This is a genomic window from Deinococcus yavapaiensis KR-236, from assembly GCF_003217515.1.
In the GTDB taxonomy this organism is placed as follows: Bacteria; Deinococcota; Deinococci; order Deinococcales; family Deinococcaceae; genus Deinococcus_A; species Deinococcus_A yavapaiensis.
Genome location: NZ_QJSX01000009.1, coordinates 85,506 through 138,005, shown reverse-complemented (window position 1 = coordinate 138,005; position 52,500 = coordinate 85,506). Strand labels below are relative to the sequence as shown.

Sequence of the window (52,500 nt, the reverse complement as noted above, 5' to 3'; positions counted from 1 at the left end):
AAGTTGCGCCCCTGCTCGTAACGGCGCTCGTCGTGCCGAATGTCCTGCCCGCCGGTGGAGAGGTACGCCCACGCGAAGCGGCAAGCGTCCGTGCCGTACTTGTCGAGCAGCTCCAGCGGATCGATGCCGTTTCCCTTGGACTTGCTCATCTTCTGACCCTTCGCGTCGAGGTACAGCCCGTGCAGCATGACGGTGTGGAAGGGAGCTTGTCCCGTGAAGTGGTAGCCCGCCATCTGCATTCGCGCCACCCAGAAGAACAGGATGTCGTACCCGGTCACGAGGACGGACGTCGGGTAGAACTTCTGGAAGTCCTCGCTGTCGGTGTCGGGCCAGCCGAGGGTCGAGAACGGCCAGAGGTTCGACGAGAACCACGTGTCGAACACGTCCGGATCGCGCCGCAGGCGGATGTGCGCGTATCGCGGATCCTGATCGCAATCGAGGTCGGGATTTTCGGGATCGGGCACGTAGATGTTGCCCGCGTCGTCGTACCAAGCGGGAATCTGGTGACCCCACCACAGTTGACGAGACACGTTCCAATCGCGAATGTTCTCCAGCCAGTCGCGGTTCACCTTTTCGTACCTCGCGGGCACGAGCGTCATCTCGCCTTTGTCGAGTCCGTCGAGCACGGCGTTCGCCATGCTCTCCATGCGCACGAACCACTGCGTCGACACGATGGGCTCCACGGGCACCTTCGTGCGCTCCGACAAGCCGATGGCCGTCACGTGGTCCTTCTCGTCCACGAGGTCGCCCGATTCACGCAAAGCCTCCACGACCTTCTTGCGGGCGTCGAAGCGCTCGAGACCTTGAAATTGGCTCGGCACGAGGTCCGATGTCGCCAAGTTGCCGTGAAGATCGATGACGCTCGGACGCGCCAAGCCGTGACGCTCGCCGACCTCGAAGTCGGTCGGGTCGTGCGCGGGCGTGATCTTGAGGGCGCCCACGCCGAACTCGCGCTCTACCGCCTCGTCGGCGATGATCGGCACGAAGCGGTCCGTGAGAGGAATGCGCGCCCGACGACCGACGAGGTGCTTGAAGCGCTCGTCCTCGGGATGCACGGCGATCGCTTGATCCGCGAACATCGTCTCGGGCCGCACGGTGGCAATGCGAATTTCGCCGACTTCACCGTTGCTCGCCGCGAGCGAAGGGTCCTCCAGCTTGTACGCCAGCGTCCACATCTTGCCCTTGCGTTCCTCGCGGTCCACTTCGAGGTCGCTGAGCGTCGTCTGCGACACCGGATCCCAGTTCACGATGCGCTCGCCGCGGTACGCGAGGCCTTCGTGGTACAGCCGCACGAACTGATGCCGCACGGCCTTGCTGAGCCCTTCGTCCATCGTGAAGCGTTCGCGCGTCCAATCCGCCGAGATGCCCAAGCGCGTGAGCTGCTCTTTGATCTGACCGCCGTACTGCTCCTTCCACGCCCACACCCGTTTCAGGAACTCCTCGCGGCCCAGGTCGTGGCGCGAAGCGCCTTCCTTTGCCTTGAGGTCGCGCTCCACGAGGACTTGCGTCGAGATGCCCGCGTGGTCCGTGCCCGGCAGAAACAGGGCCTCGAAGCCCGCCATGCGTCGGTGACGAATCAGGATGTCGATGAGAGTATTGTCCAACGCGTGGCCGAGGTGCAGATTGCCCGTCACGTTGGGCGGCGGAATGACGATCGTGAAGGCGGGCTTGGCCGACGTGGCGTCCGCTCGAAAAGGCTCGGTGGCCCACGTCTTGACCCACTTCGGCTCGATCCCCGCCGGATCGAATGACTTCGGTAACTCGTTCAACGTCGACTCGTTCATGCTGCCTCCCAATATCCGAAAACGAAAAAGCGCGTCTCGTCCGCTTGTCTTCTGCGGACGAGACGCGCATCGTTTCGAAAACTTCGATGATCGTCCCGCGGTACCACCGCGCTTCCCTGCTTCGTCAGGGCCCTTCGTTGACGCTGTGACGGGCGCACCCGGCGGTTCTACTGAGCCGATGCGACAAGCTGTCCGGCCGTTCCTCCGCGCGCTCCCGGGCGACCTTCCCCGCTCGCCTTCCCAGCTCCTTCGCAGCTTCCGAAGCCTCTCTGAGGGCGCGCTCACGGGTACTCCTCCCGATCCTCGCGAGCTCACTATACCTCGCCTCGCCGCCTCACGCATCGTAGCGATGGCGCACCAACGCACGGATGTTCGCGCCGCCTTGCGCGAAGCTACAATGCCCTGCATGAGCATCCGGCCCGACTGGTGGATTCGCGAGCGCGCCCGCGAAGGCATGATCGAACCCTTCTCCGACCGCCTCGTCCGCACCGCCGAGAACGGCGGCGTCATTTCCTACGGCCTGTCCAGCTTCGGCTACGACTTGCGCGCCGCTCCCGAATGGCGCATCTTCGTCAACGCCTTCAACACCGTCGTCGATCCCAAGCACTTCGACGTCCGCTCTCTCGTTGAGTACGAAGGTGCCGAGTGCATCATTCCCCCGAACTCCTTCGTTCTCACGCGCAGCATCGAATATCTGCGAATTCCCGACACCGTCATGGTCGTGGCCTTGGGGAAGAGTTCGTACGCGCGTTGCGGCTTGGTCGCCAACGTCACGCCGTTGGAGCCCGGCTGGGAAGGGCACGTGACCTTGGAGATCAGCAACACGACGCCCTTGCCCGCCAAGGTCTACGCCAACGAAGGCATCGTCCAATTGTTGTTCTTCGAGGGAGAGCGCCCCGAGGTGACGTACCGCGACCGCTCCGGGAAGTACCAGGGGCAGACGGGCGTGACCTTGCCCAAGCTCTGACGCCTCGTTCATGTGCGCGCCGACGCGTTGAGGACCCCTTGACGCTCGTCACGGCGTGTTCGCCGTGGGTGTACAACGAGGCATGAGCCAGGAAAAGCAGCGCAATCCCCACCCGCATCGGGAGCCCGAAGATCACTTCGATCCGAGCAAGAAGGAAGCCGAGCGCGCGGACGTGCTGGAGCACGACGGAACGCCCAGCGCGGATTCGATTCGCAACGGCGAGGACGAGTCGGACACGCGCGCCGCGCAAAGTGTTCCGGCGACACGGCAAAAGCAGTAGAAGAGTAGCAAGCGAGAAGGGCAGCACGACGTGCTGCCCTTCTCGTCATAGGCCCCTCGCTTACGGCTGCTTCGTGCCGTCGTTGCTCGTGGTGCCCGTACCGCTGTTGGTGTTCGTATCGGACGAGCCGTTTTGCGGCGTCGCGTTCGTTTGCCCCGCGGGCGTCTTCGGAGCGTTGGCCGCGGCACGCTTGTCGAGATCCGCGACGACCTTTTGCAGGTTGTTCTGAACCTTGAAGCTCTTCAGCTGCGCCGTGACGAACGTTTGGCCCGTCGTTTGACGCTTTTGCTGCAGAAGCTGCGAGCGCAGTTCTTCTCGCACCTCGTCGAAGCTCTTGGTGCTCGCCTTCACGAGGTCCTTCACGAACCCGATGCTGTAGCGATTGCCCGTCTGCACGACGTCCGTGACGCTGCCTTCACCGACGCCCGCGAGCTTGGCCTTCGCGCCGAACACGGCCGCGTCGATCTCGGTTCCCAGCTTGCCGTCGCCTTGCGTGACCGCGCCCCGCTCGGCCACCGTGCCGCCCGCCTTGGAAGCGAGCGTCGTGAAGGTCGTGACGCTCTTGCCGATGAGGCTGTCGCGAAACGCCGTGGCCTTGGCGCGGTCGGCGAAGACGGCCTCGCTGACGTTCGCGCTGGCGGGCGTGGCGTAGTTCGCCTTCTGCTTCTCGTACTCCGCGCGAATCTCGGCGTCCGTGACCTTTACGTCGCGCGCTCCGTACGCCTGCAGCCCTTGCAGCAGTTCGCCGCGGCTTCCGGCGAGCGGAACCTTGAGGTTCTTGACGATGGTGGGCGCCGCGTACTGCTCGATAAGGCTCTGGACGACGCTGGGCTTGAAAAAGCCGTTGATGAACTGGGTGGCCTGCTCGCCCTGCGCGAGCACTTGGCTGATTTGCGGATTGGCGGCGATGGTGCCGACCACCGTCGCGTAGCGGATGTTTTGCCCGTTGACCGTGGCGACCGTGGGGTCGAAGTAGTCCCAGCTCTTGTCGAGCACTTCGACCTTGGCGTTCTTGACGACGCCGTCGAACCACGTCTCGAGCGCGGCGTTCTTCTTCTGGTCGGCGACGGCCTTCTCGGCGTCGGCGCGCGCTTCGCTGAACGAACGCGTGCCGGCGGGCAGGTACTGCTCGACTTTCACGATGTAGTAGCGATCGCCCGACTTCACGACGTCCGTGAGGCCGCCCTTGGTGAGGGCGAACGCGGCGGTCGCGACTTCCTGAGGCAACGCGACGGCGGCGACGGGACGCGGCTTGCCGTTTTCGACGTCACCAAGGGCGCCGCCCTTGTCCTTGCCTTCGAGGCTGTTCTCGGAGGCGAGCTTCGCGAAGTCCGCGCCGCCTTGCGCCTGCTTAAGGAGCGCTTGGGCTTTTTTCTGGTCGGACACGACGATCTGACGCCCCACGACCCGCGGCTCGGTCTTGAAGGCGTCGGGATTGAGGTCGTAGTAAAGCTGGACTTCCGCGTCGGTAGGCTTGGCGGCCGACGCACGAATCTGCTCGAGCTTCTTTTGGATGGCGAGTTGCGTGCGCGTCTCGTCACGGAAGGAGGCGTCGGTGTACCCGAAGCGCGAGAGCGCGTCCGTCCAGGCCTTGTTCTCGGTGAGGTTGTTCTGCTCGCGAATCTTGCGAACTTCTTCGTTGACGTCCGCTCGCTTGATGTCGATGTCCTTCGCTGCTTGCGCGAGCAGAACTTGCTGCACCTTCTGATCGACGACGACCGTCTTGAAGTCCTCGCCGAGCGCGCCTTCACGCACGGACGACAGCACTTGGTTGCCTTGGCGCACTCGGTCGAGCTCTTCGGCGGTGACGGTCTGACCGTTGACGCGCAAGGCGGGCGTCCCTTGGTTTCGGCTGAAGCTGAAGTTGCTGATCCCCGGGACCTGCACGGCGAGACCGGCGACGAGCAACAGGGCCAAAACCCCGAGTAGGACGCGTACGATAACTTTCTGGTTCACTTGACTTCCTCCTGGCACCGTGCTAGGCTTGCCGCGCTTTGCGCCCGTAGCTCAGCCGGATAGAGCGTTGGCCTCCGGAGCCAAAGGCCACAGGTTCGAATCCTGTCGGGCGCGCCACAAACACCACCGACAAGGTGGTGTTTTTTGTTGCCACAATCAGCACGCCGAGGATTCTAGCACGGTGATTCAAGGGCGGATGAAGCCCGCTTGAGCTGCCTGGAACCCCATCAACGGCTTCGAAACGAGCCGGAAAAAGGAGGATGTGATGACGAATCTGCAATCCGAACTTCGAAACCTGCCCGGCTCGGCCGAGGCGTATCCCGCGCAGGACGGCCCCTTCGGCGTGATCGGTCTGGGCGAGGGAGCGCTCGCGGCGGAACTGCTGCAGTCGCTCGTCGACCGCCGCCTCACACGCGAAGGCACGCAATTCGTCTTGACCTCCACGGAGTGGGAAGCGTCGGCCGAGGATTACATGCGCCTCGCCGAGGTGAGCGGCGCGAAAGCGCTTCGCTTCGGCGGCGGCGAGCTCGACAAACTAGCGGGCCTCGTGGAGCGAGGGGTGACCGCCACCTATCACTTCGCTCAGCGCGTGGCGTACGCCACCGGACACGCGGACGAGGCGCAAGAAGCGGAGCGCCTCTTGGCGGGCGTGCGCGACCGTTGCGTGCCCGAAGTGCAAGAGGGCAACCCCGCGCGCGACCTGGCCTGGTCGCTGTGGACTCGCACGCCTCTGCTGCTCGCGCCGGATCAGGACGCCTTCCTCGTGTGGGCGTGGCAACTCGCCCTCGCCCGCGTCGGCAAGAGCCTGTCGGTGCCCGTGGAGCGCGACGCTCTGTACATTCTGACCGGCGCGTTCGAAGCGCGTCACGAGTCGGGAGATAACCGCGTGGCGCTCATCCTCGGAGAGGAAGACGACGAGATGGCCATCGCGCGCGAAGTGCTGCAAACGCGCGTGGACGAGGTCATCTTCGTGCCGTACCCCGAGGGCGTCGGCGGGTACTCGGGCGGGTTGGCGACGTGGTACTTCGCCTTGTGGGTGGCGTTCTATCTCGCCGAGCGCTACGGCGTGTCGCCCGAGGACGCGTCGCCTCTGCGCGAGGTGATCGCCAGCTTGGAAAGCGCGAACGACAGCGGCGCCCGATTGAACTGACGTCCATGCTCGGCGAGTCACGGACTCGCCGGGGACGTGCTCGCGCTCAAGTCGGCGCCGAGCCCTCCAACACGGCGCGCAGCGACATGACGAGCGGCCGCAGCCTGTCGCGCTTGAGCTTCAGGGCCGTGCGGTTCACGACGAAGCGCGCGCTCGACGTGGCGAGCACCTCGACTTCCTCGAGGTCGTTGGCGCGCAGCGTCGACCCCGTCTGCACGATGTCGACGACGGCGTCCGCCAGGCCCGTGAGGCAGGCGAGTTCGATGTTGCCGCTGAGCTTCACGACTTCCGCCGCGAGGCCGCGCTCGTGCGCGAAGGCGGCGGCGAGCCTCGGGTACTTCGAGGCGATGCGCAGAATTTCGCTCGCCGCGCCGCGCTCGCGAATGAGCGACAAGCGGCACGCGCCGAAGCCGAGGTCGAGCGGTTCGTACACGTCGCGCCCCGCTTCCATCAACACGTCCTTGCCGACGACGCCCGCGTCCGCCACGCCGAGATCCACGTACGCGGGCACGTCGGAGTTGCGAAGTTCCAAGACCGTCAGGACGCTTCCATCGGGTTGCTCGAAGGCGTGCCGCAACGCCCGACCGCCGCGGGGCACGTCGATGGCGAGACCCGCGCGACGCAGCAACGTCGCGCTTTCCTCGAACATGCGGCCTTTCGGCAACGCCAAGGTGAGGCTTGTCACGAGAGCGCCTCCACGGGCTCGAACGCTTCGTCGCGCACGACGCGCGAAATGCCGCGCGCCCGCGCGTACGCCAGCAGTTCCGCCGCGTCCTCGGTCCAGGCGAGCTCGGCGTTCACGCCGCGCGCCCGCGCCCAAGCCGCCGACGCCTCGTCGAGCGCGAGAACACGCTCCGCTTCGGCGGGAGGCCCACCGAGGGCGAACGTGAGGCGCTCCAAGCCCAACGCGAAGCCCGCGCCGGGAATGCCCGCGTCGTAGCGCCCTCCGCTCACGATGGGCTCCTTGGCGCCCTCGGCATACGCGCGGAACGTGAAGCCGGTGTAGTACGTGTACCGTCGCGACATGCCGAGGTCGAACAGCAACGCTCGTCCGTAGCGCGCGGCGATCTCGTCGAGGCGGTCGAGGGCCGCGCTCGCGTTCGGGCCCAAAGGAAGCTTGCGCGCTTCTGTCAGCACGTCCGGCCCGCCGTACAATTCGGGCAGGGCCAGCACCGTCGACAGGGCGTCGCGGCTCAGCGTCCGCTCGCGCAACAGGGCCTGCACTTCGGGCATCGCCTTGCGGTCGATCGCTTCGTGCAAAGCTTCGCGCTCCTCGCCGCTCACGTCCGCGTCCTCTAAGACGGCGTCCACGAAGCCGGGAAAGCCGACTTCCAAGTGGGCCGTGAGCCCCACGCTGTCGAGCGCGGCGGTCGCGAGCGACAGCAACTCTGCGTCCGCGCGGGCGCTCGAGATGCCGACGAGTTCCACGCCGAGCTGCGTGAATTCGCGCAGGCGCAACATGTCGCTGTCTTGCGAGCGCAGCCACAGCTTGCCTTCGTACTGCAAGCGAAGCGGGTACGGCTCGCTCGGAAAACGCGTGCGCACGAGCCGTCCGATCGCGGTCGTGAACTCGCTGCGCAATGACAGCACGGCCCCGTCGCGGTCGATCAGCTTGAAGGCGCGGGCGTCTCGTGGATGGGCGGCGTTTTGAAGCTCCAAGGCGGGAACGCTCACGCCCTGGTAACCCCAGCGATCGAACGTGCTTTGCAACGTGTGCGTCAAGTGGGCGCGAAAGGACCACTCGCGTGGCAAAACGTCGCGCGTTCCCTCGGGCACGCGAATGAGGGTCGGAGGCGGAGCGGGAAGGATGGGGGATTTCGTCATAAGGGCTCGCAGGCGATCTCGTCGCGTGACGGCGACGTTGCACTATACTCCCGTCATGCCGCGCTTCCCGCAAGTCCGCATCGCCCGAGTGGCGGCGGCGTTGACCGTGAGCGCCCTGCTGGCGAGCTGCACCCGTGAAGCCGACACGTTCCGGCCCCGCATCGTCATCACCGAGCCCGAGGCGGGCTCGGTGTCGCGTCAAGCGTCGACGATCGTCAAGGGCTTCGCGATGGACGATCACGGCGTCGCGGAACTGCTCGTGAACGGGCGCCCCCTCCCGACGGCGGGGAGCTCGAAGATCGCCGCGTTCGAGTTCCGCACGGACATCGCGTCGAACCGCACGAACTACACCATCAAGGCGACGGACACGAGCGGAAAAAGCGTCACCGTGGACTTGCCGCTGCGCTTCGACCCGACTCCGCCGAAGTTGGAGATCACGAAATTCGAGAAGGAAGGAAAAACGCTGCGCGTGACGGGAACCGCCACCGACGACGTCAAGGTCGCCTCGATCACCATGGACGGAAGCCGCCTCACGATCAATCCCGGACGCCGCGTCCCCTTCTACGCCGAGGCGACCGGCATCTACGTCGATATCGTCGTGACGGACGCGGCGGGCAACAAACTCTCGCGCCGCGTGCAGTGACGGCCAAAAAAGCCTCGGCAAGACGAGAACCGCTCCTCGACGACCTCGTGGTGTCGCAGCGAGCGCTTCTGCCTGAAATTCACGCTCGCGTTCGAGCGCGTTACCTACCCACGTTGCCGACCCTGCGCCGCGATCCCGAGCCGCTCGACGGCCTCATCGAAACGATTCTGAGTCAGCAGAACACCGCGCCGATCACGCGCCGTCAATTCGCCGCCCTCAAGTCGGCCTTCGGATCGTGGGAGCAAGCCCTCGTAGCCGGGCCCGACGCGATCGAAGACGTCCTGAAGACGGCGGGCGGCGGCTTGTCGCGCGTGAAGGCCGATTACATCTGGAACGTCGTGCACACCTTGAGCGAGCGAGGCGACGTGACGCTGCGCGATTTGCACGCGTTGAGCGACGAGGAAGCGCGCGCCCGACTGGAGTCCTTGCCAGGGGTCGGGCCGAAAACGGCGAGCTGCGTCATGATCTTCGAGCTCGTTCGTCCTGCCATGCCCGTCGACACGCACCTGCACCGGATCTCGAAGCGGCTGATGCTCGTGCCCGCCACGTGGAGCGCGCCGAGGACCGAGGCATGGTACGCGTCGGCGCTCGCGAACACTTGGGCCGCCAAGTACGGCTACCACGTCTCGATGATTCGCCACGGGCGCGAAACGTGCACCGCTCAGCGTCCGAAGTGCGCGGCGTGCGTTTTGCGCGACCTGTGTCCGAGCGCCGAGTTATTCCTCTCGATCACTTGAATCCTCGGGCCCGTCTTCGTCCGTCTCGAAGATGTCGGCGAAGTTCGCGGAGGCGAGCAAGGCGTCGTCCACGAACGCCTCCAAGTGCAGCGACATCAACTTGAAGTGCGTCTGCTTGAGGCCCGCCAGGAAGAAGTTGGCTTCGACCGTGAGCTCGAACTCCAGCGGGGACGGCAAGGACCCCGGGTCGACCTCGTCGTCTTCGGGCAACGCTTGGTCGCCGTAGTCGGGCACCACGAAGCAGCGGGCAAGTTCCATTTCGCGGTTCGCGAGGTTCGCGTAGGTGAGCGCGTACACGTTGAGGTCGTCACGTCCGGGCGGGAGAGGCTGTGGAAACGTCACCTCGACGTGCAGGGCGAATTGATCGACGGCGACCTCATCGACTTCCAAGAAGAACGGCAACGTCTGGCCCGGATGCTCGAGCGGGTATTGCACCAGCAGAGCGTCGTTTTGATCTGTCAGGTCGGCGCGGCAGCCCAGAGTCGCAAGGAAGTCGGCAATTCTCGCCAAATGCTTGTTCATGCTTCGATCCTAAGGGAAGCGACGGCGTCGCCGTAGGCCGGGAACGTGGAGTATCGAATAAGAAATCGGAATATGTGAATGATGGGAAAGCCTGGATTTAGTGCGCTGGTTCTCTAATTAATCGGCTCATTAAGTGCATCTGTCCTACTGACAAGTTTTTTATGAACAAGTTGCTTATCTGTACAAGCACGAGGTCAATAGACTCGAAGAAGCGATGAAGCCCCAATAACAGAATCATTGCCGAGTACAGGACGTTCATTCGACCGTCCTCCATCGTTCATCTCGCGTCGTGCAACACCTTTTCAGGAGGACTTATGAAGAAACCCACGTTAATGCTCGTCGTGACCGGGATCTTGGCGCTCACCGCCTGCGGTCAAACCGGCACCAGTACCAACCCGCCGATCACCAACACGACGGGAACACTGACCCTCACCAATCCGAACGGCTATTCCTACGTCGTACGCAACGGCTCGGGTCAAGTGCAAAACGGAACGACCCTCACGCCAGGCTCGTACACCATCGAGTTTTCACGCGCGGGCTTCGTGACCCAGACGCTGCCCTTCACGATCACGGCAGGTCAAGCGACGAGCCTCAACGCGCCCACCTTGCAAGCCGTGACGACTTCGGGCGGCGCGTTCTACGTTCGCACCGTGAACGGCGCGCCGCAACTCACGGCGATTCCCGTGGGCACCAACGGCCAAGTCGATCAAAGCCGCTTCCGCTTCTTCGCGTGGCTGCAAGACGTTCCCAACACGGGCATCAACCTCGCTACGCCCGGCGCGGCCGCGCCCACGACGGCAGAGCAGACCGAGACGGCGCCGAGCCGGACGCAGAACCTCGCGGCGGGCATGGTCATGTTCTCGCCCGACGGTACGAACTACTTCCCGGTCGTGGGCGCCGACGTTCGCTGGAACATCGTGGACCGCACGGGCGGCACGATCTTCACGGCGGCGGATGACGGCAACAACGCGCCCGGCTACTCGGGCGGCGCGAACGGCGGAAACGTCGCCCTACCGCTCTCGATCGGCGCGGCGGGCTTGCAAGCCGACACCACCACGAACCGGGCGACGGGCACCAACGCGCGCTTCCCGGTCGCCAGCGGCGACTTCCCCTTGTTCAACCTCACCGGCGTCGGCTCGCCCGACACGGACGGCTTCTCGTGGGTGACGCTGTTCAGCCCCAACGCGAACGCGACCGCGCAAGTCGTCGCCGTCGCCAGCGTCGGCGGCACCGAGATCGGCAAGGCGGTGCTCAACAAGACCTTCGCGCCGAGCGCCAACCTCACCATCACGAAGACGTTCGACAACGGCTCGGCCGGACTCAACCAAACGCGCACGGCCACCATCACGATCACCAACACCGGCCAAGGTCCCGCCACGGGCGTCCAGCTGCAAGACCGCCTCGACGTCACGGGCACGAACGCCGCGAACTACAGCATCGGCACGTTGCCGACGGGCGCGACGGCCGCTCAGGACAACGACGGCTTCAACGCGACCTTCGACCTCGCGGCGGGCGCCAGCCGCACCTTCACGGTGCCCGTGTCGGCGACTTCGGTCGGCGTGTACTGCGACGTGGCCACCCTCGTCAGCTACACGAACGGCGCCTTCGGTACGGTCACGCCCGCCGCGAACAACACGTCGCGCGCCTGCCTGACCGTCACGGCGCCCAGCCTCACCATCACGAAGCAATTCCTCGACGCGAACGGCAACGTCCTGGGCAACTCCGCTACCGTCACGGCGAACGCCGCGCAGCGCGTGCGTCTCACCGTCACGAACAACGGGAACGCCCCGGCCACGAACGTCACCGTCGCCGAGAACCTCACGCGCGTCAACGGCACGACGAGCACGGGCAACAACACCGCGTACAGCGCCACCCTCCCGACGGGCGCGACGGCCAACGACAACGACGGCTTCACCGCCACCATCGCCAACCTCGCCGTGGGCGCCTCGCAGAACTTCGACTTCGCGGTGCAGGCCAACGCGGACGGCGTGTACTGCGACACGGGCTCGTTCAGCGGCGCCACTGGCACGACGAGCCAAGGCATCTCCCAAGAAATCTGCCTCACGGTCGTCACGCCGTCCCTCAGCGTCACGAAGGTCAACACGGCCGGTAACCAGACGACGGCGAACAACGGAACCGTCACCCTCAACCCCGGCGACACCTACACCTCCACGGTGACCGTGCGCAACACGGGCGGAGCCGCCGCGACGGGCGTGAACGTGCAAGACTTGCTCGCGCGCCTCGGCGCCAACGGCGCCTTCGTGAACTTCGGCAGCGGTTCGTACACCCTCACGGGAACGACCACCCCGGGTACCTCCACCTTCAACGGTGGCACCAATACCGCCAGCATCAACGGCCCCGTGACGATTCCGGCGGGCGGCACCTTGACCTTCACGCTGAACAGCACCATCCCGGCGGGCGCGGGAGCCGGTCAGTACTGCAACGTCGCGACCGTCACCTCCACGAACGTCGTGAACATCAACGGCAATCCCGTGACGACCTGCGTGAACGTCCGCGCGTTCTCGGCCGCCCAAACGACGCTCATCGACGCCAACGATCCGGTGCGCGCCGGTGGAAGCACCGTCTACACCGCGACGATCAGCAACGAACAGCTCTCGAACGAAAATCTGCGTCTCTCGCCGATTGTCTTCAACTTCGGCACGCCGCAAGCGGGCGGAGCGAACCTCTTCACCGTCGCGGCGGGCGCGACGCAAGTCTATCTCGACCCGAATCCCACGCGCGGCGCGAACGGCGCGATCACCAGCGCGCCCACGGCCGGTCAGCTTCTCACGGCGGGCACCGATTACACGGTGACGGCAGGCGTGGGCGGCAGCCAAACCGTGACGCTCGCCAACACGCGCACCCTCGCTCCCGGAGCGGCCTTGTTCATCGTGACGACCGTGAACGTGCCCAGCACCATCACCGCCACGACGTCGACGAACTCGACCTTCACCGGAACCGCGACGGGCGTCACCTCGAACCTCGTGATCACCACGAGCGCCTCCGAGCCCACGACCGTCACTCCGTAAGAACACCGCGAGCAAGGAACACCGGCGACCCTCGGGTCGCCGGTGTTCCTTGCTCGGGCGTCACACTTGGAAGACGCCGACCTTCAATTCCTCTTGCACCGGATTTTGCGCGCACGCTTCGAGCGCGCGGACGAGGCGCTCGCGCGTGTCGTTCGGCCGGATGATCTCGTCGACCCACAAGCGGGCGGCGGCGTAACGTGGATCGAGCTCGCGACCGTACTTCGCCTTGACTTCCTCGAAGAGCGCTTGAAGCTCCTCGTCGTTCGGCTCGTGTCCCGCGCGCTTGAGGGCGGCCAGTTGGATGTCGAGCAAAGTCTTGGCGGCGGCGTTGCCGCTCATGACGGCGTACTTGGCGCTCGGCCACGCGAACAGGAAGCGCGGCGCGTACGCCTTGCCGCTCATCGCGTAGTTCCCGGCGCCGAAGCTGCCCCCGGTGATGACCGTGATCTTCGGCACGACGCTGTTGCTCACGGCGTTCACCATCTTCGCGCCGCGCCGAATGATGCCTTCTTGCTCCGAATCTCGGCCCACCATGAAGCCCGTGACGTCCGACAAGAAGATCAGGGGTACGCCCGCCTGGTTCGCGTCGAGAATGAAGCGTGCCGCCTTGTCCGCCGCGTCCGCGTAGATGACGCCGCCGACTTCGATGCGGCTCGACAAGCCCGGCACGCCGCCCGACTTCAACTTCTTCTTGATCACGAGCCGCTGATTCGCCACGAACCCCACGGGGTACCCACCGAGCCGCGCGAAGCCGCACACGAGCGTCTGTCCCCAATCCGCTTTGAACTCGTGAAAGTCGCCGCCGTCCGCGAGCGCGCGAATGAGGTCGCGCACGTCGTACGGCTTGGCGCCGTCGAAGGAAACGAGGTCGGTGAGGTCTCGCGTCGTCGGCTCGGCCGCCTCTTTGCGGCGCCTCGCCCAGGGAGCGGGGTCACCTCGCGCGTACATCTCGGCGAGGTCGCGCACACGCCTTAAGGCCGCGTCGTCGTCGGGCTCCTTGTAGTCGACCGTTCCGGCGATCTCGGCGTGCATCGTGGCGCCGCCGAGATCTTCGGAGTCCACCACTTGGCCGATGGCGGCCTTCACGAGGGCAGGTCCCGCGAGGTACAGGCCCGAGCCCTCGGTCATGATCAAGGTGTCGCACATCACGGGAAGGTACGCTCCGCCCGCGACGCAGTTGCCCATGATCGCCGCGATTTGCGGCACGCCCAGCGCGGAGAGGCGGGCGTTGAGGTAGAACACGCGTCCGAAGTCGTCTTGGTCGGGGAAGATCTCGTCTTGCATTGGCAGATACACGCCCGCTGAGTCCACGAGGTACACGACCGGCAAGCGGTTTTCCAAGGCGATGGTTTGCGCGCGAATGACCTTCTTGGCCGTGATGGGAAAGAAGGCGCCCGCCTTCACGGTGGCGTCGTTCGCGACGATCATCCAGGGTCGCCCACCGATTTGCCCGATGCCGACCACGGTTCCACCCGACGGGCAACCGCCCGCCTCCTCGTACATGTCCCAACCGGCGAAGGTCATGAGCTCGTCGAAGGGCGTGCCGTCGTCGACGAGCCGCGCGATGCGTTCGCGCGCCGTGAGGCGTCCCTTGTCGTGCTGCCGAGCCGCCGCCTTTCGGCCGCCGCCTTGCCGAACCGTCTCCAAGTCCGCCGCGAGCCGTGAAAGCGCGTCTTGCCACGCGCCGTTGATCGAAGTCATGCGGGCAGTCTAACGCACGTTAGGCGGGGGCGGCACGCGGCGAAGCTGACGGCGAGGTCATGTACGTGCGAAAGCGCCCATGTAAGCTGATCGTACGGCTTTTCAGGAGGATTTCATGCAATCTCAGGTTCGCAAACCGCTCCTGCTCACCATTCTGCTCGCCGCCTCGCTCGCGCCCGCCCAGCAGGAAATCAACTTGTACGGCGGCGTGTTCCGCCCGTCCCAGGACGTTCGCGTCGGCGTGAACGCCCCCCCGAGAACCAACCTGCGCTTGGAACGCATCCTCAATCCGGATGTCGTCTTCCTGAACACGCCGAACCCCAGCCGCCCGACGTTGCCGGCGAACGCGCGCGTGCAACTCGTCCGCGAGGTACGCACGGGAAAGAACGCCTACGGCGAGGTCAACTTCGGACGCTTGCGGTCGGGACTGTACCGCGTTCGCGCCGGAAACGTCGGAACCCTGCTGCTCGTGACGGACCTCGGGCTCGTCGTGAAGCGCTCGTCGGCGGACGCCCTCACGTACACGGCGGACCGAGGAACGGGCGCGACGAGGGCGGCGACGATTTGGCAAGTCTCCGGTGGTCGCGCGACGAGCAAGGCGGCGAACGCGGACGGCGTGGCGCGCTTTTCGAGCGCGGCGAACGACGGCGAGTTCTTCCTCGCCCGCGCGCGCGACGAGTGGGCGGTGTCGAGCGCGTCGTGGAATCAGTGGGCCGCACCCAAGATTCGCGGTTACGTGTACACGGACCGCCCCGTGTACCGACCCGGACACAGCGTGGAGTTCAAGGGGGTGCTGCGCCGCTCGGGAAGCCTCGCTCCCCTCGCGAAGACCACCGTGCGCGTCTCGGTACGCGATCCGTTCGACGGCGAAGTGTATCGAGGCAGCCTCGCCACGAACGCTTACGGCTCGTTCTCGGCGAAGTTCGACCTTCCGGCGGGCGCGAAGCTCGGCGAGTACCGCTTCGACGTTCGCCCGAACGGCGAGGACTTGCCGTACGGCGCCGTCGAGGGCACCTTCGGCGTGGAGGCGTACCAAAAGCCCGAGTACGAAGTGACCGTCACCCCGACTGCCGTCACCGCCGTGCAAGGCGACAAGTTGAGCGTCAAGATCGCCGCGAAGTACCTGTTCGGCGGCGCCGTGTCGGGCGCGCACGTCACGTACAACGTCACGCGCTCGCCGTACTATCCGTACGGACTCGACGAGGACAGCCTTCCACCGTCCGACGACGGTTACGACTACGGCTCGGACCTCGTCGTCAACGAGGAGGCGCGCCTCGACGGCAACGGCGAGTTTAATCTCACGCTTCCTCTGGAGCGTGACGAAAACGGACGTCCCGTGACGTACCGCGTCGAAGCGGAAGTGGAAGACGAGTCGCGCAAGAGTGTCAGCGGCTTCGCGCGCGTCCTCGCGTTTCCGGCCGCCGTCAACGTCTACTCGCGCACGGACGGATACGTGTACGACGTGGGCGACCCCGTACGACTTTCGCTGAACACGCGAGACTTTCGTGATCGCCCGACGCGCTCGAACGTCACGGTGGAACTCGTCCGGCAAACGTACGAGAAGGTGGGAGGTCGCTGGACGCTGCGTGAAACGACCGAGGCGAAGACGACCACGACCACGGGCGCGAACGGCGACGGCGGCGTCACCGTTCGTCCGAAGCGCGGAGGTGGCTATCTCATGCGCGCCACCGTTCGTGACGACCGAGGGCGTACGTCCACTTCCGAGAGCTTCGCCTGGGTGCTGTCGCCCGGCGAAAATTGGGGCTGGAACTACCGCGACATGACCGTGCGTCTCGACAAGCGCTCGTACGCGCCCGGCGACACGGTCACCGCCCTCATCGGCAATCCGAATCCCGGCGCGCCCGTCCTCGTCACGATCGAGGGAGATCGCGTGCGCCGCGCCGTCGTGCTGCGCTCGTCGGGTTCGACGTTGACGTACCGCTTTGAAGTGACCAAGGACATGGCCCCGAACGTGTTCGTGTCCGTCACGGCGCTCGGAAGCGGCAACCTCTACACGAGCGAGGCCAAGGTGCGCGTCCCGGACGCGAGCGCCGCCCTCACCGTGAATGTCAAGGCGCGCAAAGACAAGTACCGTCCCGGCGACACGGGCACCCTCGACGTCACCGTGAAGAACGCCGCCGGACAGGGCGTGCCCGCCGAACTCGCCCTCGGCGTCGTCGACAAGGCGATCTACCTCGTGCGGCGCGACGCGTCCACGCCGATCCTGCAAGTCTTTCGCTCGGAGCGTGACAACACCGTCGGCACGAACTCCAGCCTCAGCTTCTACTTCGAGTCCGGCCGAGTGGCGAAGGCTCCTCGCGCGCCCATGAACGAGGCGGCCTTCGGCCAAGCGAAAGAAGACCGCACGCAGGAAGCCGCGCCCGAAGAGCCGCGCGAAGACTTCCGCGACACCATCTTGTGGGTGCCGAATCTCCTCACGGACGCCAACGGCAAGGCGAGCGTCAACGTGAAGTTCCCCGACAACCTCACGACGTGGGTGACGACGGCCCGCGCCCACACGATCGGTGCCCGCTTCGGTCAGACGACCGCCGACACCCTCGTCACGAAGGACATCGTCGCGCGCCTCTCCCTGCCGACCTTCCTCGTACGAGGCGACACGGCGACCTTGTCGGGGATCGTGCAAAGCACCGTGAGGCAGGCGGCGCAAGGTCGCGCGAACGTCGACCTCGCCAACCTCACCCTTCGCGAGGCGGGAAGCGTCGCTGGCACGATCGACGTGCCCGCCAACGGCCGCGCCCGCATCGATTTCGACGTGCAGGCGCAAAATCCAGGTACGGCCACCGTCACCTTCTCCGCGCGCACGAACCTCGCCTCGGACGCCCTCAAGCTTTCCTTGCCCGTCAAGGCGCGCGGATACGCCACGACGATCACGGCGACCGGAAGCGCCGCGCGGCCCGACGCGACTCTCACGGTGCCCGCCGACGCGAACCTCGCCACGGCCTCGTTGCGCGTCGATGTCTCGCCGTCGTTGCTGAGCGCCGTCACGCCCGCCTTGGAGTATCTCGTCGGTTACCCTTACGGCTGCACCGAGCAGACGATGAGCCGCTTCCTGCCTGCCCTGCTCGCGAAGGAGGCGCTCGGCGAGAACGCCTTGCCCGCCGACATTCGCAAGGCGTTGCCGGACATCGTGTCGCTCGGCGTGACGAGACTGCTGGACTTCCAACACGAAGACGGCGGCTGGGGCTTCTGGGAATTCGACGCGTCCACCTTGGAGATGAGCGCGTACGTCCTGCGCGGCCTCACGAAAGCCAAGGCGCTCGGCGTGAACGTCGACAACGCCGCCCTCGACCGCGCCGTGACGTACGTCGCCAAGGCCGTCAAGACGGACAAGGAACCGCTCGCCGTGCGCGCCGCCGCGTTGCGGGCCCTCGCCGAGACGGGCCGCGCCGACGTTCCCACGACCCTCGGTCTCGCGCGCCGCAAGGACCTCGATTCGTACGCGCTGGCGAACCTCGCGCTGGCCCTGAGCGCCGTCGGACGAACGTCGGCAGCGTCGGACGTTCTCGACCGACTCGTGAGCGCACGCAAATCGAGCGCCAAGGACGCTCTGGTCTTTTGGCAGACGCCGCGCGACCGCGACGACTGGCTGTGGTACTGGCACGACAACGACATCCAAGTCACGGCCGTCGCCCTGGAGGCCCTCGCCAAACTTCGCCCCGACAGCGCCTTGATCGCCTCGTCGAGCCGCTGGCTGCTGAACGCGCGACGCGGGCCGCGCTGGCTCAGCACCCAAGACACGACGTCCGTCGTGACCGCCGCCCTGGCCTTGCCACGGGCGAAGACCCCGAGCGGTGCGGCGAGCGTCATCCTCAACGGACGTGACCTCGGCCGCGTCGACTTCTCGCGAGGCGCTTTGGAACTGAACGCCGCCAAACTCGGAGGCGCGCTCAAGAAGGGCGCGAACGTCTTGCGTGTCACGGCGGCCAACACGCCGGGCCTCACCTTCTCCGGCAGCCTCGACGTCTCGCGCGAACCGGCCGAGCTTTCGGGCGACGCCACGCGGGGCCTGCGAATCGCGCGCACCTTCGAAAAGCTCGTCGCGACTTGGAACGCCAAGGAGAAGCGCATGAACTACGCGCGCACGCCCTTGCTGCGAGGCGGAAAGCTCGACTCGGTCGCCGTCGGCGACCTCGTCCTCGTGACCGTCAAGGTACGCCCGGACCGAGCGGCCCGCTACGTCCTCGTGTCCGATCCGCTTCCCGCCGGTCTGCGGCCCCTCGACGAACGCTCGCTCGTCATCCAGGGTCTTCAGAACTCCGACGACCTCGACGCTTGGAACTTCTGGTACGCGGGCCGCGACTTCCGAGACGACCGCGTCGACCTCTACGCGGATTACGTCGAGGGTTGGCAGACGATGCAGTACGTTCTGCGCGCCACGACGCCCGGCACGTTCACCGCCCTCCCGACGCACGCCGAACTCATGTACGACCCCGACGTGCGAGGCGACGGTCCCGCCGCCACCTTCACGGTGAAGGACCGAGGACGATGAATCGGAGGCCTTGAGTGAGAAGGCTGCTCGCCGTTCTCGTCCTGCTCGCGGCCCACGCCTTCTCGGCGCCCGCGGGCGGAGGGGAGACGCCGCGCGGCCTCACCGTGCGCTACTCGGACGTCGGCGACAAGGCGTACGTGCCCGCCGTCACGCGAGCTTGGCGCTCGGCGCGAAGCGACCTCGAAGCGCTTGGCCTGACGTTGCCGCCCGTCACGATTCGCGTCGCCAAAGACGCACGCGACTTCGCGCGCGCGACGGGCGAAGCGTGGTTCGTCGCGGCCGTCACGAGCGGCGCGACCATTCACACTCAGCGGCTGGGCGCCCTGCAAGTTCGAGGCTCGCTGCCCCTCACGATTCGCCACGAACTCTTCCACGTCGCCCAACCCAAGACGCTGCCGCGCTGGCTCGCCGAAGGGCTCGCTCGAATCTTCGCCGGGCAAGGCGCGGCCGCTACGAACGCGAAGACGGGTTTGGAGCACGCCTCGAACGCCGAACTCGATCGCTTGCTCGCCGACCGCGACGAGCGCACGCTGAACGCCGCCTACGCCGAGGCGACGCGCCGAGCGGCCCGACTCGTTCACGAACGCGGTTGGCGCGGCGCGCTTCGGTGGAATCGTTCCTGAACGTCGCGAGGAAGGTCGAAGGGGCGGGTCACAGACCCGCCCCTTCGACCTTCCTCGCCGCGCGTGGCGGCGAGAACCACCTTCACTCCGTCTGCTTTTCTTCCTTCACCTGCTCGGCGGACACTTCGCGCGGATTGACGCGCTCCAAGACGCGCTCGAACGCCGCGACGACCTTGTCGATGTCCTCGTACGAGATCGTGAGGGGCGGCAGGAAGCGCACGACGAGCGGCGTCGCCTGCAGGGTCAGCACGGCCTCGTCATGCTCCAGGGCCGTGATGTACGGGCCGCTCTTTTCCTTGAGCTCCACGCCGATCATGAGGCCGAGGCCGCGCACTTCGCGAATCTTCGAGCTCTTGATGGCGCGCAACTTCTCCATGAAGTAGTCGCCCTTCGCCGCCGCTTGCTCCCAAAGGCGCTCGCGGCGCATGAAGCGGATGGCGGCGACGCCCGCCGCCATCGCGAGGGGATTGCCGCCGAACGTCGTGCCGTGCCCGCCCTTCGGCATGCGGTCGGCGACTTCGGTCGTCATCACGAACGCTCCGATCGGAACGCCGCCCGCCATCGCCTTGGCGAGCGTCACGCCGTCGGGCACGACGCCGAAGTGCTCCATGGCGAAGAAATGACCTGTGCGGCAAAAGCCCGTCTGGATCTCGTCGAGGATCAGCAACGCACCCTTTTCACGCGTGAGCTCGCGCGCCGCTTGAATGAACGCCGCGTCTCCAGGGCGTACGCCGCCCTCACCTTGCACGGGCTCCAAGATGACGGCCGCGACGTCGTCCGTGAGGGCCGCGCGCAACTCTTCGACGTTGCCGTACGTCACGAAGGTCACGTGCGCGTCGTCCACGGCACTTCCGAAAGGCTCGCGGTACTTCGGTTCCCACGTCAGCGCGAGCGCGCCGAGCGTGCGTCCCGAGAAGCCGCGCTTCATCGACACGAACCGCGTGCGCCCGCCCGTCGCCGTGATCGCGAACTTCTTCGCCGCCTCCATCGCTTCCGTGCCCGAGTTGCACAAAAACACCCGCGAAAGCTCGCTCGGCAACACGTCCGTGAGCTCCTTGAGGAACTCGGCGCGCTTGTCGTTCGGCAGAGTCTGCGGCATGATCATGAGCTTCGCCGCTTGGTCCTGCACGGCCTTCACGACGTCCGCATTGCCGTGCCCGACGTTCGCGACGCCATAGCCGCCGACACAATCGATGTACTCGCGCCCGTTCTCGTCCCAGACGTGCGCGCCCTCGCCGCGCACCATGACGACGTGGTGCTTGTTGTAGATCCCGCTGTCGAGGCTGAGCTCCAAGTCCAACCAGTTGTTCTGCGCTACCGTCATGACGCCTCCAGTCAAGATCCCAGTGTAAGGGATGACCGCGTGAAGAAAAGAAAAAGAGAAACGTTACGAAGTGACGACCGCGTCCGCTTCGATCTCCACCAGCATCTCGGGCGTGATGAAGCGAGACACTTCCACCATCGTCGCGGCGGGCCGCACCGCGCCGAAGACGGCGCCGTGGGCGCGCGCGACCGCTTCCCAATCGTCGATGTTCTTCACGAACATCCGCGTCCGCACGACGTCCTCGATGCGCGCGCCCGCCGATGCCAACGCTCGCTGCAAGTTGTCCAGCGTGCGCGCCGTCTGCTCGTACGCGTCGCCGCTCACGTGCCCGCTCTCGTCGGCCGCCGTCGTTCCCGAAACGTACACGAACGGGCCGACGCGCACGACCCTGGAGTACCCCACGATGCCTTCCCACTTGCCGCCGCTGGCGTGATTGCTTCGCTGCACGATTCACCTCAACTGCCGAATCAGGGCCCGCATCGCCGTCAAGTCGACGCTGTCCCGCGTGATCTCCATGTACACCTGGTCGAAGCGCTGCCCGCCGAGGACGACCGCGCCCGTACGCCGCCCGATCTCGCGAAACCCGACTTTTCGGTACGCCGCCACGCCCCGCTCGTTGTACGCGAAGACTTGCAGCATGACGTTGTGCAGATCCAAGAAGAACATGCCGTACGCGACGGCGAGTCGCACGGCCTCACTGCCGAATCCGCGCCCCCAATCCTCGGGATCGTAGATCACGACGCCGAGGGTGGCCGTGCCGTGGCGGTGGTTGATGTCGAACAAGCTGACCGCTCCGATGAGACGCTCGAGCGCCTTTTCGAACACCGCGAAGGTCCTGCGCTCGGCCGTTTGCCTGCTCTCGGCGTCGTACCAGCCTTGCTCTTCCTCGACGGTGTACGTCGCGCCGATCGAACCCAGGTACGCGGTGAGCTCGAGGTTTTGGAAGTGACGCGCGATGTCGGGCACGTCCTCCTTGACAAAACGCCCGAGGAAGATCGCGTCGCCCTCGACGATACGAAGTCTTGCCATGCGCGTCAGCATACCCGACCGTGGCGGGCGCGTCTCAGTCGTTGTCGTACAGCGTTCGCTCGATGCCGTCCACGTCCAGCAACCTCAGCCCGCCGCCTTCCACTTTGACGAGTTTTCGCGAGGTGAATTTCTTCAGCGTGCGCGCCGTCGTCTCGCGCGAGGTGCCGAGGCAGGCCGTGAGATCGGGCGACGTGAGCGGCAAAAACGCCGCGTCGCCTTCGCCCGCCGCGCCGCGTTGGCGGTACACCTTCAGCAGAAGGTGGGCCATGCTCGCCTCCGAGTCCAGACTCATCGCGATGAGCTCCTCGTTCAACGCGTCCACGCGCCGCGCGAGAAGCCGCGCGAGATTCCACAGCATCTTCGGATGCCGTTCGAACAAGGTCGAGAGTTCGCTGCGGTACATCACGAGCGCGCGCACGGTCGTCTCGGCGACCACGGTCGCGCCTCGACCGGGACCGCCGAGCGCCGCCCCTTCGCCGAACACGTCGCCGGAGTACAAAAAGCCCACGATGCGCTCTCGGCCCGTCGCGCTCTCGCGAAGGACGCGCGCGCGTCCTTCTTGCAGGAAGTACAAAGCTTCACCCTGCGTGTCTTGGGTCACGATGGCTTCGTGCGCTTCATACGTTCTCTCCACGACCGCGCGAACGGCGAAGTCGAGAATGCGAGTCGGCGCGTCTTGAAAGAGGGGAGAGCGCAGCAAGGCGTCGCGAACGGCCATCGGTGCTTCTTATACCACAAGGCTGTCTCAGTGGCGTTACGAGAAGCGCCGCACGTCCGCGCGCGTGCGCTAGCATGCCGCTCGTGACCTTCGTCCTCGAAGCCCGCTCGCTTTCACACGCGTACGGACGTACCGCCGTTTTGCACGGCGTCAGCCTCGGCGTCGCGCCCGGCGAAGTCGTCGCCGTGGCCGGCCCGAGCGGAAGCGGCAAGAGTACGCTGCTGCACCTTCTGGGCGGGCTCGACACGCCCACGGGCGGCGAGATCTTGTGGGGCGCGTCTCGCGTCGACCGCCTCGACGTCGAAGCGCGAGCGGGCTTGCGCGCGTCTCGCGTCGGCCTCGTCTTTCAGCATCATTACCTGCTGCCTGACCTCAGCGTCCTCGACAACGTCGCCTTGCCCGCGCTCGTCCTCGGCCGCGACGCTCGCGAGCGGGCGACCGAATTGCTCGTTCGTGTCGGCCTCGCAGCGAAGGCCGACTTGCTGCCGAACGCACTGTCGGGCGGAGAGCGTCAGCGTGCCGCGCTCGCGCGCGCGATGCTCGCGCGACCCGCCGCGTTGCTCGCCGACGAGCCGACGGGCAGCTTGGACCGCGTGAACGCCGAGAACGTCGCCGACATGCTGCTCGACCTCGCGCGCACCGAGGGGGCGGCGGTCCTGCTCGTCACGCACGACGAACGCCTCGCCTCGAAGGCCGATCGAACGCTGCACCTTCTCGACGGGCGCCTCGTCACCTCCGGCATGTGACGCGCTCGGTCACCGCCACCAATGGTCGGACGGCGTGACCGGCAAGGCGCGTTTGTGCCGCGTCACCGTCCAGATGCGCTCGATGCGCTCGGCGACGTCGGACGGTACCTCGCGGCCCTCCAAGTAGTCGTCGAGTTGCTCGTACGTGAGCCCGAGGGCCACCTCGTCGGGCAAGCCCGGACGGTTGTCCTCCAAGTCCGCCGTCGGCACCTTCAGGTACAGCCGTTCGGGCGCTCCCAAGAACTGCATCAACTGCCGACCTTGACGTTTCGTGAGGCCCGCGATCGGATTGAGGTCCGTGCCTCCGTCTCCGTACTTCGTGAAAAAGCCCGTGACGGCTTCGGCCGCGTGGTCCGTCCCCACGACGAGCAGGTTCTCCTGGCCCGCGACCGCGTACTGCGCGACCATTCGCTCGCGAGCCTTGACGTTGCCCCGAACGAAGTCGCTCAGCGAGCTTCCGAGAGCCGCCGCGACGCTTTCCGCCAAACCGTCCGAAGCCGCCTTGACGTTCACCGTGACGGTTCGCGCGGGCCGAATGAAGGCCAAGGCGGCCTGCGCGTCGTCCTCGTCGGCTTGCACTCCGTACGGCAGACGCACGGCGACGAACGTGAAGTCCGAGCCGAGTTCCTCCACGGCAAGTTGGCACAAGCGGCCCGTGAGGCTGGAGTCCTGCCCGCCGCTGATGCCGAGCACGAAGCCGCGCGCGGGCGTCGAGCGCACGTAGTCCTTGAGAAACGTCACGCGGCGCCGCACCTCCGCTTCGGGGTCGACGGTCGGGCGCACACCGAGTTCGGAAAGGATGGTCCGGCGAAGGTCGCTCATCGAAGGCGTCACGGAATCGCTCGTCATAGCGTCACCTTGGCACACGTGCCCTTCGCGCTTTCAAGAGCAAGCTCAGCGCGAGTTCACCTTGCCGCCCGCACCTTGACGTTCGAGCAAGGCTTGCTCTTCACGCCGTCATGCTCCTCGAATCGCACAAATCTTCGCTTCTTTTACACTGCCGACTCGCATGACGACCCTGTCCGAGTCTTCCACCTCAGCGAGCGCCGTTACCGTCGACGACATCATCGACCGCGTCGGTGACGGCCGCTTTCAACGCAAGCTGCTGTTCGTCGCGGGCCTCACTTGGGCGGCCGACGCCCTCGAAGTATTGATCGCCAGCTTCGTGCTGCCCGGCCTCGTCGCGTCGTTCGGCTTGCAGAGGACCGGCACGCAGGCCACGCTGTTCTTGTCGGCGGCCTTCGTCGGCATGTTCGTCGGCGCGCTCTTCTGGGGGCCGCTCGCGGACCGCATCGGACGGCGCGGCGTGCTGCTCACGACGGTGTCGCTCGGCGTATTGTTCGGCGTCGGCGCGGCGCTGTCGCCGTCCTTCGAGATCGCTCTTCTCTTTCGGTTCCTGACGGGGTTCGCGATCGGCGGGACGCTGCCGGTAGATTACGCCTTGCTCGCCGAATTCGTGCCGACGAAGCTGCGCGGCCGTTACCTCGTGCTGCTCGAATCCTTCTGGGCGCTCGGCACGGTCGCGGCGGCGCTGCTGTCGTGGTGGCTGTTCACGACGCTGCCGCCCAGCGACGCGTGGCGTTGGCTGCTGGGCCTCGCCGCCCTGCCCGGGCTCGTGAGCTTGTGGATTCGCGTGAGCGTGCCCGAGTCGCCGCGCTTCTTGCTTCTCAAAGGCCGGGCAGAGGAGGCCCGCTCGATTCTCGGACGCATCGCGGTTCTCAACGGCCGCGCGCTGTCCGTGCCCGCACTCGCCCGACCTCCGAAAGTGCTGGGGGCGTCGATCGGAACCTTGTTCCGGCCCCCGCTCGCGAAGCGTACCGTTTTGCTGTCCGTGACGTGGTTTTGCCTCAGCCTCGGGTACTACGGCATCTTCTCGTGGCTGCCGACGTACTTCCGCTCGCAAGGACTCGACCTCGGCTTGGTGTACCGCAACACCTTGATTCTCGCGCTCGCGCAAATTCCCGGATACCTGCTCGCCGCCTTTCTCGTGGACCGCGTGGGGCGGCGCGCTACCCTCACGGCGTACCTGCTCGGCAGCGCCGTGTTCGCGTTCCTGTTCACGCTCGTCGTCAGCCCTGCGGGCTCGCTGCTTGCCAGCTCCTTGCTGTCGTTCTCGCTGCTCGGCGCGTGGGGCGCCTTGTACGCCTTCACGCCCGAGTTGTTCCCCACCTTCGCGCGTTCGACCGGCATGGGCTGGGCAAGCGGCATGGCGCGTCTCGCGTCCGTTCTCGCGCCGAGCGTCGGCGCGCTGTTGTTGTCGTCACGCTTGTCGCTCGCCCTCGGCTTGTTCGCCGCGCTGTTCGTCGTTGGAGCATTTGCCGCCCTTTTTATCGGCGAGGAGACCAAAGGGCAGCGTCTCGCCGACGCTTGAAGGGCCGGGTGTGGGCTCGAAGCTCAGCGTTTGGGAAAGGCGAGGTAGAAGGTCGCGCCGTCACCGGGGTGGCTGCGAGCCCACACCCGGCCTCCGTGTCGCTCGACGATGCGCTTCACGTTCGCGAGCCCCATGCCGATTCCCGAGAACTCCCGCTCGGTGTGCAAGCGTTGGAACGCGCCGAACAAGCGTCCGACGAATTTCATGTCGAAGCCCGCGCCGTCGTCTTGCACGAACACCACCCACTCGTCCTCGGCGTGCACCGCGCCCACCTCGATCTTCGCCCGGTCCCTCCCCGACGTGTACTTCACGGCGTTCGACAGCAGGTTCTCGAAGACGAGCCGCAAAAGTTCGGGATCGCCGCGCACGACGGGCAAGTCGCCCGCGATCCATTCGATCGCGCGACCTTCCGTCTCCGGCGCCATGTGCTGCCACGCGCGCAGCACGACTTGAGCGAGGTTCACTTCCTGAAAGTCCAGCGCCTTTTGCGAAACGCGCGCGAGCCCCAAGAGTTCGTCGATCATGGAGTTGAGCCGCATCGTCGCCGACTCGATGATGTCGAACAAGCGAGCCTCGTCCTCACTGAGGCGCGGCTCGACTTTCGACCGCAACTTCCCCACGAAGCTGCGAACGTGCCGCACGGGCGCGCGCATGTCGTGCGACACCGCGCCGATGAACGCGTCGAGCTCGCTGTTCTCGTCACGCAGCTTCTTCGTTCGCGTCTGGACGCGCTCGGCGATCTCGACGTCGAGATCGGCCTCGCGAATCTCGGCGAGCTTGCGAATCGTGACGTCCTCGTGCATCACGAGCGCGTAGCCGTCGCCTCCGTCCCGAAACGGCGTGACGTGCACGACGTACCAGCGTTGCCGCGTCGGACTGTGACAGGGATATTCCAAGTCGAAGCGTGCCAACGTGCCGTCGAGCACGCCTCGCAGCCCTGCCGCCACCCTCGTGCCGTCGTCGACGTTCGAGCCGCCCGCCCCGTCGCACACCCGCAGGTAGTTCGCGCCGACGCCGCACGTCGTCGAATTGCCGCCGTTTTCCAGCATGAACTGTATCCAAGCACGATTGACGGCGCGAATCCCGCCGCGCTCGTCCACGACGGCGACGTGGCCGGGCACCGCGTCGAGCATCGCCTGCACGGCCGACAAGGGCAGGTCGATGGAACGCGACGGGGAAAAGTCAAAGGAAGTCATGGTCTGAGGACAGCCTTGGCGCTGTAAGAAATGATGTATCACGCCTTCTGCTCAGAGGCGTGAACGAACTTTCAATACACCGTCATCCAGCGTGTGAAACCTTACGATCCTGAAGGTCGGCTCCGCCCGCATCGCACGGCTTGACTTTGCCCCAAGGGCAACGCGCACGATACCGCCATGAGTTCGCATCCGACCAAGGCCTTGCTGCCGATCGGTTCCTTCGCCCGCGAAGCTCGCCTTTCGCGAAAGGCGTTGCGGCTCTACGACGCGCTCGGATTGCTGACGCCCGCGTTCGTCGACGATCTGAGCGGCTACCGCTACTACGCCAGCGAACAAGTCGGTCGCGCCAAACTGATTGGCTTGTTGCGACAACTCGGCATGCCGTTGCCACGTATCGCCGACCTCCTCGACTTGACGAGCGAGCGTGCCGCGAAGGCCGTCGCCGCGTACTGGAGCGAAGTCGAGCAGGACCACACCGCGAAACGGCAACTCGCGTCGTATCTAGAGAACTTCTTGCAAGGAAAGGATGGCAATATGTTCGACATCAAGACGAGAAGCGTCGCACAGCGGCACGTCGTCACCTTGACGAAGGCGGTGTACGTCAAGGACCTCGGGGCGTTCATCGACTCCGCCCACCGCGACCTCTACAGCCTCGTCGCCCGCTGCGGCGCACGAGCGGGCGAGACGAGCTTCGTGATCTACCACGGCGGCGTCAACGACGACGGCGACGGACCGGTGGAAGTCTGCGTCCCCTTCGAAGGCGAAATCGACGCGAGGGGAGACGCTCGCACGCGGATCGAGCCTGCCCACACCGAGGTCTACACGACCCTCACGAAAGGCCGGACCGTCTTCCCGGGCATCCTCGAAGCGTACGACGCCGTTCACGCCTACACCGAACGTCACGGCTTGCGACGCCGCGCCGCGCCGCGCGAGGTTTACTTCGCCTCGGGAAGCGAAATCGGCGATGACGATCCCTTCTGCGACGTCGCCTGGCCGGTCGAGTGAGATGCGTTCCCCGGGTCGAGCGTCCGCATAAGGCCCTTCGAGCGCCCGACATCGTTTCGACGTGGACGAGGAGAACCGCGCGCAACGCGTAATCGGGACGTTCGCAATGGTCGCGCTTGAAGCCACGTGGGATGATGGCTCGTGACTTCCTCTCCTGACCTCGTCAAGCTCGGCGGCGTGCAATTGCGCGGCGTGCTCGGCGTGCTGTTCGTCCTGATCCTAGGCCCGATGATCGCGCGCTGGGTCGGCGGAGACTTTTCGCGTTTCGCAGGTGAACTCGTCACCTTGGGTCTCACGGCGGGCGTGTTCTTCAACTTCTTGCGTGGCGCTCGTTGGGCGCGCAACCTCACCGTGTGGCTCGCGATGCTCGGCGGGATGATCGCCGCGTTCCTCGGCATCCTCATCTCGGGTGGGTCCACGGTCGGCTTCTTCGTGTTCGGCGCGGGCCTCGCCTTCATCGCGTGCGGCTTCGCGATCATCGGCCTACCCGCCGTCGGGGCGTACTTCGAGCACGCTCATCGCGGCCAAGTTGGCGCGACCGGAGCGGGGCGGTGACGCGCCGCTTCGTCGCGCAAGGCACGAATCAAGGCTTCGAGTGCGCGCATTGCGGCGTGCTCGTCGCGCCGCTCAAGAACGGCTCGGTTCGCAATCACTGCCCCGCGTGCCTGCACAGCCTGCACGTCGACGTGAATCCGGGCGATCGCGCGAACGACTGCCGAGGCCTGCTCGTGCCCGTCGGCGTGGAGCACAACGCCAAGAAAGGCTGGGTACTCGTGCATCGTTGCGAGAAGTGCGGCTTCGTCGGGCGCAACAAGGCGGCGCTCGACGATCCCGAGCAACCCGACGACTTCGACCTTCTCGTTCGGCTCTCGACGAGGTCGAACGACGGGCCGTTGTTGCGCTGACGGTCGGCGTTCCGAAGCGCCGAGGTGAGGCGCGTTACGTTACACTGCCCGCATGTTCTTGTGGTTGTTCGTCGGGCTCGTCGTGTTGTCGGCGACGTACCTCGTCTTCCTCGCCGTGGGGCCGCTGCACAAGACGCCCCTCGTGCGCACGCTGTGGATCTTCGCGGGCGTGCAGTACCTCGCGGCGATCGTGGCGATCGCCGCCCGCCTGGCGGGTCGAGCATGATTCGCCCTGTCGACTTGCAGTTCCAAGGGCTCGCGGGCGTCATCTCGTCGTACGTGATCGAAAGCGAGGACGGCCCTATCGTCGTCGATCCGGGACCGTCGCGCACCCTTAACCGCCTGGAGGAAGCCCTCGGAGAGAGCGGAGCGCACTTGTCGGACGTGCGGCACGTCTTGCTGACGCACATCCACCTCGATCACGCGGGGGCCGCGGGCACGATCTCGGAGCGCTCGGGCGCCAGGGTGTACGTGCACGCGCGCGGAGCGGCCCACTTGTCTCGGCCCGACCGTCTGCTGGCGAGCGCGTCGCAGATCTACGGCGAGCACATGGACGCGCTGTGGGGTGAAATGCGCCCGATTCCGGGCGATCGCCTCGAAGTTCTGTCGGGCGGCGAGTCCCTCGACGTCGGCGGGCTGTCCTTCACCGCGCACGATTCGCCCGGGCACGCCGTGCATCACCTCGCGTGGCAACTCGGTGAAGATCTTTTTTGCGGAGACGTCGGCGGCATTCGTCTCACGAAGCCTATGACGCCTCGCGCGCCCACACCACCGCCCGACATCGATTTGGAAGCGTGGCGAGCGAGCGTGGCTCGTCTTCGCGCGCTCGACGTGTCGAAATTGCACCTCGCGCACTTCGGCTCGTACGGCGGCGCCCGCGCGGCGGTGCAGGAGCATTGGGACGGTCTTCTGAGGGCGATGAACGTCGACGCCGACCGAGTCCGTGAAGGCTTGGCGCGCGGTGACGACCTCTCGGTCGTCACCGACGACTTCACGGCGGCCCTCACGCGCGATCTCGACACCGAGCAGCCCGGTCTCGGCGGACGCATGCGCTTCGCGAGTCCCGCGTGGATGAGCGTGCAAGGTTTGGCGCGTTATTGGAGGAAGAAGGAGGTGCGCTCTTGAAGGTGCTTTTGTTGGGCGGCGGCGGTCGCGAGCACGCCTTGGCCGAAGCGATTCGTGCATCGCGTGGCGTGACGGAGGTGCTGTGCACGCCCGGCAACCCCGGAATCGCGTCGGTCGCGAGGGTCGTCGCGTGCGAGCAGACGGCGACGGCCCTCGCCGACCTCGCTCAGCGGGAAAGCGTGGACCTCACGATCGTCGGTCCGGAGGCACTGCTCGTGCAGGGAGTCGCCGACGAATTCGCTCGGCGCGGCCTGAAGTTGTTCGGTCCGAGCCGAGCGGCGGCGCGCATCGAGGGTGACAAGGCGTGGTCGAAGGCGTTCATGGTGCGTCACGGCATTCCGACGGCGTCACACGAGAGCTTCGACTCGCTTCGAGAGGCGCTCGCGTACGCGGCCTCGAGGCCCCTTCCGATCGTGGTGAAGGACGCGGGCCTGCGTGCCGGGAAGGGCGTGACGATTTGCACCGACCACGGCCAAGCGGAAGCCGCCTTGCGCGACATCTTCGCTCAGAAGGAAGCGCGGGCGGTCGTGGAAGAGTTCATGTCGGGTCAGGAAGTCACGATCCTCGCCTTTTCGGACGGAGAGCGATTCGTGACGATGCCGCCGTCACAAGACCACAAGACGATCTTCGAAGGAGACGTCGGCCCCATGACGGGCGGGATGGGCGTCATCTGCCCGTTCCCGATGTCACCGCGAGACATGGTCTTGGTGGAGCGCGACATCCTCGCGCCGACCTTGCGAGGCTTGCGCGAGGAGGGCTGCGCGTTCGTCGGCGTGCTCTACGCGGGTCTCATGCTGACGTCGAACGGTCCGAAGGTCGTGGAGTTCAATTGCCGCTTCGGCGACCCCGAGGCCGAGGCGGTCTTGCCGTTGCTCGAAAGCGACTTCGTCGAGATCGCCACCGCGTGCGTCGAAGGACGCCTCGACGCTTCGCTCGTGCGCTTTTCGGGGCGAGCGAGCGCCGTCGTCGTCATGGCCGCGCCCGGTTATCCCGGCGAGCCGCTCAAAGGCACCGAGTTGACGTTGCCGTCCTTGTCGCAGGACGAGCGGATCTATCACGCGGGCACCGCGCGACGAGACGGCCGCCTCGTCTCCTCGGGCGGACGGGTGCTCGCCGTGCAGGCTTGTGCGCCCGATCTTGCTCTGGCCTTGACGAAAGCGTACGACGTCGTGGCCCGCGTCGACTTCGAGCAAGCGCAAGTGCGGCGCGACATCGGCTTTCGTGTCGGCGCGGCTCCTGCGGCTCGCGCTTGACCGGTCGGCGCGCGTTTGACGTCGCGCGCGTCACCTGCTAGCATTGCGGCGTTCCCGTCTTTCTTGCGGGAAGCCGCGATGTCAAGCCGATGTGGCGGAATTGGTAGACGCACTCGACTCAAAATCGAGCGGGAAACCGTAAGGGTTCGAGTCCCTTCATCGGCACCAACGTTCGGCGGCAGGAATGCCGCCTTTTTCGTTTCACTCTGGAGTCTTCATGTCGATTCTGCTGGAAATCCTGCTGGCCCTCGTGTGCATCGTTCTCGTGTTCTTCGTACTGCTGCAAGTGCCGAAGCAGAGCGGCCTCTCGGCGGGCCTCGGCGGCGGCGGCAATCTCTTCGGCGGCCAAGGAGTCGAGGGCGGGCTCGTGCGCCTCACGAGCATCGCGGGCGCGGGATTCATGCTCGTGTGTTTGCTGCTCGCGATCATTCCGCGCGCCTGAGCCAACCTGGCACGTTGTCGAGCGCCCGTCCTGATTGAGGACGGGCGCTCGACAAAATATGCAGGTCGAGCGAGAACTTTATCGATCCTCGCGTTCAACGCTATGATTCATGACGCTCGGCGAGACAGGCTTTCTCGAGGCTCATTCTTCTTAACCCGCGCCCCTCTCACGGGCTAGAAGGAAAAGACCGAAGAGTCCCATCATATGCGCCTTTCTGCCTATTGACAGTTCTCATCGGGAAGAGTCTCACCCTCTTGACGCGGCTTTAGAAGACCCCTATATTGGCATCGCTGGAAATCTATACACCAACGAGCGTTCGGCGTGCTTTCAAAGGCACGTCGCGGTTCCATAGTAAGACCTGTCCAGCCCAGGAGGACGTATGAAGAAGTTTCTGTTCGTTGCTGCTGCGATGACGATGGCCACGGCCATGGCGGAAGTCACGCCCGGGCCGTTCGTGTATCCCGCCGCTTGGTCGGCTGACGCTCCCAAGGAAGCCAAGCGTGGCGGCGAGCTTCGCTTGTCGGCGTTTAGCGACTTCCGCACCTTCAATCCCTTCACCTCCTCGGAAGCCAACAGCATTCCGCAGCGAATGGGAACGGGCGCGTCCCTCTTCACGCAAGATCCGCGCACCGACGACTTCATCCCGTTGATGGCAGCCAGCGATCCGGTCGTCAGCAACAACGGCAAGCGCTTCGTCGTTACCCTGCGCCGCGGCATGCAGTTCAGCGACGGTCAGGAAATCACGGCCGACGACTTCGTCTCGACCATGAACATCCACAAGGATGAAAAAGTCGGCTCGAACTCGTACGCGACGTTCTTCCTTGCCAACAAGCCCATCACCATCAAGAAGCTCGGCACCTACCAGCTGCAATTCGACTTCCCCAGCGTGAGCTCCTCGGCGCTTTCGCGCATGAGCTTCACTCCTCAGCCCGACCACATCTTCGGCAAGGCGTACCGTGAAGGCGGAGCCGAAGCCATCAAGAAGCTGTGGACGCTCAACGAGCCGGCGCGCAACATCGTGAGCGCGGGTATGTGGGTTGTCGACTCCTACCGCGCTGGCGAACGTACGGTTTTCCGCAAGAACCCGAATTTCGGTGAGTGGAACAAGGACAGCGCGGGCAACGCCCTGCCGTACCTCGACCGTATGTCCGTCGCGATCGTGAAGGACTCGAACGCCGAAATCGCAGCGTTCGTCGCCGGCGATCTGGACATCGGCAACGCTGCGACCGCCGATCAGCTGTCCCAGATTCAGCGTGCGGTTCAAGGCGGCAACTTGAAGGCGACGATCATCGCGAACGTCAGCCCGAACGCGACGTCTTCTTGGATCACCTTCAACTGGAACCAAGCGGACAACCCTTTCAAGCAAAAGCTCTTCCGTGACGTGCGTTTCCGCCGTGCGATGAGCCACCTTGCCGACCGTGACGCGATGGTGCGTCTCGCCTTCGGGGGACTTGGCACGCCCGCGTACTTCAGCACGTACCCGATTTTCGCGCGTAACTGGGCGCCCGCTTCGGTTCCTCGCTACGAGTACAACATCGAAGAAGCGCAAAAGCTTCTCGCGCAAATCGGTTTCTCGAAAAAGGACTCCGAAGGCTACCTCGTCGACAAGAGCGGCCGACGCCTCGAGTTCAACCTCGTCACCAACGCCGGCAACAACCAGCGTGAGCAGCTCATGCGCATCTTCGCGGACACGGCGAAGCGCGCGGGCGTGAAGGTGAACGCCCAAGCCATCGACTTCAACGTGCTCGTGTCGCAACTCACCTCGACGGGCGCCAACCGTCCCTTCGACGCCATCCTCCTGGGCCTCTCGGGCGGAACGAACATCTACCCGGCCGGCGGCAGCAACGTGACGCCGTGCGACTCGAACCTCCACTCTTGGAACCGCGCGGGCAAGTGCCTCGTGTCGCAAGAGCAATTGATGGAGAAGCTGTACTTCCAAGGCGACGCGGAACTCAACTTGGCCAAGCGCAAGCAAATCGCCGCTCAACAACTCAAGGTGGAGTCGGAACTGCAACCCGTCATCTACCTCGCGGGCACGAACTTCCACGTCGTGTACAACACCCGCCTCGGCGGCGAAATGCCCCGCAACTTGATGGACGCCTACAACGGCTCGCGCTACCAAGCGCTGACGTACATCAAGTAAGCTTCGGTTTCCATCAATCCTTTGGGGTAGCCTCACATAAGTGGGCTACCCTAAATCTCTGGAGGTTCTGCTTTGCTGCCATTCATGCTTCGGCGGCTGGTCAACTCGATTCCGGTGCTCATTGGCGCCTCGCTGTTGATCTTCTTCATCATTCAACTCGCTCCTGGCGACTTTCTCACGTCGCAATTGCTCGACCCGAACGTGAGTCCGCAGCAAATCGACAACTTGCGCAAACAGTTCGGGCTCGACCAGCCTGTGATCGTTCAGTACTTCTACTGGATCCGCGAATTGTTGCAGGGCAACTTGGGATTGAGCTTCGCCTACAAGCAGCCGGTGGCCGACGTGATCGCGCCGCGCATCCTCAACTCGCTGTGGTTGGTGCTGCTCAACCTCGTGTTGTTCTACATCATCGCGATTCCGCTTGGAGTTTACGGTGCTGTACGGCAGTACAGCTTGGGCGACAAGATCACGAGCACGATCATGTACTTCTTCCTGGGGTTCCCCAGCTTCTTCTTCGCCTTGATCGTGATTTACTTCATTTTGCAAGTTCGTTTCGCGACGGGATGGCAAATTCCGGTCGGTGGCATGACGTCGTCGAACTACAACGAGCTCAGTACCGTCAGCAAGGTGTTCGACGTCCTCGCGCACATCGCTATCCCTGCGCTCACCCTCGCGATCATCAGCGTCGCCGCTTTTTCGCGGATCATGCGCGCTCAGATGCTCGAGTACCTCAACGCCGACTTCATCCGCACGGCTCGGTCCAAGGGCCTGAGCGAAAGTAAAGTCGTCTACAAGCACGCCTTTCGCAACGCCATCATTCCCTTCGTCGCCGGCATTGGCGGCATTCTGCCGGGACTGATCAGCGGAGCTGGCTTCGTAGAAGTGGTCTTCGCGTACCCTGGAATCACTCCTATGCTGCTCGACGCGATCAATCAACAAGACTTGTACCTTATTGCGGGCTTCAACATCGTCACGATCTTGCTGCTGATCGTCGGCAACCTCATCAGTGACGTGTTGCTCACCGTGGTCGACCCGAGGATTCGCTATGCGTAACCCAACTGCTTCCGCTGGGACCGCCGCACGCCGTGAAGTTCGCAAGCCGCAATCGCAGTACGGGATTGCGTGGCGCCAGTTCAAAAAGCACCGACTCGCTCAAATCGGCGGCGGGGTTCTGATCCTGCTCTACTTGCTGGCGATTTTTGCTGGTTTCATCGCCCCGAACGGCCTGTCGGTATACAGCACCGAGACCATCACCGCCTTTCACCCTCCGACGCCCATTCACGTTCGCGATCCGGACACCGGCAGGTGGACACGACCATTCGTGTACGGCTACAAGGAAGAGCTCAACCTGACGACCTTCCAAAACGAGTACAAACCCGACAAGGCGCAGCGCTACCCCATCTATTACTTTGTCAAGGGAGACAAGTACCGCATCCTCGGCTTCATCCCAGCGGATTTGCACTTGTTCGGAACGAAGGAACAGAACAAGGTCTTTTTGTTCGGTGGAGACAAGCTCGGGCGCGATCTTTTCTCGCGGACCTTGTATGCCGGTCAAATCTCTTTGACCATCGGCATCGCAGCCGTCTTGATTTCCACGATCTTGGGCGTCATTCTTGGTGCTCTCGCCGCTTACTTCGGTGGTTGGGTCGACAACATCGTCATGCGGGCCACGGAAGTCTTGAGCGCCGTCCCGGATTTGTTCCTTCTGATTTCGCTCCGCGCTCTGTTCCCGATCGACATCAACCCGATTTTCGCTCTGTACATCATCATCGGCATCTTGGCGTTCATCGGCTGGGGAGGCTTGGCGCGTACGGTGCGCGGTCAACTCCTGTCCGTGCGGGAGATGGACTATGTGGCGGCGGCAACGAGCCTCGGCGCGAACGATCGGCGCATCATCTTCCGGCACATGCTGCCCGCGCTCTCGACGTACCTGATCGTGACCCTCAGCTTGGCAATTCCCTCGTACATTTTGACTGAATCGGGCTTGTCGTTCCTCGGAATCGGCGCGGTCGAGCCGTACGCCTCGTGGGGGAGTTTGCTCACGGCGGCGCAGGAAGGCGGTTTCTCGTCGTTCACGGATCGTCCGTGGGTACTGATTCCGGGCTTTTTCATCGTGTTGACGGTGTTGTGCTTCCAGTTGCTCGGCGACGGTCTGCGCGACGCGTTCGATCCTCGCAAGCGCCAGTAATCGTACTTTCCCTCGGGGTGGGCCTTTGCCCGCCCCGTTTCATGGAACGATCAATGAAGAAAAGCGTACGTTTGTATAAAACTGCTATGATGCGCGGAGTGCAATGCAGGCAAGTAAGCAAGGAGCAGCCATGACGACAGTCGCGACGGACACTCTTCTGGCCGTGAACGGCCTCAAAACCTACTTCTACACCGATGACGGCGTCGTCAAGTCCGTAGACGGCGTGACGTTCCACCTTAACAAGGGCGAGACGCTCGCAGTCGTGGGCGAGTCGGGCTCGGGAAAAAGCGTCACCAGCCTCTCGATCATGCGCCTCATCGCCTCTCCGCCCGGCAAGATCGTCGAAGGCGAAATCAACTTCACGGGCAAAGACGGCAAGATGCGCGACATCACGAAGCTGTCGGAAGCTGAGATGCGCCGCATTCGTGGCAACGACATCTCGATGATCTTCCAAGAGCCGATGACGTCGCTCAACCCCGTGTACACCGTTGGCGATCAGATCGCCGAGGCGATCACGCTTCACCAAGGCAAGAACCGCAAGGAAGCGATGGATATGGCGGCCGGAATGCTCGAGCTCGTCGGGATTCCCGCTCCCAAGAAGCGCGTCAACGAGTTTCCGCACCAAATGTCGGGTGGCATGAGGCAGCGCGTCATGATCGCCATGGCCTTGTCGTGCAACCCTGCCCTCCTGATCGCCGACGAGCCGACCACCGCGCTCGACGTGACGATTCAAGCGCAGATCCTCGACCTCATGCGCAAGCTGCAAGAAGAAATCGGCATGTCCATTCTCTTCATCACGCACAACCTCGGCGTCGTCGCCGAGATGGCGGACCGCGTCGTCGTGATGTACGGCGGCCGCGTCGTGGAGGAAGGCGACGTCGTCGAGATCTTCAAGGCGCCCAAGCATCCGTACACGATGGGGCTGCTGAACTCGATTCCCCGTGTGGATCACGCCGTGTTGAAGTCGACCGACGGCAAGAAGGGTCGCCTCGAAGCGATTCCCGGCAACGTTCCCAATCCGCTGAGCTTGCCGCCCGGCTGCGCTTTCGCGCCACGGTGCAAGTTCATGATCGACGACTGCAACAAAGCCGTGCCCGCGCTCGAGGATACCGGCAACGGTCATACCTCGCGCTGCATTCGCTGGAGGGAACTGTGACCGCCGCCGAACGCGCTGCCACGCGGCAGCAAACCCGAATCGACCGTTTGCCTCCGATGGGCGACACCTTGTTGGACGTCAAGAATCTGCAAAAGTTCTTCCCGATTCGCGGCGGGCTCATGTCGCGCGTCGTGGCGAACGTGCAGGCCGTGCAAGACGTCTCGTTCAGCCTCAAGCGCGGCGAAGTCGTCGGGCTCGTGGGTGAATCGGGTTCGGGCAAGACGACGGTCGGGCGCTCCATCCTGCGACTCATCGAACCGACGGGCGGCGAAGTGATCTTCAACGGTGTGGACATCACGAAGCTCGGCAAAGGCCAGATGCGTGACTACCGCCGCGAAATGCAGATCATCTTCCAAGATCCCTTCGCGAGCTTGAATCCGCGCATGACGGTCTCCGACATCATCGGTGAAGCCTTGCAGATTCATAACCTCCACGCGGGCAAAGAGCGCGTGGAGCGAATCGCGGAATTGCTGCGCAAAGTGGGCTTGGTGCCCGACTCGATGCGCCGCTACCCGCACGAGTTCTCGGGCGGTCAGCGTCAACGCATCGGCATCGCGCGCGCGCTCGCCGTCGATCCCAGCTTCATCGTCGCCGACGAGCCCGTCTCGGCGCTCGACGTGTCCATTCAAGCGCAAGTCGTGAACCTCATTCAGGACTTGCAAGAGGAACTCGGCCTCACGGTGCTGTTCATCGCGCACGACCTCGCCGTCGTCGAGTACATCTGCGACCGCGTCATCGTGATGTATCTCGGCCGCATCATGGAAGTCGCGCCGAGCAAGGACCTCTACACCAACCCCAAGCACCCGTACACAGAAGCGTTGATCTCGGCGGCGCCGATTCCCGACCCGACCGTGAAGACGAAGCGCATTATCCTCGAAGGGGACATTCCCAGCCCCATCGCGCCGCCCAGCGGGTGCGTGTTCCGCACGCGTTGCCGCTACGCGATTCCCGAGTGCGCGAACGTGGTGCCTGAGTTGCGCATGGTCGGCCCCGATCACTTCAAGGCCTGCATCCGCGACGACATCCTCTGATTCGACGTGCGCAAAGCCCCCTCGCTTCTCGAGCGAGGGGGCTCTCATTTGGCGTCAGGTGGTGTCGGTCACACTTCGTACATGAAGCGTCTCATGATTGCCGCCGCGATGCTCCTGAGCGTCGCTTCCGCCGCGGACTTCCGCATCTACCCGAACTTCGCCGAGATTCGTGACCGCGTCACGCCGCAAAGCGGCGTCGTGACCGTGAATCTTCCGCAAAACGCCACGGGCTTCCTCGTCGCGGGCAGCTTCGACCTCGACGGCTTGGAACTGCTGTCCAGCACCACTCGCCTCGTGCCGTCGTGGCTCAAGACGCAAGAAGGGCAGCGGGTGTTCGTGCGCGTCGGAAGCGACGGCGCGTACGAACCCGCGACCCTCGTGCGCGCCGATGACTTGCTGATCCGCGACGCGGCGGGACGCTTTCGCAACGTCGGCTTCGAGCAACTCGCGTTCACGTCCGAGCCTCCGCGCAACCCCATGCAGCCGAGCGTTCAATACACCTACCGCGTCACGGGCACGTCGGGCGTGCTGAGTTACCTCACGCGCGGCGTCACGTGGAGCCCGCGCTACACCTTGCGCGCCGAGGCGAGCAATGCCAACTTGCAAGTCCTCGCCGACATTCGCAACAACACCGATCAGGACCTCACGGTCAACAAGGGAGCCGAACTCTTCGCGGGACAAGTCCAACTCACGGCGGGCACCGAGAGCTTCGAGGACGGCAGCGCCGCCTTTCGCGTCGCGCCGACGGCCGCGCCCGCGCCTGCGCCGTCCGTGTCGGCCCTGGGAGAACTGCGCGGCCTGCAACGCTACCAACTTTCCGAAGGCTTCACGCTGCCCGGCCAAAGCACCTTGACCGTGCCCTTCGCCCGCCCGAAGATCAGCTTCGATCGATTCGGCGTGCTGAACATCCCCTTCACGACTCGCAATGCCGACGGTACCCTGTCGCGCGGCTACCGCTTGCGCTCGGACGTCTTCCTGCCTGCCGGCCCCGTGCTCGTGCGAGAAGAGGGCCGCGTCGTCGGCCAAGCGAACATCTCCGACTCCGCCGCGAACGATCCGATCGAACTGCGACTCGGAGTGGACCCCGACTTGTCCTACACGCGCGTCGTCCAAAACGTGCGCACGGTGCGTGACGCGAACAACAACGTCACGTTGCAGCAATACCGCGTGACGCTCACGTTGGAGAACAAGAAGGACCGTGTCGTACGCGCCGAGGTGCGCGAGTTCCTCGGCGGCAACGTCACCGTGGAAGGCCAAGCGACACGCACGAACGACGGATTGGAAGTGCGCGTCGACATTCCCGCCAAGGGCAAGGTCATGCGAACGTACACCGTCACGATTCGCAACAGCTGAACAAGACGAACGAACGGGAAACGGGAAGGCTATACGCCTTCCCGTTTCCCGTTTCGACGTTTCGCGAGGGTATGCTGGAAGAACAAATGATCGTTTCGTCCTCACTTCGTTCCAGCGGGGCGCGAAATAATACTCGCGTGACGCTTCCCGATCCCGACCGTTCCGAGGCGCGAGGCGACCGCCCGACGGCGCCCCTGCACGCCTCCTCCAACGACTTCCTCGCCGTGACGATCGCCGCCTTCCAAGTGTTGTGGAAGCCCGTCGCGGTCATCTTCTCGGGCTTCTTCATCGCCTACGCCGTCGGTTGGCTGTGGTTCGGCGGGGGAGGCGCGTGGCTGTGGAGCCTCTTGACGGGAGGTGGCGCATGAACTTCGAAGACTGGAAGTCCCTCGCGCGAAAGGAAAGCAAGGGGGCCGACCCGGACGCCCTGAACAAGACGACGCCCGAAGGACTCACCCTCAAGGCGCTTTACACGAAAGCCGACCTCGACGGCTTGCCGAACGTGGACACGCTGCCGGGACGCCCGCCGTTCGTACGCGGTCCGCGCGCCACGATGTACGCGGGCCGACCGTGGACGATCAGGCAGTACGCGGGCTTTTCCACCGCCGAGGAATCCAACGCCTTTTACAAGCGCAACCTCGCGGCGGGTCAAAAGGGCCTGAGCGTCGCCTTCGATCTCGCCACGCACCGCGGCTACGACTCGGATCATCCGCGCGTCGTCGGCGACGTCGGCAAGGCGGGCGTCGCCATCGACTCCGTGGAGGACATGAAGATCCTCTTCGACGGTATTCCCCTCGACCAGATGAGCGTCTCCATGACCATGAACGGAGCGGTCCTGCCGATCCTCGCGGCCTTCGTCGTGGCGGGCGAGGAGCAGGGCGTGGAGCGCGCGGCGCTCAGCGGCACCATCCAAAACGACATCCTCAAGGAATTCATGGTCCGCAACACGTACATCTATCCGCCCGAACCGTCGATGCGTATCGTGGCGGACATCATCGAGTACACCGCCAAGGAGATGCCGAAGTTCAACTCCATCTCCATCTCCGGCTACCACATGCAGGAAGCGGGCGCGAACGCCGCCCTCGAACTCGGTTACACCCTCGCCGACGGGCTGGAGTACGTGCGGGCCGCCTTGAAGAAAGGGCTGAACGTCGACGACTTCGCGCCGAGGTTGTCGTTCTTCTTCGCGATCGGCATGAACTTCTACGTGGAAGTCGCCAAGTTGCGCGCCGCGAGGCTCCTATGGGCGAAGCTCATGGAACCGTTCGCGCCGAAGAACCCGCAAAGCCTCGCGCTGCGCACCCACTGCCAAACGAGCGGATGGAGCCTCACCGAGCAAGACCCTTACAACAACATCGTGCGTACCACGATCGAGGCGATGGCGGCGGTGTTCGGCGGCACGCAAAGCCTTCATACGAATGCCTTCGACGAGGCGATCGGCTTGCCCACGGATTTCAGCGCCCGCATCGCGCGCAACACCCAACTCATCTTGCAAGAGGAGACGGCGATCACGAACGTCGTGGATCCTTGGGGCGGGTCGTACATGATGGAGCGCCTCACGCAAGACCTCGCCGACAAGGCCATGGAGATCATCGGGGAGGTCGAGGCGATGGGCGGCATGGCCAAAGCCGTCGAGGCCGGCTTGCCGAAGCTGCGCATCGAGGAAAGTGCCGCGCGCAAGCAAGCGAGGATCGATCGAGGTGAGGACGTCATCGTCGGCGTCAACAAGTACAAGGCTCCCAGCGACGTGCAGGTGGACGTCCTCGACATCGACAACGCGCTCGTGCGCGAAGGACAAATCGCGCGCTTGAAGCGTGTGAGGGACACGCGCGACGCCGAGGAGGTCACGCGTACCCTCGCCGCTCTCGAAGAATGCGCGCGCACCGGCAAAGGCAATCTGCTCGCGGCGACGGTGGACGCCATGCGCGCCCGCGCGACGGTCGGAGAGGTTTCCTACGCGCTCGAACGGGTGTGGGGCCGACACCGCGCCGAGGTGAAGACGCTCAGCGGCGTGTACGCGGGAGGCTACCAGGGAGACGCGGGATTCGACGCGTTGAGGCACGACATCGAGGCGTTCAGCCACGAGGAAGGGCGGCGCCCTCGCATGCTCGTCGTGAAGATGGGGCAAGACGGACACGACCGCGGGGCCAAGGTCATCGCGACGGCCTTCGCCGATCTCGGGTTCGACGTCGACGTGGGCCCGCTGTTCCAGACTCCGCAGGAAGCCGCGCGTCAAGCCGTCGAGAACGACGTGCACATCGTGGGCGTGAGCAGTCAGGCGGCGGGCCACAAGACGCTCATCCCGGCCTTGATCGATGCGCTTCGCGACGAGGGCGCGTCCGACGTCCTCGTCGTGGCGGGCGGCGTCATTCCACAGCAGGATTACGCCTACTTGCGAAGCGCGGGCGTCGCCGCGATCTTCGGGCCCGGCACGGTCATTCCGAACGCCGCGCGGGAAGTGCTGGCGTTGCTGCGCGGACGGATCGGCGCGTGAGCGATGCCTTCGAGCTTTCCTGGCGCGAGGCAAGAGGAGCGTAGCGTTTGCCGATGGCCGTGGACGTCACCGCCTTGAGGACGGGCACTCGGCGAGCGCTCGCGAAGGCGATCACCCTCGTCGAGAGCGCCCGACCCGAGCACGAGCGAGAAGCCCAAGCGCTCCTCGCGCAGGTGCTGCCCTTCACCGGGCGCTCCATTCGCGTGGGCTTGTCGGGCGTGCCGGGCGTCGGGAAGAGCACCTTCATCGAGGCGCTCGGCCTGACGCTCGTCGCGCAGGGACACAAAGTCGCCGTGCTCGCCGTCGATCCCTCGTCGAATCGCACGGGCGGTTCGATCATGGGTGACAAGACCCGCATGGAACGCCTCTCCGTGCATCCGAACGCCTTCATTCGCCCCTCTCCGAGCGGTGGTACCCTCGGGGGGGTGGCGCGGCGCACGCGTGAAGCGCTGATGCTGTGCGAAGCTGCGGGGTACGACGTGATCCTCGTGGAAACCGTCGGCGTCGGGCAAAGCGAGACGGCCGTGGCGAGCATGACTGACTTGTTCGTCCTTCTGACCCTTCCGAACGCCGGAGACGAGCTGCAAGGCATCAAGCGCGGCATCATGGAACTCGCCGACATCGTGGTCGTGAACAAGGCGGACGCCGATCCCGGCGGTGCGAACCGCACGACGACCGATGTCCGCAACGCCTTGAGGCTTCTGACGCCGCACGGCGCGGCGTGGCAGCCGAAGGTGCTGCAAGCGAGCGCGACGACGGGGCAAGGCGTCGACGACGTCTGGAAGTCCGTGCTGGCGTACCGCGCCGCCCTCGGAAGCGCCCTGCACGCCAAGCGACGCGTTCAAACACTGCGGTGGTTCGACGACCTTTTGCGAGAGGAAGTTTGGCACGCCTTCCTGCGCGCCGTGGACACGGCGCAACTTCAGGACGTGCGTCGCCGCGTCGAGCAAGCCGATCTCACGCCCGTGCAAGGCGTGGCGGCCCTGCTCGCGCCGAAACGATGAACGCGCTGACAGCGAGCTCGCCCGCGGTGTACCGTGTCGTCATGCCGACCATCTTCGAGCGCGTCGTCAGCCGCGAGATTCCCGCCGAGATCGTCTACGAGGACGATGAGTTCATCGCCATCAAGGACATCAACCCGGCGGCGCCCGTGCACGTCCTCGTGATTCCCAAGGTGGCGAGCGAGCGCCTCGATACCATCACGGACGAGGCGCACATGGGCCGCCTGTTCATGACGGCCACGAAAGTCGCCCGGTCCCTCACGCCCGATTACCGCCTCGTCGTGAACGTCGGACCGGGCGGGGGGCAGACGGTGTTTCACACGCACGTGCACGTGCTCGGCGGGTGGGGTGAGGACGGCCCGGACGGGCACGTTTGATCAAGGAACGTACAACTCCGACTTGAGGATCGGCGGCAAGGCCAAGATCAAGGCTTGCCGCCACACGTCGGCGCGCACGAGAAGACCGGACGTGAAGTGTCCGACCGCTCCGCCGCGCGTCTTCACGCCGACTTCCCCGACGAGTTCGTCCATCACGGGCCCGAGCTCCTCGCCGCGCCGAACGCGCTCGGCGACGCTTCTCGGCAACATCAAGCTCGCCGAGCGGGCCGACGCTTCGCGGTGATCGCGAACGACCACCACGACGCCGAACAACCAGCAACGATCCTCCGAATCGAATTCCACCCCGCCTTCCAATCCGACGCCCCACGTCGCGCCCGCATGACGCGCGGCACCCCGCGCGCGGTTTTGCGCCCCGATCAGCGTTTCCTCGAAGCCGATCGGCTGGGCGCGCACGCCCGAAGGCACGCGCGCGCCCGCGACCGCCACGCCGGGCGACACGGCCACGAACACCTCGCGGACGGGCCGCACCTTCGCGTCGTTCTGCGAGCCCACGACGATCAAGAAGCCGTCCAATCTCCGTGGAGGCGCCGCAGCAGCACGATTTGCCCGAGGTGGTAGGCGTTGTGCACGGCGAGATCGGTGAGGGCGTCGCGCGCTCGATCGCTCGGCGCCTCGGCGAGCATCTGCGCTTGCGCCTGCCCCACTTGGAAGTCGCGCAGAACCCGCCGGAACTCCGCCTCGCTCTCCTCGCTCGGCCAAAGCGCCACGTTCGCCCAGTCGACTTCGCCTCCGGTCGCGTGCTCCAACAAGAAGCGCTGCGACGCCTCCACGTGCCACAGCAACTCGAAGATGGAGTGCGGCGTGCCCGTCGCGCGTGCCACGGCCGTCTCGAACGAGATGTCTTGCAAGATCTTCGATACTTCCCGGTGCGCGCCTCCACCGGCGAGCGAGAGTTGCAACATGTTCACCGCGTTATCCTACGGGTGCAAGCCGACGAACTCCAAGCCCAGCGTCTCGTCCCAACCCTGCGCGATGTTGAGGCTTTGTAGCGCGTGTCCCGCCGTGCCCTTCACGAGGTTGTCGATGGCGCTCATCACGACGACGCGTCCCGACTCCTGATCCGTCTCGAAGCCGATGTCGCAAAAGTTCGTGCCGTCCAACAGCTTCGGGTCCGGGTAACGATGGATGCCTTGACGGACTTTGACGATACGAATGAACGGCTCGTCTCCGTACACTTCGCGGTACGCGCCCCACACGTCGCGCTCCGAGTACCCGTCGGGAATGAACACGCTCGCCGTCGCGAGAATGCCGCGCACGCGCGGCGACGCGATCGCCGTGAGGTGGATCGGGAAGCGTCCGGGAAGCTCCTGCTCGACTTCCGCGAGGTGACGGTGCCCCGTCGCTTTGTACACGCGCAGCGAACCGTCCCGCTCGGGGTGGTGCGAACCTTCCGTGGGATCCTTGCCGCCCGCGCTGCTGCCGACGAGACCTGTCGCGACGATGTCCTTCGGCAAAGGCACGCCGAGCTTCAAGAGGGGATACAGGGCCAAGATGACGCTCGTGGCGAAGCAGCCCGCCCCGGCGATCCTCGTCGCGCCGCGCAACTCCTCTCGGTGAAGCTCGGGATTGCCGTACACCCAGGCGCTGAGTTGGTTCGGGGCCGGATGGTCCTCGCCGTAGTGCTTGCGGTACGCGTCGAGGTCCTTGATGCGGAAGTCGGCGCTGAGGTCCACGATGATCGGCGCGAAGCCCTCGAACTCCGCGATGCGCTTCGCCGCGTGTCCGTGCGGCAACGCCAACACGACGACGTCGCAGGCTTGAAGCTGCGAGGCCTTGATGAACTTGAGGTTCGAGCGTCCCCGCAAGTTCGGATGCACGAACGTCACGGGTGTGCCCGCGTTGCGCTCCGAAGTGACTTGCGTAACGTTCAGCATGGGGTGGCCGAGGGCGAGGCGCAGGAATTCTCCGCCCGCGTACCCGGACGCACCGACGATGGCGACTGAAAGTTTGGTCATGTTATCTTCCCGATCCGTGTCCTGGCCGCTTCGAACGGGCCGAGCGCCGCGTCCGAGCCGTCGCCTTGTCCTCGAACGACTCGGTCGCTTCGAGCGGACGCTCGCCGTAGGCGGCGCTTTCGCTGCCTTCCTCGGTGAGTGCGCGTCCAAAGTGGGCTTGCAGCGCCCGTCCCAGCGATTCGAGCTTCATCACGCGTATTGAAGCAACTCGAGCGCGTGCGCCACGATGCGCGCGGGAATGTCGACGCCCGTCGTGCTGACAGAGTTTTTGAACTCCATGGTGTGATTGATCTCGTTCACGAGCAGGCCCCGCGCGGGATCTTCGAGCAAGTCGATCGCCACGATTTCGCCTTCGACGGCCTGCGCGGCGCGCACGGCGAGGTCGGCGATGTCGGGCGTCACGTCGCACTTGCTGGCCTTCGCGCCGCGCGCCGTGTTCGTTACCCAGTGCTCGGACGTGCGGTAGATCGCCCCGATCGTCTCGCCCCCTACCACGAACGCGCGAATATCACGCTCGGGCTTGCGGATGAGCTCTTGAATGTAAAAGATTTGGTGTTGCGGCCCGCCGAGCACCTCCTTGTGCTCCAGCACCGCCTCGGCGGCGTCGCGGTCGTTGATCTTGCTCAGCAGACGACCCCACGATCCGACGGTCGGCTTTATCACGACCGGGTAACCGAAGTCTTCGATGAGTTCCAACGCCGCTTCCGCCGTGAAGGCCACGCCCGTACGAGGCGTCGGCACGCCCGCGGCGGCCAGGCGAGCGTTCGTCGCGAGCTTGTCCCCGCAAAGCTCGATCACGTGAGACGGATTCACGACCCGCACGCCCAGCCCTTCGAGCGCCCGCGTCACCGCGTGCCCGCGCGATTGGGACACGCAGCGCTCCAAGGCCACCTTCCACGGAACCGTCTGCTCGAAGGTGAGCTTGAGTTGCGGCACGTACACCTTGTCGTACGCGACGCCCGCCGCGTCGAGCGCGTCGAACAGCATCTTCTCGTCGGGGCGCACCCGGTCGTACAGAATTGCGAAATCGGCCATGACTTGAAACGAACCCCTTTGCCCTTTGGGCGGCTTCTCCACCGAGAAGCGTCGATGTGCGGACGAATCGAAAGGCCCCCTCCGAGGGGGGCGGCGCCGAGCGTGGAAAGGCTTACTCTCCCCAGTCTTCTTGCTCTTGCGGCGCGGGCGCGAGGCGCGGCGGATCGAGACTGACGACTTCGAATTCCGCGCCCGTCTCGTCGTCGAGGACGAGTTCGCCGAGCTCGGGGTTGTCGAGGGTGATGATCGCGCCGGTTTCAGGATTTTCGAATTGAACGCTCGCCATGTCGGCCTCCTTGATAAGCCGAGTTCAGTCTTCGAACTCGAGTTGAATTTTCGCGTTGCAGTGCGGGCACGTCACGATGTCGGTGTCCGCGATCATTTCTTCGGTGACGTCGAATTCCTCTCCGCAGTTCGGGCACTCGGTCAGAATCCCGAGCAGTTCGAGGTCGAAATCCTGCGGGTCGTTCTTCGTCACTTCCATCTCGGCGTGGCAGCTTTCGCACACGATCACGTCGCCGATTTCGAGCTCCGCGCGGTCCGCGTCGGTGAGCTCCAGGATTTCACCGCAGATGGGGCATTCGACTTCCAAGACAGCCATACTCGCTAGTGTTTCACATCGCCTCCGAACGTGTCGTCACTGTCGCCCGGCCTCACTCGCCGGGAAACTTCTGGTGCTTGCGGTAGTACGCGAGGATGCTGCCCTCTTTCAGGGCTTCTCGCAGGAACTCGGGCGGCGCGGTGAGCTGGAAGGTGTCCGCGCCGCGAACGAGCAACCCGGAATTCACGTCCAGCGTCACCTCGTCTCCGTCTTGCAAGGCCTCTATGACGCTCGGCGCTTCGAAGGCGGGGACGCCGAGGTTCAAAAGGTTGCGGTAGTGGATGCGCGCGAAGCTCGCGGCGACGATGCCCGCGACGCCGAGCTTCTTCAAAGCTTGCGGCGCGTACTCGCGGCTGCTGCCGAGTCCCCAATTGCGTCCACCGACGAGCACGTCGCCCGGTCGCACCTGCGACGCGAATTCGGGCCGCAAGTGCGCGAAGGCGTACGTTTGGAAGACGTCCTCGCCGACCATGAACGGCGCGTACTTGCCTGGGAGGATGTCGTCGGTGTTGATGGAATCGGGAAACTTCCAGACGCGGGGCATCAGCTCGCCACCGTCACTTTCAAGTCCTCGGGCAGCCCGATGTGTCCCAAGACGGCCGTCGCCGCGGCGACGGCGGGACTCGCGAGGTACACCTTCGACTCGGCGGCGCCCATGCGACCGATGAAGTTGCGGTTGCTGGTGGAGACGCACACCTCGCCGGGCGCGAGGACACCTTGGTGGCGGCCCATGCACGGTCCGCAACCGGGCGTGCCGAGGATCGCTCCGGCTTGCATGAGGGTGAGAAGGGTCCCGTCGGCCATCGCCTGCTCCATGACGACGCTGGAGGCGGGAATCACGAGAAGGCGCGTGTGCGGCGCGACTCGCTGGCCTTGAAGCACGTCGGCCGCCGCGTGCAAATCTTCGAGCCGTCCGTTCGTGCACGTTCCGATGAACACCTGATCGACTTTGAGGCCGCGCAGAGCGCTGACGTCGTGGACGTTGTCGACTTCCGAGGGAGCGCTCATGCGAGGCTGCAGGGCCGAGAGGTCGATGGTGACCTCGCGAAGGTACGTCGCGCCTTCGTCCGGGTACACCCACGACGGGAAGTCGTAGCCGTAGTCGCTGAGGACTTCGCCGCCGGGCACCGCGAGGCCGCACTTGGCGCCCGCTTCCACGCAGAGGTTGGCGAGGGTCATGCGCTCGCCGCGCGTGAATCGGTCTCCGGCGTGGATCTCGACGCTCATGTACGTCGCGCCGTCGGCGCCCAGCACACGAATCATCTCCAAGGCGGCGTCCTTCGCGCTGACGCCCGGCCGCAGATCGCCCGCGAAGGTCACCTTGACGCTTTCGGGCACTTTCAGCCAAGTCTTGCCGCTCGCCGCGGCGAGCGCGATGTCGGTGGCACCCATGCCCGTTCCGAACGCGCCGACCGCGCCGTACGTCGTGGAGTGGCTGTCCGACCCGAGGACGATCCAGCCGGGTCGCGCGAGCCCTTCTTCCATCAGGACTTGGTGGCAGATGCCGCGCCCGACGTCGAACAGGCGGCAGCCGTGCGCCGAGGCGTACTCGCGCGCTTCTTTTTGCGCTTCGGCGACGCTGACGGTGGAGGCGGGCGCGACGTGGTCGATCACGAACGAGACCCGCTCGGGGAACTTCGGCGTGGCTTCGAGGTCGGCGAGCACTTTGATGACGCTTTGCGCGATGGAATCGACGATCATGACTTGATCGACTTCCACGACGGCGAGGTCACCCGCCGAAACGAACTTGCCCGACCGCGCCGAGAGGATCTTCTCGGCCATCGTTCGAGGCGGCTGGTTTGGAGTCATGCGGTCCTCCCGGGACGAAGAACGAGGGTGGCGGCGAGCCCGACGACGATGCCCCAAAAGGCGCTGCCGACGCCGAGGAACGTCACGCCGCTCGCGGTGACGACGAGGGTGAGGAGGGCGACTTCGCGCCACGCGGCTTCCCGGAGAGACGCTTCGAGGCTCGAAAGCAAGCTGCCCGTGAGGGCGAGTCCCGCGAGGGCGGCGAGCAGGGCGGGCGGCAGCAGGGCGAACGCGCCCGCGAGGACGCCTCCGGCGAGGGCGGCGAGCAGGTACGACGCGCCGCTGGCGAGTCCCGCGACGTAGCGCTTGGACGGTTCGGGATGCGCTTCGGGGCCGGCGCAGATTGCGGCGGTGATGGCCGCCAAGGTCGTGGTGTGCGCGCCGAACGAAGCGGACAGGAGGCTCGCGAGGCCCGTGACGCCCACGAGGGGCGTGGCGGGCACGCGCCCGAAGCCGCTCGCCTTCATCACGGCGAGTCCCGGCAGATGCTGCGAGGCGAGCGCGAGGATCGTCATGGGAAGCGCGAGGACGAGCGTGGCGGACAGCGAGAACGACGGCGCCGTGAAGACCAGGCTCGGCAGCGTCCACGCGAACGCCGCGCCCGTGAAGCTTCCCGTGAAGCCCGCGACGATCAGGCCGATCAGCAAGGCGAGCGGCACGGCGTACCGAGCGGCGAAGCGTCGCGCGACGAGGTACGTCGCGACCATCAAGCCGACGAGCAGGGGAGAGGACGGCAAGGCGCGAAACACGCCGAGCGCGAACGGCAGCAGGATGCCGGCGAGAACGGCGGCGGCGACCGCGCTCGGGATGCGTTCCACGAGCCGCGCGTACAAACCGCTGAATCCGAGGACCGTCACGACGAGGGCCGTGACGATGAGCGCGCCGATCACGTCCGCGTACGAGAAGCGGTTCATGTCCGACGCGAGCAGGGCGAGGCCGGGCGTGCTGAACGCCGTGACGACCGGAGCGCGGTACACCCACGACAAGACCAGGCCGGTCACGCCGATGGCGACGCACACGCTCATCACCCACGAGCTCGTTTGCGCGGCCGTGAGATGCGAACTCTTGGCGGCCGAGAAGAGAAGCGCGAGGGTGCCCGAAAGGCCCACGAACATCGCCAGGAAGCCCGAGAAGACCGCCGAGAACGAGAGGTCGCGCCGAAGGTCGCCGAGCGACAGCGGAGTGCGCGCGAGGATGCTCATTCGCAAATCATGCCACGCGGCCTTCGAGCGCTCGGGCGCTGTTGTCTGACCGCTCGGCGTCACGCCCGGACCCATTCCCGAAGCACCTTTTCCAAGTGCGAGTCGTCGAGCTCGCCGTGATCGGCGAGGGCCTTGATGTGATCGGTGACGCGCCGCAAGGCGTCCTCGCCGAAGTGCAGGCCGAGCTCGCGCGCCTTATGGGCGACGGCATGCTTGCCCGTGACGCGGCTGCCGACTTGCAGGGTGCGGCCCACGCCGAACACCTGCGGCGGAATGGCCTCGTACGCTCCGGGGTTGAGGTAGATGGCCTTGAGGTGCATGCCCGCCTTGTGGTTGTACGCGAACTCGCCCGTGAGGTAGTTGTTCCACGGAATCGGAAGGCCGACCATTCGTGCGATCATGTTGTCGAGGTCGGGCAGCATGTCGAGGCGGTACTTGTCCATGAGGCCGCCGGGATCCATCGAGAACATGCGCGCGAGGAAGCCGCCGAGGGGCGTGATGCCGTTGCGCTCACCGATGCCGAGGATCGTCGTGTCGATGTGCGTCGCGCCGCCTTCGATCGCTTCGTAAGCGTTGGCCACGGCGCAGCCCGTGTCGTTGTGGCCGTGGAACTCGATGTCGCACGAGACGACGCGCCGAATTTCGCGCACGAGGGCGTACACTTGGCGCGGCGTGGCGACTCCCACGGTGTCGGCGAGTCCGACGCGGTCCACGCCGACTTCGTCGACAGCGCGGTACACGGCGAGCAGATCGGCTTCCTCCGAGCGAAAGGTGTCCTCGGCGGAGAAGCGTACGGTGACGCCTTGGCTTTTGACGTACGAGATGACTTCGCGCGCCGCGTCGATGATCTGATCGATGCTCTTGCCGTGGCTGAACTCACGCAGGAAGCTGGACGTGCCGAAGAGGAGGTCGAGGCCCTGCACGCCCGTGTCGATGGCGCGGCGCGCGTCTTCCATGGCGCAGCGAACGTGGGTGATGACGCGGGCGTTCAAGCCGAGTCCGGCGAGAGTACGCGCGTCGCGCTCGCTTTGCGGGCTCGCCATCGGCGTGGTGACCTCGATGAATTCCACGCCGAACGCGTCGAGCGCCCGCGCGATCTCGACTTTGTCGCTGCTGGAGAAGTTGGCGCGGGCGAACTGCTCGCCTTCGCGCAAAGTCGAGTCGATGATGGCCCACGAGGCGGCGGGAACGAGGGGGGCGGCGTCCGACATAACTCCTCCTACTTGTCAGGAAAAGATACGTCTTCGTGTTTCAATTGTCAAATTTATGACCAAGAGTATTTGCATATGTAAAGCTGGGGCACTGGATTGTCGTTCCAAAGATATCGAGTGAAGGTGCCGCTACGCCAAGCTCATCCGTACAAGCGTGGGCGCCGCGTACGGTCGAATCATGAAACACCTTGTATTCCCGAACAAAACACAGGCGGACGCATTCGTACAAGACCTGCTCGCGCAAGGCGTCATCCAGCCTGAAACGCGCTCCGCGAACTTCGGGCGGCGCTCGACGATGCGCGACGCCAACCTCGACGCGCAAGCCGACGCTTCGACGCGCGTCGACACGACGCGTGATGACGTCATGGCCGCCAACGATGCCGACGCGGGCGCCGAGGACGCGGGCGCGGGCGCCGTCAAGGGAACGGGCGTCGGAGCGGTCGTCGGGGCGGTGGCCGCGGCGGTCGGCACGGTCGCGACTGGCGGCGCGCTCGCTATTCCTGTGCTGCTGGGCATGACGGCCCTCGGCTCGGGCGTCGGCGCGTCGGTCGGCGCCGTCGGCGGCGCGGGCGGCGTCGACGAGAATCACGACGGGCGGACGAGCGCCGATTCGTACGGCGCGACCGGCACGCCGAACGTCGACTCGAGCGACCACGTCTACCACCTCGACGACGAGCGCTTCGACAGCCTCTACACCAGCACACAGCAAGGCACGGCCATCGCCGTGGAAGACGACATCCCGAGCCAGGTCGTCGAGGCGGCGGCGGCTCGGCACGGGGGACGCTTCGTCTGAGCCTTCACCAACCAAGTTACTCGTCTCACGGGAGGGTCACGAACCCTCCCGTTTTTCACATCGAATACTTGAGCGTGCGCGTTCCATGAAGTGACGATCGTTCCGAACACGTTCGTTGCGTGGGGTATACTCAAGTCACTTATGGCTGACGGCGGCAGGAATCGTCCCGTGTACGTGATTTCCGTGGCGGCGGAACTCGTGGACATGCATCCCCAGACGTTGCGGTTGTACGAACGCAAGGGACTGATCCGCCCCGGACGGTCGAGCGGCAAGACCCGCCTGTACTCGGA

At 65.2% G+C, this 52,500-nt stretch carries 52 protein-coding genes and 2 tRNA genes (1 of these 54 cut by a window edge); 31 read left to right on the top strand and 23 right to left on the bottom strand.

Annotated elements, in window-relative coordinates; all coding sequences use genetic code 11:
* On the bottom strand, positions 1-1,784 hold the 5' portion of the coding sequence (locus DES52_RS12570) for a valine--tRNA ligase (RefSeq protein ID WP_110887152.1). 967 nt of this gene lie to the left of the window's left edge; the window shows 1,784 of its 2,751 coding nt (coding positions 1-1,784); its start codon is at positions 1,782-1,784; its stop codon lies beyond the left edge, outside the window.
* A 406-nt stretch (positions 1,785-2,190) separates the two neighbouring features.
* On the opposite strand from DES52_RS12570, the gene dcd reads away from it, so the two are divergent.
* Positions 2,191-2,751: a dCTP deaminase gene (gene dcd, locus DES52_RS12565; protein WP_110887151.1), complete on the top strand. Its 561-nt coding sequence runs from the start codon at positions 2,191-2,193 to the stop codon at positions 2,749-2,751.
* Positions 2,752-2,833: 82 nt separating this feature from the next.
* Positions 2,834-3,031 carry a hypothetical protein gene (locus tag DES52_RS12560; protein WP_110887150.1) on the top strand — a complete coding sequence of 66 codons (198 nt, stop codon included), beginning with the start codon at positions 2,834-2,836 and terminating at the stop codon, positions 3,029-3,031.
* 60 nt (positions 3,032-3,091) lie between these two features.
* On the opposite strand, the gene DES52_RS12555 is transcribed toward DES52_RS12560, so the two are convergent.
* Entirely contained in the window at positions 3,092-4,987 is a 1,896-nt protein-coding gene (locus DES52_RS12555; RefSeq protein WP_110887149.1) for a peptidylprolyl isomerase, read from the bottom strand.
* Between the two features lie 40 nt (positions 4,988-5,027).
* Here DES52_RS12555 and DES52_RS12550 point away from each other — a divergent pair.
* Positions 5,028-5,104, top strand: a tRNA-Arg gene (locus DES52_RS12550).
* Between the two features lie 148 nt (positions 5,105-5,252).
* Positions 5,253-6,137: an SIS domain-containing protein gene (locus DES52_RS12545; RefSeq protein ID WP_110887148.1), complete on the top strand. Its 885-nt coding sequence runs from the start codon at positions 5,253-5,255 to the stop codon at positions 6,135-6,137.
* Positions 6,138-6,183: 46 nt separating this feature from the next.
* Here DES52_RS12545 and hisG read toward each other — a convergent pair whose 3' ends face one another.
* Both hisG and hisZ read right to left on the bottom strand, forming a co-directional pair.
* Positions 6,184-6,822, bottom strand: coding sequence for an ATP phosphoribosyltransferase (gene hisG, locus DES52_RS12540; protein WP_281268570.1), 639 nt, complete (start codon positions 6,820-6,822; stop codon positions 6,184-6,186).
* Positions 6,819-7,961: an ATP phosphoribosyltransferase regulatory subunit gene (hisZ, locus tag DES52_RS12535; RefSeq protein WP_170131039.1), complete on the bottom strand. Its 1,143-nt coding sequence runs from the start codon at positions 7,959-7,961 to the stop codon at positions 6,819-6,821. The genes hisG and hisZ overlap by 4 nt, the downstream gene beginning before the upstream one ends.
* A gap of 55 nt (positions 7,962-8,016) precedes the next feature.
* On the opposite strand from hisZ, the gene DES52_RS12530 reads away from it, so the two are divergent.
* Together DES52_RS12530 and DES52_RS12525 are read left to right on the top strand one after the other, a co-directional pair.
* A complete protein-coding gene (locus DES52_RS12530) occupies positions 8,017-8,604 on the top strand; it encodes a hypothetical protein (protein WP_110887223.1) in 588 nt (195 codons plus the stop codon).
* Positions 8,601-9,341: an endonuclease III domain-containing protein gene (locus tag DES52_RS12525; protein ID WP_245900966.1), complete on the top strand. Its 741-nt coding sequence runs from the start codon at positions 8,601-8,603 to the stop codon at positions 9,339-9,341. Before DES52_RS12530 ends, DES52_RS12525 begins: the two co-directional genes overlap by 4 nt.
* Here DES52_RS12525 and DES52_RS12520 read toward each other — a convergent pair.
* A complete protein-coding gene (locus DES52_RS12520; protein WP_110887147.1) occupies positions 9,321-9,863 on the bottom strand; it encodes a hypothetical protein in 543 nt (180 codons plus the stop codon). The two genes, DES52_RS12525 and DES52_RS12520, sit on opposite strands and share 21 nt — an antisense overlap.
* A gap of 314 nt (positions 9,864-10,177) precedes the next feature.
* Here DES52_RS12520 and DES52_RS12515 point away from each other — a divergent pair, with 314 nt between their 5' ends.
* Positions 10,178-12,892 carry a beta strand repeat-containing protein gene (locus DES52_RS12515; RefSeq protein ID WP_110887146.1) on the top strand — a complete coding sequence of 905 codons (2,715 nt, stop codon included), beginning with the start codon at positions 10,178-10,180 and terminating at the stop codon, positions 12,890-12,892.
* A 60-nt stretch (positions 12,893-12,952) separates the two neighbouring features.
* Here the strand turns inward: DES52_RS12515 and DES52_RS12510 are convergent, their stop codons facing one another.
* Positions 12,953-14,593 (bottom strand): acyl-CoA carboxylase subunit beta, encoded by a 1,641-nt coding sequence (locus DES52_RS12510; RefSeq protein WP_110887145.1) that lies wholly within the window; start codon positions 14,591-14,593, stop codon positions 12,953-12,955.
* A gap of 115 nt (positions 14,594-14,708) precedes the next feature.
* Between DES52_RS12510 and DES52_RS12505 the strand changes: the two genes are divergently transcribed.
* Entirely contained in the window at positions 14,709-19,103 is a 4,395-nt protein-coding gene (locus tag DES52_RS12505; RefSeq protein ID WP_110887144.1) for an alpha-2-macroglobulin family protein, read from the top strand.
* Between the two features lie 14 nt (positions 19,104-19,117).
* Complete coding sequence (locus tag DES52_RS12500; protein WP_110887143.1) at positions 19,118-19,726, top strand: hypothetical protein; 609 nt, start codon at positions 19,118-19,120, stop codon at positions 19,724-19,726.
* Positions 19,727-19,808: 82 nt separating this feature from the next.
* Here DES52_RS12500 and DES52_RS12495 read toward each other — a convergent pair whose 3' ends face one another.
* The 4 genes from DES52_RS12495 to DES52_RS12480 form a co-directional block, all read right to left on the bottom strand.
* Entirely contained in the window at positions 19,809-21,050 is a 1,242-nt protein-coding gene (locus DES52_RS12495) for an aspartate aminotransferase family protein (RefSeq protein WP_110887142.1), read from the bottom strand.
* Between the two features lie 63 nt (positions 21,051-21,113).
* Positions 21,114-21,497, bottom strand: coding sequence for a RidA family protein (locus DES52_RS12490; RefSeq protein ID WP_110887141.1), 384 nt, complete (start codon positions 21,495-21,497; stop codon positions 21,114-21,116).
* Between the two features lie 3 nt (positions 21,498-21,500).
* The gene (locus tag DES52_RS12485; RefSeq protein ID WP_110887219.1) at positions 21,501-22,079 is read right to left on the bottom strand and encodes a GNAT family N-acetyltransferase; all 579 of its coding nucleotides are present in this window, start codon (positions 22,077-22,079) and stop codon (positions 21,501-21,503) included.
* A gap of 34 nt (positions 22,080-22,113) precedes the next feature.
* The gene (locus DES52_RS12480; protein WP_110887140.1) at positions 22,114-22,797 is read right to left on the bottom strand and encodes a Crp/Fnr family transcriptional regulator; all 684 of its coding nucleotides are present in this window, start codon (positions 22,795-22,797) and stop codon (positions 22,114-22,116) included.
* A 74-nt stretch (positions 22,798-22,871) separates the two neighbouring features.
* Here DES52_RS12480 and DES52_RS12475 point away from each other — a divergent pair, with 74 nt between their 5' ends.
* Positions 22,872-23,543: an ABC transporter ATP-binding protein gene (locus tag DES52_RS12475; RefSeq protein WP_110887139.1), complete on the top strand. Its 672-nt coding sequence runs from the start codon at positions 22,872-22,874 to the stop codon at positions 23,541-23,543.
* A 9-nt stretch (positions 23,544-23,552) separates the two neighbouring features.
* On the opposite strand, the gene nadE is transcribed toward DES52_RS12475, so the two are convergent.
* A complete protein-coding gene (gene nadE / locus DES52_RS12470) occupies positions 23,553-24,365 on the bottom strand; it encodes an ammonia-dependent NAD(+) synthetase (protein ID WP_110887217.1) in 813 nt (270 codons plus the stop codon).
* Between the two features lie 187 nt (positions 24,366-24,552).
* Here nadE and DES52_RS12465 point away from each other — a divergent pair, with 187 nt between their 5' ends.
* Positions 24,553-25,914, top strand: coding sequence for an MFS transporter (locus DES52_RS12465; protein ID WP_110887138.1), 1,362 nt, complete (start codon positions 24,553-24,555; stop codon positions 25,912-25,914).
* A gap of 23 nt (positions 25,915-25,937) precedes the next feature.
* Here DES52_RS12465 and DES52_RS12460 read toward each other — a convergent pair whose 3' ends face one another.
* Positions 25,938-27,110, bottom strand: a complete 1,173-nt coding sequence (locus DES52_RS12460; protein ID WP_110887137.1) for a PAS domain-containing sensor histidine kinase — start codon at positions 27,108-27,110, stop codon at positions 25,938-25,940.
* Positions 27,111-27,287: 177 nt separating this feature from the next.
* Between DES52_RS12460 and DES52_RS12455 the strand changes: the two genes are divergently transcribed.
* The 18 genes from DES52_RS12455 to DES52_RS12375 all read left to right on the top strand — a co-directional run bounded on the left by DES52_RS12455 (position 27,288) and on the right by DES52_RS12375 (position 43,583).
* Positions 27,288-28,115, top strand: coding sequence for a MerR family transcriptional regulator (locus DES52_RS12455; protein ID WP_110887136.1), 828 nt, complete (start codon positions 27,288-27,290; stop codon positions 28,113-28,115).
* 141 nt (positions 28,116-28,256) lie between these two features.
* Positions 28,257-28,670: a hypothetical protein gene (locus tag DES52_RS12450; protein ID WP_110887135.1), complete on the top strand. Its 414-nt coding sequence runs from the start codon at positions 28,257-28,259 to the stop codon at positions 28,668-28,670.
* Complete coding sequence (locus DES52_RS12445) at positions 28,667-29,020, top strand: RNHCP domain-containing protein (protein ID WP_110887134.1); 354 nt, start codon at positions 28,667-28,669, stop codon at positions 29,018-29,020. Before DES52_RS12450 ends, DES52_RS12445 begins: the two co-directional genes overlap by 4 nt.
* A gap of 52 nt (positions 29,021-29,072) precedes the next feature.
* Positions 29,073-29,246 carry a hypothetical protein gene (locus tag DES52_RS22970; protein ID WP_170131038.1) on the top strand — a complete coding sequence of 58 codons (174 nt, stop codon included), beginning with the start codon at positions 29,073-29,075 and terminating at the stop codon, positions 29,244-29,246.
* Positions 29,243-30,145, top strand: coding sequence for an MBL fold metallo-hydrolase (locus DES52_RS12440; RefSeq protein ID WP_110887133.1), 903 nt, complete (start codon positions 29,243-29,245; stop codon positions 30,143-30,145). The genes DES52_RS22970 and DES52_RS12440 overlap by 4 nt, the downstream gene beginning before the upstream one ends.
* Positions 30,142-31,398: a phosphoribosylamine--glycine ligase gene (gene purD / locus DES52_RS12435; protein ID WP_110887216.1), complete on the top strand. Its 1,257-nt coding sequence runs from the start codon at positions 30,142-30,144 to the stop codon at positions 31,396-31,398. Before DES52_RS12440 ends, purD begins: the two co-directional genes overlap by 4 nt.
* A gap of 85 nt (positions 31,399-31,483) precedes the next feature.
* Positions 31,484-31,566 (top strand) — tRNA-Leu (locus tag DES52_RS12430).
* A gap of 49 nt (positions 31,567-31,615) precedes the next feature.
* A complete protein-coding gene (gene secG, locus DES52_RS12425) occupies positions 31,616-31,840 on the top strand; it encodes a preprotein translocase subunit SecG (RefSeq protein WP_110887132.1) in 225 nt (74 codons plus the stop codon).
* A 379-nt stretch (positions 31,841-32,219) separates the two neighbouring features.
* A complete protein-coding gene (locus DES52_RS12420) occupies positions 32,220-33,983 on the top strand; it encodes an ABC transporter substrate-binding protein (RefSeq protein WP_110887131.1) in 1,764 nt (587 codons plus the stop codon).
* 84 nt (positions 33,984-34,067) lie between these two features.
* Positions 34,068-35,036: an ABC transporter permease gene (locus DES52_RS12415; protein WP_342767082.1), complete on the top strand. Its 969-nt coding sequence runs from the start codon at positions 34,068-34,070 to the stop codon at positions 35,034-35,036.
* Positions 35,029-36,171 carry an ABC transporter permease gene (locus tag DES52_RS12410; RefSeq protein ID WP_110887129.1) on the top strand — a complete coding sequence of 381 codons (1,143 nt, stop codon included), beginning with the start codon at positions 35,029-35,031 and terminating at the stop codon, positions 36,169-36,171. The genes DES52_RS12415 and DES52_RS12410 overlap by 8 nt, the downstream gene beginning before the upstream one ends.
* Positions 36,172-36,301: 130 nt before the next feature.
* The gene (locus DES52_RS12405) at positions 36,302-37,327 is read left to right on the top strand and encodes an ABC transporter ATP-binding protein (RefSeq protein ID WP_170131037.1); all 1,026 of its coding nucleotides are present in this window, start codon (positions 36,302-36,304) and stop codon (positions 37,325-37,327) included.
* Positions 37,328-37,383: 56 nt separating this feature from the next.
* Positions 37,384-38,358: an ABC transporter ATP-binding protein gene (locus DES52_RS12400; protein WP_110887215.1), complete on the top strand. Its 975-nt coding sequence runs from the start codon at positions 37,384-37,386 to the stop codon at positions 38,356-38,358.
* An 81-nt stretch (positions 38,359-38,439) separates the two neighbouring features.
* Entirely contained in the window at positions 38,440-39,711 is a 1,272-nt protein-coding gene (locus DES52_RS12395) for a DUF4139 domain-containing protein (protein WP_110887214.1), read from the top strand.
* Positions 39,712-39,848: 137 nt separating this feature from the next.
* Positions 39,849-40,079 (top strand): hypothetical protein, encoded by a 231-nt coding sequence (locus DES52_RS12390; RefSeq protein ID WP_110887127.1) that lies wholly within the window; start codon positions 39,849-39,851, stop codon positions 40,077-40,079.
* On the top strand, positions 40,076-42,205 hold the full coding sequence (scpA, locus tag DES52_RS12385) for a methylmalonyl-CoA mutase (RefSeq protein ID WP_110887126.1): 2,130 nt from the start codon (positions 40,076-40,078) through the stop codon (positions 42,203-42,205). The genes DES52_RS12390 and scpA overlap by 4 nt, the downstream gene beginning before the upstream one ends.
* Positions 42,206-42,258: 53 nt before the next feature.
* Entirely contained in the window at positions 42,259-43,209 is a 951-nt protein-coding gene (meaB, locus tag DES52_RS12380; RefSeq protein WP_110887125.1) for a methylmalonyl Co-A mutase-associated GTPase MeaB, read from the top strand.
* Positions 43,210-43,250: 41 nt separating this feature from the next.
* A complete protein-coding gene (locus DES52_RS12375; RefSeq protein WP_110887213.1) occupies positions 43,251-43,583 on the top strand; it encodes a histidine triad nucleotide-binding protein in 333 nt (110 codons plus the stop codon).
* Here DES52_RS12375 and yjjX read toward each other — a convergent pair whose 3' ends face one another.
* The 11 genes from yjjX to lysS form a co-directional block, all read right to left on the bottom strand.
* Complete coding sequence (gene yjjX / locus DES52_RS12370) at positions 43,584-44,096, bottom strand: inosine/xanthosine triphosphatase (RefSeq protein ID WP_245900981.1); 513 nt, start codon at positions 44,094-44,096, stop codon at positions 43,584-43,586.
* A 5-nt stretch (positions 44,097-44,101) separates the two neighbouring features.
* Positions 44,102-44,506: a damage-inducible protein DinB gene (locus DES52_RS12365; protein ID WP_425451126.1), complete on the bottom strand. Its 405-nt coding sequence runs from the start codon at positions 44,504-44,506 to the stop codon at positions 44,102-44,104.
* A gap of 15 nt (positions 44,507-44,521) precedes the next feature.
* Entirely contained in the window at positions 44,522-45,559 is a 1,038-nt protein-coding gene (gene argC / locus DES52_RS12360; RefSeq protein WP_110887123.1) for an N-acetyl-gamma-glutamyl-phosphate reductase, read from the bottom strand.
* A gap of 1 nt (position 45,560) precedes the next feature.
* Entirely contained in the window at positions 45,561-45,749 is a 189-nt protein-coding gene (locus DES52_RS12355) for a hypothetical protein (RefSeq protein ID WP_110887122.1), read from the bottom strand.
* A complete protein-coding gene (gene lysX / locus DES52_RS12350) occupies positions 45,749-46,594 on the bottom strand; it encodes a lysine biosynthesis protein LysX (protein ID WP_110887211.1) in 846 nt (281 codons plus the stop codon). The genes DES52_RS12355 and lysX overlap by 1 nt, the downstream gene beginning before the upstream one ends.
* A 112-nt stretch (positions 46,595-46,706) precedes the next feature.
* Positions 46,707-46,880, bottom strand: coding sequence for a lysine biosynthesis protein LysW (gene lysW, locus DES52_RS12345; protein WP_110887121.1), 174 nt, complete (start codon positions 46,878-46,880; stop codon positions 46,707-46,709).
* 24 nt (positions 46,881-46,904) lie between these two features.
* Complete coding sequence (locus tag DES52_RS12340) at positions 46,905-47,195, bottom strand: FmdB family zinc ribbon protein (RefSeq protein ID WP_110887120.1); 291 nt, start codon at positions 47,193-47,195, stop codon at positions 46,905-46,907.
* A gap of 52 nt (positions 47,196-47,247) precedes the next feature.
* On the bottom strand, positions 47,248-47,739 hold the full coding sequence (locus DES52_RS12335; RefSeq protein WP_110887119.1) for a LeuD/DmdB family oxidoreductase small subunit: 492 nt from the start codon (positions 47,737-47,739) through the stop codon (positions 47,248-47,250).
* Positions 47,739-49,004 (bottom strand): 3-isopropylmalate dehydratase large subunit, encoded by a 1,266-nt coding sequence (locus DES52_RS12330; RefSeq protein WP_110887118.1) that lies wholly within the window; start codon positions 49,002-49,004, stop codon positions 47,739-47,741. The genes DES52_RS12335 and DES52_RS12330 overlap by 1 nt, the downstream gene beginning before the upstream one ends.
* Positions 49,001-50,206, bottom strand: a complete 1,206-nt coding sequence (locus DES52_RS12325) for a benzoate/H(+) symporter BenE family transporter (protein WP_110887210.1) — start codon at positions 50,204-50,206, stop codon at positions 49,001-49,003. The genes DES52_RS12330 and DES52_RS12325 overlap by 4 nt, the downstream gene beginning before the upstream one ends.
* A gap of 59 nt (positions 50,207-50,265) precedes the next feature.
* Positions 50,266-51,417: a homocitrate synthase gene (lysS, locus tag DES52_RS12320; RefSeq protein WP_110887117.1), complete on the bottom strand. Its 1,152-nt coding sequence runs from the start codon at positions 51,415-51,417 to the stop codon at positions 50,266-50,268.
* Between the two features lie 178 nt (positions 51,418-51,595).
* Here lysS and DES52_RS12315 point away from each other — a divergent pair, with 178 nt between their 5' ends.
* On the top strand, positions 51,596-52,210 hold the full coding sequence (locus tag DES52_RS12315; protein ID WP_110887209.1) for a hypothetical protein: 615 nt from the start codon (positions 51,596-51,598) through the stop codon (positions 52,208-52,210).
* Positions 52,211-52,351: 141 nt separating this feature from the next.
* On the top strand, positions 52,352-52,500 hold a 149-nt coding region (locus DES52_RS12310), incomplete at its 3' end, for a MerR family DNA-binding transcriptional regulator (RefSeq protein ID WP_146237279.1).

Coding starts and splice junctions, on each gene's coding strand:
- hisZ (WP_170131039.1), bottom strand. CDS start 7,961: ATGACGAAATCCCCCATCCTTCCCGCTCCGCCTCCGACCCTCATTCGC.
- DES52_RS12455 (WP_110887136.1), top strand. CDS start 27,288: ATGAGTTCGCATCCGACCAAGGCCTTGCTGCCGATCGGTTCCTTCGCC.
- DES52_RS12530 (WP_110887223.1), top strand. CDS start 8,017: ATGCCGCGCTTCCCGCAAGTCCGCATCGCCCGAGTGGCGGCGGCGTTG.
- lysS (WP_110887117.1), bottom strand. CDS start 51,417: ATGTCGGACGCCGCCCCCCTCGTTCCCGCCGCCTCGTGGGCCATCATC.
- DES52_RS12325 (WP_110887210.1), bottom strand. CDS start 50,206: ATGAGCATCCTCGCGCGCACTCCGCTGTCGCTCGGCGACCTTCGGCGC.
- DES52_RS12560 (WP_110887150.1), top strand. CDS start 2,834: ATGAGCCAGGAAAAGCAGCGCAATCCCCACCCGCATCGGGAGCCCGAA.
- DES52_RS12410 (WP_110887129.1), top strand. CDS start 35,029: ATGCGTAACCCAACTGCTTCCGCTGGGACCGCCGCACGCCGTGAAGTT.
- DES52_RS12355 (WP_110887122.1), bottom strand. CDS start 45,749: ATGAAGCTCGAATCGCTGGGACGGGCGCTGCAAGCCCACTTTGGACGC.
- DES52_RS12465 (WP_110887138.1), top strand. CDS start 24,553: ATGACGACCCTGTCCGAGTCTTCCACCTCAGCGAGCGCCGTTACCGTC.
- DES52_RS12420 (WP_110887131.1), top strand. CDS start 32,220: ATGAAGAAGTTTCTGTTCGTTGCTGCTGCGATGACGATGGCCACGGCC.
- DES52_RS12460 (WP_110887137.1), bottom strand. CDS start 27,110: ATGACTTCCTTTGACTTTTCCCCGTCGCGTTCCATCGACCTGCCCTTG.
- DES52_RS12330 (WP_110887118.1), bottom strand. CDS start 49,004: ATGACTCCAAACCAGCCGCCTCGAACGATGGCCGAGAAGATCCTCTCG.
- DES52_RS12515 (WP_110887146.1), top strand. CDS start 10,178: ATGAAGAAACCCACGTTAATGCTCGTCGTGACCGGGATCTTGGCGCTC.
- DES52_RS12545 (WP_110887148.1), top strand. CDS start 5,253: ATGACGAATCTGCAATCCGAACTTCGAAACCTGCCCGGCTCGGCCGAG.
- scpA (WP_110887126.1), top strand. CDS start 40,076: ATGAACTTCGAAGACTGGAAGTCCCTCGCGCGAAAGGAAAGCAAGGGG.
- DES52_RS12405 (WP_170131037.1), top strand. CDS start 36,302: ATGACGACAGTCGCGACGGACACTCTTCTGGCCGTGAACGGCCTCAAA.
- argC (WP_110887123.1), bottom strand. CDS start 45,559: ATGACCAAACTTTCAGTCGCCATCGTCGGTGCGTCCGGGTACGCGGGC.
- secG (WP_110887132.1), top strand. CDS start 31,616: ATGTCGATTCTGCTGGAAATCCTGCTGGCCCTCGTGTGCATCGTTCTC.
- meaB (WP_110887125.1), top strand. CDS start 42,259: ATGGCCGTGGACGTCACCGCCTTGAGGACGGGCACTCGGCGAGCGCTC.
- DES52_RS12365 (WP_425451126.1), bottom strand. CDS start 44,506: ATGTTGCAACTCTCGCTCGCCGGTGGAGGCGCGCACCGGGAAGTATCG.
- DES52_RS12495 (WP_110887142.1), bottom strand. CDS start 21,050: ATGACGGTAGCGCAGAACAACTGGTTGGACTTGGAGCTCAGCCTCGAC.
- DES52_RS12505 (WP_110887144.1), top strand. CDS start 14,709: ATGCAATCTCAGGTTCGCAAACCGCTCCTGCTCACCATTCTGCTCGCC.
- nadE (WP_110887217.1), bottom strand. CDS start 24,365: ATGAGCGACCTTCGCCGGACCATCCTTTCCGAACTCGGTGTGCGCCCG.
- DES52_RS12440 (WP_110887133.1), top strand. CDS start 29,243: ATGATTCGCCCTGTCGACTTGCAGTTCCAAGGGCTCGCGGGCGTCATC.
- DES52_RS12395 (WP_110887214.1), top strand. CDS start 38,440: ATGAAGCGTCTCATGATTGCCGCCGCGATGCTCCTGAGCGTCGCTTCC.
- DES52_RS12520 (WP_110887147.1), bottom strand. CDS start 9,863: ATGAACAAGCATTTGGCGAGAATTGCCGACTTCCTTGCGACTCTGGGC.
- DES52_RS12475 (WP_110887139.1), top strand. CDS start 22,872: ATGCCGCTCGTGACCTTCGTCCTCGAAGCCCGCTCGCTTTCACACGCG.
- DES52_RS12315 (WP_110887209.1), top strand. CDS start 51,596: ATGAAACACCTTGTATTCCCGAACAAAACACAGGCGGACGCATTCGTA.
- DES52_RS12375 (WP_110887213.1), top strand. CDS start 43,251: ATGCCGACCATCTTCGAGCGCGTCGTCAGCCGCGAGATTCCCGCCGAG.
- DES52_RS22970 (WP_170131038.1), top strand. CDS start 29,073: ATGTTCTTGTGGTTGTTCGTCGGGCTCGTCGTGTTGTCGGCGACGTAC.
- lysW (WP_110887121.1), bottom strand. CDS start 46,880: ATGGCGAGCGTTCAATTCGAAAATCCTGAAACCGGCGCGATCATCACC.
- lysX (WP_110887211.1), bottom strand. CDS start 46,594: ATGGCCGATTTCGCAATTCTGTACGACCGGGTGCGCCCCGACGAGAAG.
- DES52_RS12335 (WP_110887119.1), bottom strand. CDS start 47,739: ATGCCCCGCGTCTGGAAGTTTCCCGATTCCATCAACACCGACGACATC.
- DES52_RS12480 (WP_110887140.1), bottom strand. CDS start 22,797: ATGGCCGTTCGCGACGCCTTGCTGCGCTCTCCCCTCTTTCAAGACGCG.
- DES52_RS12415 (WP_342767082.1), top strand. CDS start 34,068: ATGCTTCGGCGGCTGGTCAACTCGATTCCGGTGCTCATTGGCGCCTCG.
- DES52_RS12400 (WP_110887215.1), top strand. CDS start 37,384: ATGGGCGACACCTTGTTGGACGTCAAGAATCTGCAAAAGTTCTTCCCG.
- DES52_RS12485 (WP_110887219.1), bottom strand. CDS start 22,079: ATGGCAAGACTTCGTATCGTCGAGGGCGACGCGATCTTCCTCGGGCGT.
- dcd (WP_110887151.1), top strand. CDS start 2,191: ATGAGCATCCGGCCCGACTGGTGGATTCGCGAGCGCGCCCGCGAAGGC.
- DES52_RS12510 (WP_110887145.1), bottom strand. CDS start 14,593: ATGACTTCGATCAACGGCGCGTGGCAAGACGCGCTTTCACGGCTCGCG.
- DES52_RS12340 (WP_110887120.1), bottom strand. CDS start 47,195: ATGGCTGTCTTGGAAGTCGAATGCCCCATCTGCGGTGAAATCCTGGAG.